The following is a 55,963-nucleotide window of genomic DNA, read 5'->3' on the forward strand; positions in this document are numbered from 1 at the left end:
AGCCCGCTCCCGATCGAAGTGAAATATCACCGCTTACCGTCCCCTGAACTGGTGGTGCAGGATCTTCCGCGTTCTGTAGTTGACCACCAGTTCGTAGTGTCCACGGCGGCCGTTGAACGATCCCTTGGCCCGCCAGGCGATGGCGTGGCGGGCCCCTCTCGGATCACGCATCGGCCGCCCCCTCGTGATATTGCGGAGGTGGTGGTGCGAGTGCATGTACGGCCTGCTCCACCTGTGGCCCCATGCGGTTCGCGTGTAAGTGTACTTGTGGATCTTTCGCCGTACCCGCCACCCGCGATAGGCAAGTTTGGCTCCCCGGTAGATCTTGCCGCAGTACCTGAAGCACGCCATGCCGAGACGAGCCGCGCCGATGACCAGCGGAACCCATCTGCCGTCGAGGTCGTACTTGTTGCGCGGATCCGCGTAGGCGTATTCGTAGGCGTTGGCGCTGCCTCCCTGAACGGGGTCGGTGGACAGGAAGCGTCCGGTGGCCGGGTTGTAGAGGCGGACGCCCATGAGGGTGAGGCCGGTGAGGGTCTCGGTGGAACGCTGCTTGGCGCCGAGCCAGGTGTAGCGGGTGGCCGGCTGGCCCGGGCGGGGGTTGCCGTACTCGTCGCTGTCCAGGGCGACGGGTGCCTGGCCGGCATCCAGCGGGAGCTGGAGGGCGATGTCGCCGTGGATGGTGGACAGCTGCAGGACGGTGTCGCCGGTCCTGCCGGTGGTGGCGGCCAGGTCGCCGGAGATGGAGTCGACGTTGCGGCTCACGGCTCCGGTGGCGGTGTCCTCCACGATCCAGCGGGGGTTGTCGCCGTCGCCGTCGTAGTGGTTGCGCTTGGACGCGGTCTGCGTCCAGGTGCTGCCGCTGCCCGTCTCCACCGTCCAGGAGCGGAAGCGCAGAGCGGCGTCCAGCGTCCAGGTCTGCCGCTTGTCGCCGGCGGTCTGCCGGTGGACCAGGTCGTTGGCGTAGTAGCCGATGGTGCCCTGGCCGGGGACGGCGGTGGTGCGGCCGAAGGCGTCGTAGGTGTAGCCGGAGTCGACGAGGCGGTCGGCGCTGTCGTAGGTGTGGCTGGTGGTGGTGCCTCCGGTGGTGGGGCAGTCGGCGCCGGGCGCACCGGCCGCGGTGGTCAGGGTCTTGCGGTTGGTCCGGGCGTCGAAGGTGTAGCTGCGGCGCGTGCAGACCGTGTCGGCGGTGTCCTCGACGGTGGTGAGGCGGCCGGCCGCGTCGTAGCGGTAGGTCTGGCCGGACCAGCCCGCGTGGCTGGTGTTCTGCCCGTGGACGGACTCGGTCACCGTGTCCGCGTAGACCAGGGTGCCGTCGCTGTCGCGGGTGTAGGTGCGCTCGGTGGCCGAACCGGTGGTGTCCTCGGTGACGGTGAGGGTGTAGCCGCCGGGCAGTTTCTCGGTGGCGACCGAGCCGTCGGCGTCGTAGGTGGCCGAGAAGGCGCCGGCGACGGAGTCGGTGGTCCCCGTCACCAGGCCGCGGGGCTCGGCGGTGTGGTCGTAGGTGTAGGTGACGGTGGACGGGACGGTGTCGGAGACCTTCACCGGCCGGTCGAGCAGGTCGTACTCGGTGGTGGTCTTCCCGCCGTCGGCGTCGGTGTAGGAGATGATGCGGCCGAGCCGGTCGTACGCCTTGGTGATCGTGCCACCGGTGGGCGAGACGGTCTTGACGGCCTGGCCGGTGGCCGGGTCGTACTCGGTGGTGGTCTCCGGCACCGCCTGCCCGACCCCTCCGGTGGTCCTCACCGTGGTGGGACGGCCCGCGTCGTCGTGGGACGTGGTGGTGGTGCGGGTGACGCCGTTGGCGGTCTCGGTGACCTTGGCCGTGTTGCCCCACCAGTCGTACTCGGTGGTGGTGGTCGGCAGTTGTGCCGGGTTCGTCCCGCCGCCGGTGATCGCGCCGCCGGGCCCGACCGAGCAGACCAGGTCGGCCCACTCCGGGCGCCCGGCGCAGGCGCCGGTGCCACTCGCGGACCAGTAGGTCGTCACGCGGGTGGCGGCGTCGGCGCCGGTAGCACCCGGTGCGATGACCTTCGTTTCACGACCCTGTGTGTCGTAGGTCTTCTCCGTGGTGATCGCCAGACCACCCGGATCCTGGATCGTCTTGGTCGGCAGCCCCTTGGCCCAGTCGTAGACGGTCTGCGTCACCCGGGTCTCGCCGTGGACGGCCGGGTGCTCACGCACCTGCGCGCCCGTGGTGACCTTGGTGACCTGGTCCTTGACCGCGGCGGTGCCGTCGGTCGGACGTCCGGCGTCGTACTCGTTGACCGTCCAGCTCCGGGCGGTGACCGAGGTGCCGGCCGGGACCAGGGTGGTGGTACCGGACTTCAGGTCGGCGGTCAGGTCCACGCGGCGCAGGGGGCCGAACTCCTCCAGTTCCCGGGTGCCGGTGTCGTTGTAGACCGACTTCGTCGCCAGCAGGTCGGCGCGCTCGGCACCGGTGAGCTGGGCGATGCCCAGGTCGGCCTGGGTCTCGCGGTCGTCGGCCGCCAGGCCCAGGGCGACAGCACGGTTGGCGGCCGACAGCTCGCGGACGGTGTTGCCGAACCGGTCGTACTCGGTGGTGGAGATGTGTCCGCCGGGGGCGGCGGTGTTGACCTCACGGCCGGAGGCACCCAGGTAGTGCACCTCGGCCCGCCGGTAGGCGGCCGGAGTCAGCGCGCTGCCGGTGTGGGAGGCGGGGACGGCGTCGGCGGGGAGGACCGCGGTGGCGTCGGTGGGCGCATCGAGCTGGCCCCACGCCCGCACGTCGGCGGCGCCCATCCGGTAGGGGGCGGCAGTGCCGGTGAGCGGCACGTCGTAGACGACGCTGGTGGCCGCGGTGCCCTCGACGGTGTCGGCGGTGCCCTGCTTCAGTCCCGGCCGGGTGGCCTTGAGCAGCATGCCCTCACCGGCGGTCGAGGCGTTACCGGCCTTGCCGTAGGCGAAGGTCCACGGCAGCTCGCCGGGCGGGGTGAGCTGGGTGACCCTTCCCGCGGCGTCATAGGCGTACTCGGTCTTCAGCGCCGGGGTGATCAGCGGGTTCCACGCCTGACGCAGTCGGCCGGAGGTGTCGTAGGCGTAGGTCTGCACCGCCTTGGCGGTGGCCGAGGCGGCACCGGGCTCGGTGGACCACAGGCGGAGTTCCTTCACCTGGCCGCCGTAGTCGCCGAAGGCGTCGGCGGTGGCGGTGGTGGCGGTGGCGTAGACGAACTCCAGCACGCGGCAGCCCCGGGTGGCCGGGTCCGCGGTGCAGGCCGCGGCCGTAGCGGCCGAGGTGGGGGCGATGACGCGCTTGGGGCGGGCCAACTTCTTGCCGTCGACGGTCACCGTCTCGGAGACGATGGTGGTGGTGGAGTTGGCCAGGCCGTCCAGCAGGGTGGAGGAGACCTGCCAGGTGGTGGCCGCCGCGTCGGGCTTGGTGAAGGTGGTGACCGTGCCCTCGGTGTCGGTGAGGGTGAAGGAGCCGGTCACGCTGCCCTTGAGGGTCAGGTCCTCCGCCCCGGGCTCCGGGATCCAGCCGGACTTGGCGGCGTTGGCGGTGAAGTGGATCGCGTCGCCCTCCTCCAGCACCACGTCCACGGCGGTGTCGGAGACCTTGCGCAGGTGGGTGTAGTCGGACTCGGTCAGCTCCGCGGCCGTGCCGGTCACCCACTCCTTGCCGAAGATCGGCGCCTGTCCCTCCTGTGTCGCGCCCTTGTCGGGGGTGCGGGAGGAGGCGGTACGGGTCACCGACATCTCGAACGCGGAGGCGTCGGTGGCGGAGAGGGTGTAGTCGCCGGTGAGGAGGTTGACCGTGCCCGGGCCGATCTCGTCGGTGGCGGCGCCGGTGGCGTTGCGGTCGACGACGACGGTGAGCGGTTCGGCGGCGCCGGCGGCGTCTCCGGGGCCGGTGAAGTCGGCCTTGATCTGCACGCTGCCGTCGGGGTCGACGGTGTCGGTGGCGTTCCACACCAGCGGCGCGTTCTTGCCGCCGGTGAGCGGCACCGGCCAGGCGGTGAGCGGATTTCCGCCGGAGGTGACGTCACCGGCCGGGATGCGGGTCCAGGCGTCGGCCTCGGAGCGGCGCCAGGAGAAGGACACGGCGTTGTACTTGGAGCCGTCGGCCTCGGCCGCCAGAGTGAGGCGGCGGGCGGTGCGCTCGCCGTCGGCGGGCTGGAGGAAGCCGCCGGGTCCGGCGTGGAAGGTGTACTCGATCGCCTCGGACTTGTTGTCGGCCTTGTCCACGGCCCGCACCTGGAGGGTGTGGGTGCCGTCCTTGGGCGGGGTGATGGAGAGGGCCTTGTTCGCGCTGGAACCGCCGGTGGCGACCTTGGTCCAGGTCACGCCGTCCAGCGTCCACTCCAGCCAGTTGTGGTCACCGCCGGCGGGCGGGGTGACGGTGAAGGTACCGGCCTGGCCGGCGCCCTTGACCCAGGAGCCCGACGGATAGTCTGTAGAGGTGATCTTGGTGGGAGCGGAAGGAGCGGTGGTGTCGACGGTGAAGGTCTTCCACGCCGACCAGCCGGTGTTGTAGTGCGCCCCGTCATACGGGCTGGTGCGGAACTTGTAGGTCTTGCCGTTGGCCAGCACCCCGGCGGGGACGGTGACGGAGGCGACCTGGCCGCTGGGCACGTACTTGGAGACGATCACGTCGCCGACCTGGGTGTTGGTGGCGGCGTCGAAGATCTGGAAGGTGCCGTTGACCTTGTCGCCGTCGGCGTCGACGAAGGTGTCCCGCAGGGTGGGCGTGGTGGTGTTGACCGTGTAGGCGCCGCCGTAGGAGAAGTACGGCGGGCCGGCCTCCTGCTTGGTGCCGGTGCGCGGCCGGTAGTTGTAGTTCACCACCAGCTTCGGCGGGTTGGTGGCGGCGTTGGCGGAGTTGACCTGCTTCCAGTGGGTCGTCGCGTCGGTGGCGGCGCGCAGGCCCATGTGGCCGCGGGTCGCCTTGGCCGACGCCCAGGTCTGCACCAGGTCGGTGACGTCGGCGTTGATCCAGCCCGCCCCGCCGCAGGCCGCGCGGCCCTTGGTCTCGGTGGAGGAGTGCCGCTGGGCGATCCAGGAGGGCTGGTTGTCCCACCGGGTCGCGGTGGAGGGCGCGCCGGTCTCCCAGATCGTCCACTGGTACGGCTTGCAGTCGGCGTTGCCGGAGTGGACGTTCCACAGCGACAGCTTCGCGCCGGTGACCAGCGCGTCGGAGATCGGCGCGGTGTTCCAGGTGATGAACGACCGCGACAGCCTCGTGGTGCCGTCCGGATTGGTGGTGCCGGGGTTGCCCAGGTGCAGTTCGGTGTTGGTGGACCAGTCCACCGTCTCACCGCGCTTGACGAGGGTGTCGAAGACGTTGGACAGCGCCGAGGTGGAGGGGTCCACCGTCACCGGGTACTGCGTCCTGGGGTCGGCGAGGAAGTCGGCGTCGGGGGTGATGACCAGGTCGACGCCGTCCTCGGTCTGGACGACCTTCCAGTCGACCTCGGCCCGGTTGGTGTGCTCACCGGAGACCTCGTCCACGGCGGCGTCCCACATCACCGGTGCGGGCATCACCGCCCGCTTCTTCCTGCCCGAGGCGGCGTCGGTGAACAGCAGACTGCCGTCCCTTTGCTGCTTGACCTTCAGCCCGTCGGTCTTCAGCGGCAGCGTGTAGGAGTACTCCTTCACGGTCGGCCGCTTGGTGATCTCGACGAACTGCTCGAACCCGGTCCGGGTGGCCTCCACGATCACATCGGCGTCCGGCAGCGCACCGGCGTAGGTGGCGCGGGTGCCCTCCAGCTTCGGGGCCGGCAGGCCGCCCCTCCACTGCAGGGTGATCCGCTCCTTCCCCTCCCCCAGGGTCACCAGGTCGCGGGCCGGCGCCTTCTCCGCCGCCGCCAGGGACTTCGGCAGTGCGCCGCCCCTGCCCGCCAGGCTCAGTCCCGCCGGGTGGGCGGCGGCCTCGACCGAGCCGTCCGACCGCCGCACCAGGTCGACGTCCACGTCGACCCACTCGCCGTCGCGCTGGAAGCGGACCGGACCGGCCGACAGCTCGGTCGTCAGGCTGCCGTCCTTGTTCACCCACGTCGTCGAGGTCTCGGTGCGCTCACTCAGCGCCTCGACCCGCCGGCCCGACAACCGCGCCGCCACCTTCGCCGACGGGATGTCCGCGGCCTCCCGGGGCCCGTCGGGCCGCTCGGTCCGGACCGGGGCCTGGACTCTCTCCCCGGGAAGCGCGACGGCCTGGCCCGACGTGGCGACGACGAGCGCCGTCTCGGCGGTGAGCAGGGCCGCCGTGGCCAGGGCTATGCGGGGCAGCAGGCGTCTGCGGCGCTGCAGCGCCAGTGCGGACCCCGCCCACTCCTCGGGCGGGGATGCGTGGTCTGTCACCGGGTTTCCTTCTCTCGGGAACACAGGTCGCCGCCGATCCGACCACCACGCCGGCCGCCGAGGAAGTGAAACCTTCACCGATTCCACGGACAACTCCCCGAAGGCTTCACCGACACCGGGTACTCCACAACACCCCTGTACCGAGGAGGGTTGAATGACCGCCGGGGAGCGGAGCCGCGTCCGGATACCGCAGAGCTCGTGGGTCGCCTTCGGGACCGTCGCCCTGCTGGTCGCCGGGTCGCTCACCCTGCTCGCGCTGGACGTGCTCAGCCGGCCGCTGAGCCGCCGCACGGTGATCACCGCGCTCCTGCTGCTGATCGTCCTGCCGGCCGTGCTGCTCGGCCAGTACGCGCCTCCCCCCTACCGCCTGCCCTACCGCTGGCGCTGGTGGCTGCTCGGGGTGCAGGCGCTGCTGACCTACCTGCCGATCCTGCTCTTCCGCACCTCCTGGCTCAGCCTGCTGGGCTTCCTGGCCGGAGCCGTCCTGCTCACCGTCCCCCCGCCCGCCTCACTGGCGATCGCGGCCGGGGTGACCGCCAGCGGACCGCTGCTCGCCGGAACGCTGGTCGACACCCACCGCGGCCCGCTGAGCGTGCTGGTCTCCACCGCGGTCACCGCCGGCAGCGTCTACGGCGTCGCGCACCTGGCCCTGCTCGTCTCCCGGCTGCAGGCCGCTCAGGACCAGGCCGCCCGGCTCGCCGAACAGCGCGAGCGCGACCGGATGGCGCGGGACCTGCACGACCTGCTGGGCTCCTCCCTGGTGTCGATCGCCGTCCGGTGCGAGGCCGCGCTGAACCGCGTCGAGGCGTCCGGTCCCGGCGCTCCCAGGTCCGAGGAGTGCGCCCGGCGCGCGCTGGCCGATGTCGCGGTGCTGGCCCGCCGTACGCACGCCGAGGTGCGGACGGTGGCGCAGGGACACCTGGCGCTGTCCCTGAACTCCGAACTCGCCCACGTCCGGCGGCTGCTGACCTACGCCGGGATCACCACCCGCACCGTCGTCCCCGCGCACGACCGGTTGGCGCCTCCCCTGGTCAACTGCCTGGGCGCGGTGCTGCGGGAGGCCACCGGCAACCTCCTGCGGCACAGCCGGGCCGCGAACTGCACGATCACCGTGGTCGAACGCGGCGGGAGGGTGACGCTCACGGTCGTCAACGACGGCGCTCCGCGCCGCCGGCCGCACCACGGGACGGGGCTGACCGGCATGGCGGCCCGGGCGGCCGCCCTCGGCGGCCGCCTGAGCACCTCCGCCGGGGACGGCTCCTTCCGGCTGTCGGTCACGCTGCCGCTAGATCCATCCGTTGCGCTCGGCGATCCGGACGGCGTCGACGAGGGTGCGGGCGTGGAGTTTGCCCACTGCGGAGGAGATGCGGTTGCGCACCGTCCCCACTCCGAGGAATAGCTCGGCGGCGATCTCCCGGGCCCCGGCCCCGGCGGCGGACAGCCGCAGCACTTCCGCCTCGCGCGGGGTCAGCGGGTTCTCGCCCAGTACCTCGCTCTGCTCGGCCAGCCGGAGGTCGACGGCCCGTCCTCCGGCCGCGACGGTGCGTACGGCCGAGGCCAGTGCCCCGGGCGTGGCGGTCTTCAGCAGGTAGCCGGCCGCCCCCGCCTTCAGGGCCCGGCGCAGCAGTCCGGGGCGGTCGAGCGCGGTGAGCATCAGGGACCGGCAGGTCGGAAGCCGTTCGTGCAACCGCGCGGCCACCGCGATGCCGTCCGCGCCGGGCAGGTCGATGTCGAGGACCGCGACGTCGGGTCCGCACCGCAGGGCCGTCTCCAGCGCGGACGGTCCGTCGGCCGCCTGCCCGACGACCTCGATCCCGAGCTGCCCTCCGAGGACCTCCGCCAGGCCCGCCCGCACCACGTGCATGTCCTCGGCGACCAGCACTCTGATCATGAATGCAGTATGCACCGTCCGGCCGGGCGGACACGGGTGCGGGCCCGCCCCCCGAAGGGGACGGGCCCGGTGTGCCGCGGGTCGGGACGTGCGCCCGGGAGCGGGGTCAGGCCCCCGTGCCCGCCGTGGCGTACGCCCCGAGGTCGGCCGCCAGCTCCTCGTGGACGCGGGCCGCCAGGAGCGTGCCGCCCTCGGTGTGCTCCTCGGAGAGCACCTCGCCCTCGGAGTGGACCCGGGAGACCAGGTCGCCGCGGGTGTAGGGCACCAGCGCCGTCAGCTCCACGCCGGGGCGCGGCAGCTCGCGGTCGATCAGCTCCAGCAGTTCGTCGACGCCCTGCCCGGTGCGGGCCGAGACGGCGATGGCGTGCTTCTCGGTGCGCAGCAGCCGCTGGAGGACCAGCGGGTCGGCGGCGTCCGCCTTGTTGACCACCACGATCTCCGGCACGTCCGTCGCGCCGACGTCCCGGATCACCTCGCGCACAGCGGCCAGCTGCTCCTCCGGCGCCGGGTGGGAGCCGTCGACCACGTGGAGGATCAGGTCGGAGTCGCCGACCTCCTCCATCGTGGAGCGGAACGCCTCGACGAGGTGGTGCGGCAGGTGCCGTACGAACCCGACGGTGTCGGCCAGGGTGTAGATCCGGCCGCTGGGGGTCTCGGCCCGGCGCACGGTCGGGTCCAGGGTGGCGAACAGCGCGTTCTCCACCAGCACGCCCGCACCGGTGAGCCGGTTGAGCAGCGAGGACTTGCCGGCGTTGGTGTACCCGGCGATGGCGACCGAGGACACCTTGTTCCTGCGGCGCTCCTGGCGCTTGAGGTCGCGGCCGGTCTTCATCTCCGCGATCTCACGGCGCAGCTTCGCCATCTTCTCGCGGATCCGCCGCCGGTCCGTCTCGATCTTGGTCTCACCGGGACCGCGGGTGGCCATGCCGCCGCCCGAGGAACCGGAGCCGCCGCCGCCCATCTGCCGGGACAGCGACTGGCCCCAGCCGCGGAGCCTGGGCAGCATGTACTGCATCTGGGCCAGCGCGACCTGCGCCTTGCCCTCGCGGGACTTGGCGTGCTGGGCGAAGATGTCGAGGATCAGGGCGGTGCGGTCGACCACCTTGACCTTGACGACGTCCTCCAGGTGGATGAGCTGGCCGGGGCTGAGCTCACCGTCGCACACGACGGTGTCGGCGCCGGTCTCCAGGACGATGTCGCGCAGCTCCTGGGCCTTGCCGGAGCCGATGTAGGTGGCCGGGTCCGGCTTGTCGCGCCGCTGGACGACCCCGTCGAGGACGAGCGCGCCCGCCGTCTCGGCGAGGGCCGCGAGCTCGGCGAGGGAGTTCTCGGCGTCCTGCACGGTGCCGGAGGTCCACACGCCCACGAGCACCACACGCTCCAGCCTCAGCTGGCGGTACTCGACCTCGGTGACGTCCTGGAGTTCGGTGGACAGGCCCACGACCCGGCGCAGAGCGGCACGCTCGGTGCGGTCGTACTGGTCACCGTCGCGCTCGCCGTCGACCTCGGGGATCCAAGCGACGTCCTCCTCCATCAGGGCGTCGGCTCGGCGGGGCGACTCGGCGAGGCGCTGGCCGTTCTGCGGGAGGGAGGAAGAGAAGGTCATCGTGTCCTTAACGTCGTTGGAGTGTTCGTCCGGATCAACGCGCGGGGCCCGTGGAACATTCCCGGGGCCCGGCGCCCGCCGGCGGGTGCGATCCGACAGGACGATGGTGGCACGCCGCGACCCGGCCGTCACCTGGTTTGTGCACCGCGGTCCGGGTCCGGGCCGCCCGCGGGGCCGCGCGAGCCTCTCAGGGAGTGCGCAGGGCGGCCCTCACGACGTCGTAGACCCCCGGGACGTCCCGCATGGCGCGCATCAGCCCGGGCAGTTCGCCGGCGTCCGCCAGCCGCAGGGTGTAGGTGTGCCGCACCCGGTGCTCCCGGGGCGGCTCCACCTCGGCGGAGACCACGGCCGCGCCCTGGGCAGCGATGGCCTCGGTGAGGTCGGCGAGCAGGTGCGGACGGTTGAGCGCCTCGGCGTACAGCCTCACCCGGCAGCCGGCACCGGTGGCCCGCCACCGCACGGGGACGGTGCCGCGCCCGGAGGCCGTCATGCGGGCCACCGTGGGGCAGCTCTCCCGGTGGGCGGTCACCATGCCGCCGCGCACCGTGAAGCCGACGACGGCGTCGGGCGGCACGGGCGTGCAGCAGCGGGCCAGCCGCACGGGGGCGCCCGGCGGGACGGCGACGGCCGCGGGCTCCTCGCGGGAGCCGCGGTGCGCGGTCCGGGCGGGGCCGCCGGGGCGCCGGTGGTGCGGGCCGTCGCCGGGGGCGGGCCGCGGGGCGCGGGAGGCACCCGCACCGGCGGCGGAGGCATCCGGGGCGTCCTCCGCCCGGCCGCCCTCGCCGTCCTGCGGGCGGCCGTCGAGCCAGGCGCGGATGGCGATCCGGGCGGTGGGGGTGCGGGCGTGCTCCAGCCACTGGGGGGAGGGGCCGGAGGTGCCCTCGGGCGCCATCAGCAGCTGCAGGGCGTCACCGTCGCGCAGCACGGTGCCCAGCGTGGTCAGCCGGCCGTCCACCCTGGCGCCGATCAGTGCGTGCCCGGCCGCGCCGTAGCGGGCGTAGGCGGCGTCCACGCAGGTGGCGCCCGCGGGCAGGTGGAGGGTGGCCGTCCGGGCGGCGTTGTCCGGATCGGTGCAGAAGACGGTGATCTCCCGGTCCTGGGCGAGGTCGTCGCGGAGTTCGGCCCAGAAGGTGTCCGGGTCGGGCGCCTGGCTCTGCCACTCCAGCAGCCGCTCCAGCCAGCCGGGGCGGGTGGGGTCGGCGCGCTCGCCCCCGTCTGCGCCCTCCTCCCCCGGGGCGCGGTGCGGGTTCCCCAGGGCGATGACCCCGGCCTCGGCGACGCGGTGCATCCGGCGGGTGCGGACCAGGACCTCCGCCACCCGGCCGTGGGCGTCGGCGAAGGCGGTGTGCAGCGACTGGTACAGGTTGAACTTGGGGACCGCGATGAAGTCCTTGAACTCCGACACCATCGGGGTGAAGCAGGTGTGCAGCTCCCCCAGGACCGCGTAGCAGTCGGCGTTCTCGGCGACCAGGATCAGCAGCCGCCCGAAGTCGCAGGGGCCCAGCTCGCCGCGTTTGGAGCGGGCCCGGTGGACGGAGAGGAAGTGCCGGGGCCGGATGTGGACCTCGGCCGCGATGCCGGCCTCCTTCAGCACGCCCCGCACCGACTCGGCGATCTCGGCGAGCGGATCGGGGCCGGCGTTGTGCTCGCGGATCAGCTCCCGGGTGCGGTCGTACTCCTCGGGGTGGAGGATGGCGAAGACCAGGTCCTCCAGCTCGGTCTTGAGCGCCTGCACGCCCAGCCGCTCGGCCAGCGGGATCAGCACGTCGCGGGTGACCCGGGCGATCCGCGCCTGCTTCTCGGGCCGCATGACGCCCAGGGTGCGCATGTTGTGCAGCCGGTCGGCGAGCTTGATGGACATCACGCGGACGTCGTTGCCGGTGGCCACCAGCATCTTGCGGAAGGTCTCCGGCTCGGCGGCGGCGCCGTAGTCGACCTTCTCCAGCTTGGTGACGCCGTCGACGAGGTAGCTCACCTCCTCGCCGAACTCCTCCCGGACCTGCTCCAGGGTGACGTCGGTGTCCTCGACGGTGTCGTGGAGCAGGGAGGCCGTCAGCGTCGTCGTCTCGGCGCCGAGTTCGGCCAGGATCAGGGTGACGGCGAGCGGGTGCGTGATGTACGGCTCGCCGCTCTTGCGCATCTGGCCGCGGTGCGAGGACTCCGCCAGGACGTAGGCGCGGCGGAGGATGTCGAGGTCGGCACCGGGGTGGTGGGCGCGGTGCACCTTGGCGACGTGCTCGATGGCGTCGGGGAGGGCGTGACGGGGCGAGGCGCTCAGGAGGGCCGCACGACCGAGCTTGCGAAGGCTCCGTACCGCACTCATGGCACCTCCTACTGCGCCGGGTTGGCTGATCCTATCGACCCCGCCGCGCGCCTCGCGCCGCCTCCTGCGCACCGTGTCCGGGATCACCCGTTCGAGCGGTCGTCCCCGGAGGGGGCGGTGAGCCGGCCGAGCTCCACGGTGCCCTCGGCGACGATCACGGCCGGGCCGGTCATCTCGACGCCGCCGTCCGGGTGTTCCGTGATCACCAGGCGTCCGCCGGGCACGTCGACGGTGTAGGTGACCGGGACGCCCTCGGCCGCCGGGTCGGCGCCGTCGCGCCGTGCGGCGGCGACCATCACGGCGCAGGCGCCCGTACCGCAGGAACGGGTCTCGCCGGAGCCTCGCTCGTGGACCCGCAGGGCCACGTGGCGCAGTCCCCGGTCGACGGCGAACTCGACGTTGGCGCCCTCGGGGTAGGCGCCGGACGGAGTGACGGCGGGGGCGGTGAGGAGGTCGCCGGCGTGGGCGAGGTCGTCGACGAAGGCGACGGCGTGGGGGTTGCCCATGTTGACGTTGCGGGCGGGCCACTCGCGCCCGGCGGCGGCCACGGTGACCGACGGCTCCGGTCCGGCGGGCAGCCGGGCGGCGCCCATGTGGACGGTGACGTCGCCGTCCTTGGCCAGGTGCACGCGGCGCACGCCCGCCCGGGTGGCGACGGCGAGGTCGCCCGCCGCGGCCAGGCCGGCCCGCTCCAGGTAGCGGGCGAAGACCCGCACGCCGTTGCCGCACATCTCCGCGACGCTGCCGTCGGCGTTGCGGTAGTCCATGAACCACTCGGCCTCCGCGGCCATGCCCCGCGCCTCGGGGTGGGCGGCGGAGCGCACCACGCGCAGCAGTCCGTCGCCGCCGATGCCCGCGTGCCGGTCGCACAGCCGGGCCACGGCCGCCGGGGGCAGGTCCAGCGTCCCGTCGGGGTCGGGGATGATCACGAAGTCGTTCTCGGTGCCGTGTCCCTTGAGGAACCGCACGGGCGCAGCGCTGTCCACGTGCCCATCGTACGGGGCGGGGCGGCCCCGGCGGGGCGGGCCCGGGTCAGCGCAGACGGGCGACCCGCCACACGGCCAGGGCCACCAGGGTGCCGGCGACCGCCGTGTACAGGACGACCAGCCGCCAGTCGGGGCGCTCGCCGGAGCCGCGCGCGGGCAGCCCGGGCCAGGCGAGACCGGCGCGGCGCGCGGCCATCATGCCCCAGCCGGCGGCGCAGCAGCTGAGCAGCAGGCCCAGCATGGCGACCACCGCTCCCCCCTCGCCCAGCCCGAAGGCCAGGGGGAAGGCGAACATCAGCGAACCCGCGGCGCCCAGGCCCACGATCGGGGCGATCTGCCACAGCCGCAGCCGCCGGGGCGGGCGGAGCTCGCCGTAGGACTCGCCCCCGTCCGCCGCGGGGTCGTCTCCCAGCCCGTCGAGGTCCTCGACGGACTCCAGGTCCCCCAGCCCGGTCAGGCCGTCGGTCTCCGGGCCGTCGGCCCGGAGCGGCTCGACGGCCGGCTCGTCGCCGTTACGAGGGCCGGCCTCCATCGCCACGTGCCCTCCCAACTCCCGGCTCTGCGGCTCATCGATGGTCGATGATGGCACGTCCGGACAACTGTCCAGTGCCCCCTGGGCGTCCCGATGCCATCACGTGATCAGGCTGTGACCGCTCGTTCGAGGAGCGCCAGGGCGCGGTCGGTGAGGTCGCCGCGGTGCTCGGCGGCGCCGCTGAGCCAGTGGACGCGGGGGTCGCGGCGGAACCAGGAGTCCTGACGGCGCGCGAATCGCTTGGTGGCGCGCACCGTCTCGGCCCGCGCCTCCTCCTCGGTGCACTCGCCGGCCAGCGCGGCCAGAACCTGCTGGTAGCCCAGGGCCCGGGAGGCCGTGCGGCCCTCCCGCAGCCCGGCGCGCTCCAGGTCCCGGACCTCCTCGACCAGTCCCGCCTCCCACATGCGGTCCACCCGGCGGGCGATCCGCTCGTCCAGTTCCGGACGCCCGACGTCGACCCCGATCTGGAGGGTGTCGTAGACGGGTTCGGGGCCGGGGAGGTTGGCGGTGAAGGGTCGGCCGGTGATCTCGACGACCTCCAGGGCCCGGACGATCCGGCGCCCGTTGCCCGGCAGGATCGCACGGGCGGCCTCGGGGTCCACGGCGGCGAGCCGGGCGTGCAGGTGCCCCGGGCCGTGCTCGGCCAGTTCGGCTTCCAGCCGGGCCCGCACCGCGGGGTCGGTGCCGGGGAACTCCAGGGCGTCGATGGCCCCGCGCACGTACAGGCCCGAGCCGCCCACCAGCACCGGGGTGCGCCCTTGCGCGAGCAGGCGGTCGATCTCGGCGCGGGCCAGCCGCTGGTACTCGGCGACGCTGGCGGCGGCCGTGACGTCCCAGACGTCCAGGAGGTGGTGGGGGACTCCCTGCCGCTCCTCGGGCGTCAGCTTGGCGGTGCCGATGTCCATGCCGCGGTAGAGCTGCATGGAGTCGGCGTTGACCACCTCGCCGCCCAGGTGCCGGGCGAGGGCGACACCGAGGTCGGACTTTCCGGCGGCGGTGGGGCCGACCACGGCGATGACACGGGGGGTGGGGGGTGAGCTGCTCACGGCCCAAGTCTCGCAAACACGCGGAGGGGAAGCCGAACGAGTGACGTGACACCACCCGTGCGGGGTCGTTGCCTCTTGCGAGGCTCCGCCCGCGGACCTCGCGGGCGAGGACCCGGGCGGCGCCCCGAGCCGTTCCGGAGTGGGCGGAACGTCGACCACACGAGTAAGGTCTGGAGTGGATATGGGCATTTTTGCCTGGTTTCGTCGTGGCACGAAGGCCGCGAAGGAGGACGCCTCCGCGGCACCCGCCGGGGAAACCGCCCCGGCGGACGCCTCCGCCCCCGTCCCGCCCCGGGAGACCGGAGGGGAGGCGCGGCAGGAGGAGGCCGACGGGACCGGGCGGACCGGTGAGGAGGTGACCGGGACCGCGGCCGGGAGCGCCGCGGAGGGCGCTGCCCGCGGCAGCGCCGCACAGGAAGGCGCCGCCACGGGCGCCGGAGACGGCGACACCGGCCGGGGCGACATCCCCGGCGGGGCCGCGGACACCGGTACCGCGGACGCCCGGATCCCCGGGCAGCAGACCACCTCGCGGTCGGCGGACGACGCCGCCGACGCCGGCGCGGCCGGCTGAGGCCCCGCCCGTCCGCCCGCAAAGTCGCCGCACACCGCCAGGGAGCCGAGGAACGGAGCAACCGCCATGGGCTTCAAGGACAAGGTCAAGGACATGATGAGCCGGCACGGCGACAAGGTCGACCAGGGTGTCGAGAAGGCCGGTGACGCCGCCGACCGGAGGACCGGGGGCAAGCACCGGCACCACATCGACACCGGCACCGGCAAGGCACGGGAGACCAGGAAGCGGATGACGGGCGAGGAGGGCGAGAGCGGCACCGGCGGCCCCGCCGCCTGACCGGCCCTGCCGCAGTCCGCTCGGCGGCGGCCGCACGGCTCACCGGCGTGCGGCCGCCGCCCATGCGCCCTCGCGCGCGACCGGCGCCCCGGTCCCCGGCCCTCCGGCCCGGTGGGCCGGGCCGGAGGGGACCGGGGCCGTCACGACCAGCTCGCCACCAGGTAGCCGACGCCGTACGGCGCCCGGTCGTACGGCAGGCGGCCCTTCAGCCCGGCGCCCTCCGCCGCACCGGCCAGCACCTGCCAGCAGGCCCGCCCGGACGCCCCCAGCTCCCGGGCCAGCTCCCCGTCGAGGGCCAGCAGCGCCCCGGTGTCGGCGGCCTCCAGCGCCCGGGCGGCCGCCGCGTCGAAGGCGGCGGCGCGCTCGTCGAGGTAACCGGGGGCCTGTACCGTCCGGCAGGCGGTGCCGTCGCCCATCACCAGCAGCGCCACCCGGTCGGAACCGGCCGCCAGCTCGCGCCCGAGCGCCGCGCACTCCTCCCCGGTCAGCGACTCGGCCACCCCCAGGCCCTCCACGGGAGCCGCGTCCCAGCCCGCACTCGCGAGCAGCCAGGCGCCCACGGCCAGCGACGGCGGAAGCGGACGGCCCACGGGCTCCCCCGCCCCGAGGACGACCTCGACCTCGACGCCGAAGGGCCGGAAGGAGCCGACCGCACCGCCGGGGTACCGGCCCCGGCCCTCCGGGGAGGCGGGCCCGGCGACGACGAGCCGGTCGGGGCGGGCTGCGGCCAGCGCGGCGACCGCGTCGCGGCAGGCGGACCGGGCGTCGTCCATCTCGTGCGCGGCGCCCTGCGCGACCTCGGGCACCAGCAGCGGCGGGCAAGGGCATACGGCGGCGGCGACAAGCATGCCGCGCAGCCTACCGCCGCGCTCCCACCCGGTCGGCGGGCCCGCGCGGTCCCGCCTGCGCCGCACCGTGCACCGCGGCGGGACCGCCGCGGGCCGGTGGAGGGCCTAGCAGGTGCCGCAGCCGTCCGGCGCCGCGGGCAGCGGCGCGGGGACGCCGACCGTCGGCAGGCCGAGCATCACGCCCTTGGACTCCTGCGCGGGTGCGGCGTTGCGCCGCTCCCAGGCGTCCCCGGCACGGGTGCGCCGCACGCCCAGCACCGGCCCCTCGGCCAGCAGGTGGTGCGGGGCGGCGTAGGTGACCTCGACGGTGGCCATGTCGCCGGGGCGCGGGACCGAGTCCTCGGGCCGGGTGAAGTGGACCAGGCGGTTGTCGGGGGCACGGCCGGACAGCCGCCGGGTGGCGCCGTCCTTGCGGCCCTCGCCCTCGGCGACCATGACCTCCAGCGTCCGCCCGACCTGCTTCCTGTTCTCCGCCCAGGAGATCTCCTCCTGGAGGGCGACCAGGCGCTCGTAGCGCTCCTGCACCACCTCCTTGGGGACCTGACCGTCCATCTCGGCGGCCGGGGTCCCGGGGCGCTTGGAGTACTGGAAGGTGAACGCCTGGGCGAAACGGGCCTCGCGGACCACGTGCAGGGTCTGCTCGAAGTCCTCGTCGGTCTCGCCGGGGAAGCCCACGATGATGTCGGTGGAGATCGCCGCGTCCGGAATCGCGGCCCGGACCTTCTCGATGATCCCCAGGTAGCGCTCCTGCCGGTAGGAGCGGCGCATCGCCCGCAGCACGCGGTCGGAGCCGGACTGCAGCGGCATGTGCAGCTGCGGCATCACGTTCTCCGTCTCGGCCATGGCGGCGATGACGTCGTCGGTGAAGTCGCGCGGGTGCGGGGAGGTGAAGCGGACCCGCTCCAGGCCCTCGACCTTCCCGCAGGCGCGCAGCAGCTTGGAGAACGCCTCGCGGTCGCCGATGTCGGACCCGTAGGCGTTGACGTTCTGCCCGAGGAGGGTGATCTCGGTGACGCCCTCGGCGACCAGCGCCTCGACCTCGGCGAGGATGTCGCCGGGGCGGCGGTCCTTCTCCTTGCCGCGCAGCGCGGGGACGATGCAGAAGGTGCAGGTGTTGTTGCAGCCGACCGAGATGGAGACCCAGGCGGCGTACGCGCTCTCGCGCCGGGTCGGCAGCGTGGAGGGGAAGGCCTCCAGCGACTCGGCGATCTCGACCTGCGCCTCCTGCCGGACGCGGGCGCGCTCCAGCAGCACCGGCAGGCTGCCGATGTTGTGGGTGCCGAAGACCACGTCGACCCAGGGTGCCCGCCGCACGATGGTGTCGCGGTCCTTCTGCGCCAGGCAGCCGCCGACCGCGATCTGCATGCCCGGCCGGGACGCCTTCTTCGGGGCGAGGTGGCCGAGGTTGCCGTACAGCTTGTTGTCGGCGTTCTCCCGCACCGCGCAGGTGTTGAAGACGACCACGTCGGCGTCGTCGGCGTCCCCCGGAGCCCGGACATAGCCCGCGTCCTCCAGCAGGCCCGACAGGCGCTCGGAGTCGTGGACGTTCATCTGGCACCCGTAGGTGCGCACCTGGTAAGTCTTCGCACTCATCTCAGTCGACAGGGTACGTGCTCGCGCCCCTCCCCCGCCTCTCCCTTCCGCGCACCGGTCCTGGCAGGATCGGACCCATGGTCTCCCCGTCCGCGCGCCGCCCCGGAGGGCGGCGGCTGCCGGCCGCCGCGGCGGCCGGTGCCGCACTGGTGCTGCTGCTGTGGTGGCTGCTGCCCGGCGGCGGGCCGGCGCCGAGCGGTTCGGTGGTGTTCACCACGGGCGTCCCGGGCGGGGTCTACGAGCGCTACGGGGAACTGCTCCGGCACCAGTTGGGCCGCGACCTGCCCGAGGTCGAGGTGACCCTGCTGCCCAGCCAGGGGTCGGTGCAGAACATCGACCGGCTGGTCTCCGGCCGGGCGTCGTTCACCATCGCCGCCGCCGACGCGGTGGCGACCTACCTGGCGGAGGGGCGGCCGGGCGCCGGACGGCTGCGGGCCTGCGCGCGCCTGTACGACGACTACATCCAGCTCGTCGTCCCCGCCGGCTCCCCGGTGCGCGAGGCCGCGGACCTGGAGGGGCTGCGGGTCGGGCTCGGGCAGGAGCGCTCCGGCGTCAACCTGATCGCCGGGCGGCTGCTGCGGGCCGCGGGCCTGGACCCGGAGCGGGACGTCCGGCCGGTGCGCGAGGGCATAGACCGGATGCCGGAACTGCTGGCGCGGGACGAGCTGGACGCCTTCTTCTGGTCCGGCGGGCTGCCGACCGGCGCGATCGAGGAGCTCGCCGGGTCCTCCGACATCCGCCTGGTGCCGCTGGGCGACCTGGTGCCCGAGCTGCACGCCCAGGCGCCCGAGACCCGTTCCTCCTACCGGGCCGCGCTGATGCCCGCCGACGCCTACCCCCGGATCCAGAACGGCAGGGCGATCGAGACGATCGCGGTGGCGAACCTGCTGGTGACCGTGGAGGGGACGGACGACACGCTGACGGAGGGGGTGACCCGCTCGGTGATCAACAGCCGGGACCGCATCGGCCGCGAGGTGCACGCGGCGCAGAAGGTCGACCTGCGCACGGCCATCTACACCCACCCGCTCCCGCTGCACAGCGGCGCCGAGCGCTACTACCGCTCCGCCAAGTCCTGACCCGGCGCCCGGGGACCGCGCGCAGCGGCGGGGCCGGGGACCGGCCGGTGCGGGACGCCGCCGGGGCGGCGGGCTCCGCCGCCGGCGGCGCGGCTGCGACCGCTCGGGATCCTCACCCCGCCTCCGGCGCGTCGTCCGGCGCGTTCCTCGGCAGGCTGATCAGCACCCGCAGCCCGTGCGGCTCGTTGCGGGCGTAGGAGATCTCCGCCCCGCCCGCGGCGAGCAGGGCGCGCGAGATGGAGAGCCCGAGCCCGGATCCGGAGACGTTCTGGTGGCGGCTGCTGCGCCAGAAGCGGTCCCCGACGCGGGCCAGCTCGTCCTCGGTGAGGCCGGGGCCGCGGTCGGCGACCTCGACCGTCACCCGGTCGCCCTCGGCCGCGGTGGAGACGGTGACCGACTCCCCGGCCGGGGTGAACTTCACGGCGTTGTCCACCACCGCGTCCAGCGCGCTGGACAGGGCGATCGGGTCGGCCCAGCCCGTCACCGCGCCGCTGCCCTCCGCGCGCAGCTCCACCCCCTTGCTCTCGGCGGCCGGACGCCACGCCGCGACACGTCCGGCGGCCAGCGCGGCGACGTCGGTCAGCCTGAGGTCGGCGGGGGCGTGCTCGGCCAGCGCCAGGCCCAGGAGGTCGTCGAGGACGCGGGCCAGCCGTCTGCCCTCGGCCCGTACCGAGGCGATCTCCTCGTTGCCCTCGGGAAGTTCCAGGGCCAGCAGGTCGATGCGGAGCAGCAGGGCGGAGAGCGGGTTGCGCAGCTGGTGGGAGGCGTCGGCGACGAAGGCGCGCTGCTGCTCCAGGACGGTCTCGACGTGGTCGGCCATCTCGTTGAAGGAGCGCGCCAGGCGCCGCAGCTCGGGGGGCCCGCTCATGGCCGCCACGCGGGAGGCCAGCCGGCCGGTGGCGATGTCGTGGGCCGCCTTGTCCAGGACCCGCACCGGTTCGAGCACCCACGCCGTCATCCGGAAGGCCACCGCGACCGCCACGAGCATGGCGGCCGCCTCGCCCGCGGCCAGCGGGAGCCAGCCGTGCAGGATGCGCGAGCGCATCGGCCCCGTGGGCGAGTCGGTCAGGACGACGGCCACGACGTCGCCGTCGCGGACCACCGGCGAGGCCACCGCGATCCGGTCGTCCTGCCAGGGCCACACCTGCGGGGGGTCGTGGCTGCGGCGCCCGACCAGCGCCTCGGCGAAAGCCGCGGCGCCCTCGCCCTGCGCGGGCACCTGCCAGCCGGAGGGTGCGGCGGCCATCGCGCTGCCGTCGCGGTAGAAGACGCCGGCGCGGATGCCGTACAGGTCGTGGTAGCGGTCGAGTTCGTCGACGAGGGTGGCCAGCCGCTCGTCCCGCCGCCGGTTCTCGGCCGTGGTGGGGCTGCGGGCCTGGGAGCGGGCCGTGACGTACTGGGCCAGGGAGGCGAAGCGGGCGGTGTCGTCGATGCGGTCCACCACGACGGCCTGCTGCTCGGCGGCGGCCATGCTCGCGGCGAGCGGGAAGCCGAGGGCGAGCAGCACGGCGGCCATCAGGGCGATGAGGAGGGCGAGGAGGCGCGTGCGCACGGCGGGGTCCGGTCCTGCGGGGTCAGTCGGCGGGGGTGGTGAGCCGGTAGCCGACGCCGCGCACCGTCTCGATCAGGGCGGGCAGGCGCAGCTTGGAGCGGAGCGAGGCGACGTGCACCTCCAGGGTGCGGCCGGTCCCCTCCCAGCTGGTGCGCCACACCTCGCTGATGATCTGCTCGCGGCGGAAGACGACGCCGGGGCGCTGGGCGAGCAGCGCGAGCAGGTCGAACTCCTTGCGGGTGAGGGTGACCGGCTCGCCCCGCACCGTCACGCGGCGGGTGTCGGCCTCGATGACCAGCGGCCCCAGGAGCAGTCGTCCCGGGGACGCGCCGGCCGGCTCGCCGTCTCCGCCGCCGCTCCCGCCGGTGCCCGCGGGGGCGGCGGTGGCGGTGGCGGTGCGGCGGCTGACGGCGTGGATGCGGGCGAGGAGTTCCGCGGTGTCGTACGGCTTGACCACGTAGTCGTCGGCGCCGAGGTTGAGGCCGTGGACCCGGGAGCGCACGTCGGCCCGGGCCGTCACCATGATCACCGGGGTGGTGGCGGTCAGCCGGCGGATGCGGCTGCACACCTCGAAGCCGTCGGTGTCGGGCAGGCCGAGGTCGAGCAGGACCACCCCGAAGGGCCGCGCCCCGTCGTCGGGCAGCAGGCGCCGCAGCGCCTCCTCGCCGCTGCGGGCGTGCACCACGTCGAATCCGTGCCGGGCGAGCACGGCGGACAGCGCCGCCGCCACGCGGTCGTCGTCCTCGACGAGCAGCAGTCTCATCGGAACCCCCTCTTCTCCCCCGGAAGCCCGACGGAGCTCCCCCGGACTCTCCCCTTGCCTCTCCTCGCGCTCTCCCCTGGTACGGGGACATCCACGCCGACCCGGACCGGTGCGCCAAGGCCCGGCCGCGGCGGACCCCCACGTTATGCAGCCGGTACGCCGTTCGCCGCACCGTTCGAGCCATATGTCCACTTGCTGCTGAATCGTTATCCTCAAGTTCAGCTCAGATGTGCTGACGCTTCTCGGAGCTCGTCACTAAGGTCCCCTCAACCGACGAGGACGGAGCGAATGACGCCGATGAGCAACGTATCGGTGACCAAGGACGCCGCACCGACGGCGGAGAACCTGGTCGTCCTGGACAACGTCAACAAGCACTTCGGTGCCCTCCACGTCCTCCAGGACATCGACCTGACCATTGCGCGTGGCGAGGTCGTCGTCGTCATCGGACCCTCGGGGTCCGGGAAGTCCACGCTGTGCCGCACCATCAACCGCCTGGAGACGATCGACTCCGGAACCATCCTGATCGACGGCAAGCCCCTGCCCGCCGAGGGCAAGGAGCTGGCCCGGCTGCGCGCCGACGTCGGCATGGTCTTCCAGTCCTTCAACCTCTTCGCGCACAAGACGGTGCTGGAGAACGTGATGCTGGGCCAGCTCAAGGTCCGGCGCGCCGACAAGAAGGCGGCGGAGGAGAAGGCCCGCTCCCTCCTGGACCGGGTCGGGGTGGCCAGCCAGGCCGACAAGTACCCCGCCCAGCTCTCCGGTGGCCAGCAGCAGCGCGTGGCCATCGCCCGCGCGCTGGCGATGGACCCGAAGGTGATGCTCTTCGACGAGCCCACCTCCGCCCTCGACCCGGAGATGATCAACGAGGTCCTGGAGGTCATGCAGCAGCTGGCGCAGGGCGGCATGACGATGGTCGTCGTCACCCACGAGATGGGCTTCGCCCGCTCCGCCGCGAACCGGGTCGTCTTCATGGCCGACGGGCGGATCGTCGAGGAGGCCACTCCCGACCAGTTCTTCAGCAATCCGCGCAGCGACCGCGCCAAGGACTTCCTGTCGAAGATCCTCCACCACTGAGTTCGGCTCAGCGGAACCCGTACACCTCGACCCCAGGGATGCTCACCATGACCTTCCGCAAGGCCGGCTTCGCCGCCGCCACCGCTCTCGTCCTCTCCCTGACCGCCACGGCGTGCGGCGGTGGGAGCGGGTCGGACGACGGCAAGATCAACATCGGCATCAAGTTCGACCAGCCGGGGCTGGGCCTGAAGACCCAGGACGGCAAGTACACCGGCTTCGACGTGGACGTGGCCACGTACGTCGCCAAGGAGCTGGGCTACGACGAGAAGGACATCGTCTGGAAGCAGGCTCCCAGCGCCGAGCGCGAGAACATGATCGCCAACGGCGACGTGAAGTTCATCGTCGCCACCTACACGATCAACGACGAGCGCAAGCAGCGGGTGGACTTCGCCGGCCCGTACTTCCTCGCCCACCAGGATCTGCTGGTGAGGGCCGACGACGACACCGTCCGGACCGAGGGCGACCTCGACAGCAGCGAGATGAAGCTCTGCTCGGTCACCGGCTCCACCTCGGCGCAGAACGTCAAGAAGGACTTCGCCCCGAAGGCCAACCTGATCAACTACGGCGGTTACTCGGAGTGCCTGACCGGCCTGGAGAACAAGGCCGTCGACGCCCTGACCACCGACGACTCCATCCTGGCCGGCTACGCCGCGCAGAAGGAGCACCAGGGCAAGTTCAAGCTCGCCGGCCTCAGCCTCAGCGACGAGCCCTACGGCATCGGCCTGAAGAAGGGCGACACCGAGCTGCGGAAGAAGATCAACGACGCCCTGAAGAAGATGGTCGACGAGGGCGCCTGGGAAGAGGCCGCGAAGAAGCACTTCGGCCCGGCCGACTACGAGTACGAGCCCGCCCCGGAGATCACCGAGACGAACTGACGCCGTCCGCGGTGCGCCGCCGCCGTCCGCGGGCGGCGCACCGCACCTCCGACGGGGTCCGACGAGACGCCATCCGACGAGGCGAGAGCGCGGGAGAACGTGTTCGACTTTCTTGATTCCGGGCAGTACGACGTGCTCGGAGCCTTCTGGGTGACGGTGCAGCTCACCGTTTATTCGGCGATCGGCTCCCTGGTGTGGGGAACGGTCCTGGCCGCCATGCGGGTCAGCCCGGTGCCGCTGATGCGCGGCTTCGGCACCGCCTACGTGAACGTCGTGCGGAACACCCCGCTCACGGTCATCATCCTGGCCGCCTCGCTGGGGCTGTTCCAGACGCTGGGGGTCACGCTGGCCGGCGGCGGCGACTTCGAGGTGATCGGCTTCCGGCTGGCCGTGCTCGGACTGATCGCCTACCACGCCACCTTCGTCTGCGAGTCGCTGCGGTCCGGCATCAACACCGTGCCCGTCGGACAGGCCGAGGCGGCGCGCGCCCTGGGGCTGAGCTTCTTCCAGGTGCTGTTCCTCATCGTCCTCCCGCAGGCGTTCCGCTCCGTCGTGGCGCCGCTGGCGAACGTCCTGATCGCCCTGACCAAGAACACCACGGTGGCGGCCGCCATCGGAGTGGCGGAGGCCGCGGCGCTGATGAAGACGATGATCGAGTACGAGAGCGACGCGATCTTCCTGGTCTCCGCGATGTTCGCCTTCGGGTTCGTTGTCCTGACACTCCCGACCGGCATGCTGCTGGGCTGGGTCAGCAAGCGCGTGGCGGTGAAGCGATGAGCAACCTCTCCGTTCTGTACGACGCGCCGGGCCCGCGGGCCAAGGCGCGCAACATCCTCTACTCCGCGGTCTTCGTGGTCCTCCTCGCCCTCGCCCTGTGGTGGGTGCTGGACACCATGGCCGACAAGAACCAGCTCGACGGGGCGAAGTGGGAGCCGTTCGTCGCCGACGGCCGGGTGTGGACGACGTACCTGATCCCGGGTCTGCTCAACACCCTCAAGGCGGCGGTCCTGGCCATCGCCGTCGCGCTTCCGCTGGGCGCCCTGTTCGGTCTGGCCCGGCTGTCGGACCACCGGTGGGTCCGCGTGCCCGCCGGCGCCGTGGTGGAGTTCTTCCGCGCCATCCCGGTGCTGCTGATGATGTTCTTCGCCAACGCGGCGTACGCGCAGTTCACCGACCTCTCCTCGGACGTGCGCCCGCTGTACGCCGTGGTGACCGGCCTGGTGCTCTACAACGCCTCGGTCATCGCCGAGATCGTCCGGGCGGGCATCCTCTCCCTGCCCTCCGGCCAGACCGACGCGGCCAAGGCCATCGGCATGCGCAAGGGCCAGATCATGGTCTACGTGCTGCTGCCGCAGGCGGTCACGGCGATGCTGCCGGCGCTGGTCAGCCAGCTCGTGGTGATCGTCAAGGACACCGCGCTGGGCGGCGCCCTGCTGGGCTACATGGAACTGCTGAGCCAGGTCCGCGTGATCACGGCCAACTACGGCGCCAACACCATCGCCGCCTTCACGGTGGTCGCGCTGATCTACGTGCTGCTGAACTACCTGCTCACCAGTTTCGCGAGTTGGGTCGAGGGCCGCGTCCGGCGCGGCAAGCGGTCGACCGGGGCCGCGCTGCACGCCGGCGCCGACACGGAGATGGAGTTCGACGAGCCCCATGTGGAGGCTCCCACTCGCAAGGAGTAGCGGCCGCCGCACCGTACACCCTGCCCACTGCCTGTGCCCCCGTCGCTTGACGGGGGCACAGGCAGTGGGTTGCATACGGTGTGTGATCACGTTCCGGGCCCCCTCCTCCTCGCCGAATCCCCTCCCCCCCACGTCCCCCGCCGTCCGCGCGGGCAGCGGGAAGTGCGAGGTCCGCCCGTCGTGGATCCGGTGATCGTCGTCGGCGCGGGACCGGTCGGTCTCGCGCTGTCGCTGGCGCTCGCGCGCCACGGGGTGCCGTCGGTGGTGCTCGACGGCGGGGACGGCGGGATCGAGCAGCGCGCGGCGCGGACCTGCGTCCTGCACCCCGTGACGGCGGAGCGCGTCCCGCTGCTGGGCGGCGCCCGGTGGGCCGCCTGGCGCACCGGACGGCGGGGGCAGGCGGTGCGGCGGACCGAGCTGGGCGCCCCGGCCTCGCCGGTGCACGTCCAGCAGTACGCGCTGGAGCGGAGCCTGCGGGCCGCCCTGGAGCGCGAACCGCTGGCCAGGATCGTCACCGGGGCCCGCCTGGAGGATCTGGAGCAGGACGGGCACGGGGTCCTCGCGCGCACCCGCGGCCCCGGCGGCGCCCGGTGGCGCGGCAGCTACCTGGTGGGGTGCGACGGTGCCCGCTCCACGGTGCGCAAGCTCCTGGGGATCCGCTTCCCCGGGCGCACCTCGGTGGAGCGGCACGCGGTGGCGGCGCTCCGCCTCGAACTGCCGTGGGACGGCGAGGCGCTGCTCCACCACGATCTTCCGGGCGTGCCCGGCGAGGTGGTGGCGCGGCCGCTGCCGAACGGGGTGTGGCGGCTGGACTGGCTGCTGGCGCCGCGCGGCGACCTGGTCACGCCCGAGGAGCTGCTCGACCGGATACGCGGCACGCTGTCCGCCTGGTGCGGGGAGGTACCGCCGTACGAACTGCTGGACACCGGTGTGCACATCGCGCACCAGCGGCTGGCGCGGCACTGGCGTTCGGGGCGCGCCTTCCTGGCCGGTGACGCGGCGCACCTGCTGGGGGCGCTGGGCACCCGCTCCGTCGACGAGGGCCTGCAGGACGCGGCCAACCTCGCCTGGAAGCTGGCCCTGTGCTGGCACCGCCGGGCGCCGCAGGAACTGCTGGAGACCTACGAGGCCGAGCGCCGGGGTTCGGTGGGCGCCCGGCTGCGCGCCCTGGACCAGGCCCTGCCGGTGGTGCGCGGGGGCGGCGGTCTGCGCACCCTGCTGCCGGGCGGCTCCCGGGGGCGGCTGGAGCTGCTGACCGACGGTCACCTGGGGCGGGGCGCGCTGGGCGGGCCGCCCGCCTACGGGCGCTCGCCGCTGGCCCCGGCCGGGGACGCGGTGCCCAGCGCCGTCGCGGTCGGGACGGACGCGGGCACACCCGTGCCGGACGTGCCCGTCACGGCGCTGGACGGCTCCCGCGGGCGGCTGTGGGAGCGGATCGGCCGGGACCTGCTGGTGCTGCTGGTGGCGCCGGGCACCCGGGTGTGGGACAGCCGCCACTGGCTGTCGGCCGGGTTGATGCCGGAGCTGGCCTCCGTGGTGGAGCGGCTGCCGGTGCCCGCGGAGCTGCTGGTGGCCGAGGAGTATCCGGGGGCGACGGCCCACACCGTCGTGGTCGTGCGTCCGGACGGGCATCTGGCTGCCGCGCTGCCGGGCGCCCGGACGGGCGAGCTGCGTGCCTGTGTGGACGCGGTGCGCGGCGCCCTCCTGGCCGCCGCGGACCCGGCCGGGGACGCCGCCGGCGCGGCGGACCGCGCCTGATCCGGCGCCGGGCCGGCCCGGCGCCCCCTGCTCCTGCTTCCGTTCTGCGGGCCGCCGGGCACCGGACCGGCCCTCGCGGACCTCCCGTTCGCCGGGCACCACCGCATACTGCCGAACTATTTTTGCAAAACTTGTTTTGCTGGATCGCCGTGGGCCCTACCCTCCTCCCATGGCCGATGGACCGGGCCGCCGCCCCGACCGCGTACTCGATCCCGAGCGGGACGCCGCGGCGCTGAAGGCGCTCACCCACCCCCTGCGCATCCGCCTGCTCGGACTGCTGCGGGAGGACGGACCGGCGACCGCGACCGAACTCGCCGCCCGCACCGGGGAGTCCTCCGCCTCCACCAGCTACCACCTGCGGGTGCTGGCCAGGTACGAGTTCGTCGCCGAGGCCGAGCACCGGGACGCGCGGGAGCGCCGCTGGCGCGCGGTGCACTCCGTGACGTCCTGGGACAACGCGGCCGTGTACGCGTCTCCCGGCGGCCGCGCCTCCGTCAACGCCCTGCGGGGCTTTCAGCTCGACCACCTGGAGCGCTCGCTGCGCCGGCACGAGGAGGACGTCGCCGCCGGGCGGCTGGGACCGCAGTGGTTCGAGTCCTCCGGCGTCGGCGACCTGTTGGTGCGGCTGACGCCGGAATCGCTCGCCGAGCTGCAGGAGACCTTCCGCCGGAAGGCCGACGAGCTGGCGGCGCGGGACGAGCACGACCCGCGTGCCGAGAAGGTGGTGCTCCTGTGGGCCGGACTGCCACTGGCACCGGGCGACGACGGCGGTGCCGGCCACCGGGGCGGTGCGCGGTGATCCGGACCCTGGACCCCTCGGCCGCGCGGCGCCGCTTCGCCACCGTCACCTTCCTGTTCTGGCTCCCCGTGGGGCTCTACCTGCCCGCGCAGGTCCTGCTGCTGGGCGAGCGCGGCATGGGCCTGGCCGCCGTCGCCGGGCTCTTCGCCGTGCACTCCCTGACCGTCGCCGTGCTGGAGCTCCCCACCGGGGGCCTGTCCGACGTGGTCGGCCGCCGCGCCGTGCTCGCCGCCGCCGGAGCGCTCAACACGGCGGCCCTGGTCCTGCTGGCCCTGGGCACCTCCCCGGGCGTCCTCGTCCTGGCCATGGCCATGATGGGCGCAGGCCGCGCGCTGTCCAGCGGCCCGGCCGAGGCGTGGTACGTGGACACCGTGCAGGCCCACTCCGGGCGGGACGCCGAGCTGCGCACCGGGCTGGCCCGGGGCGGCACCGCCTCCGCCACCGCCCTGGCCCTGGGCACCCTGTGCGGCGGCGGGCTGCCCTGGCTGCTGGGACTGGGGCCGGACGTGGGCGCCCGGCTGGACTCCGTCACCTCCGGACTGGTGCTGCCGCTGTCGGTGCCGCCGCTGCTGGGCTCGGCCGTCGGCCTGGTCTTCACCGCCTACGTCCTGACCGCCCTGCCCGAGCCGCCCCGCCCCCCGGCCACCGTCCGGGGAGTGCTGCGGGACGTGCCGGCCACCGTGCTGGGCGGTCTGCGGCTGGGAGTGGGGAGCTCCCTGGTCCGCCGGGTGCTGCTGAGCGCCGCCGCCGCGGGGACCGCCCTGGCCACCGTCGAGCTGCTGGCCCCGGGACGCTCCGCCGATCTGACGGGCGCGTCCGAGTCCGGTGCGCTGCTCTTCGCCGCGCTCGCCTGCACCGGCTTCGTCTGCACCGCCCTGGGCAGCCACTGCGCTCCGCTGGTCGCCCGGCTGACCGGCAGCGGGGAGCGCGGCGTCCTGGCCGGTCTCGGTCTCGGTGCGGCGGGCATGGCACTGCTCGGGGTGACCGTGCTGTGGTCCGGGCCGACCGCGCTGGTCCCGGCCGCCGCGGGCTACGCCCTGGTCTACCTCGGCTTCGGCGCGGCGGGCCCCAACGAGAACGAGCTGCTGCACCACCGCGTCGACAGCGCGGGGCGTGCCACCGCGCTGTCCGTGCAGTCCCTGGCCCTGCAACTGGCCGGTGCTCTCGCCGGACTGGTGGCCGGTGCCCTGCCGCCCGGTCCGCTGCCCTGGCTGCTGGGCGGCTCGGTCCTGCTGGCGGGAGCCCTGCTGTGGGCCCGTGCCGCCGCGACCGGGCCTCGCCCCCGCCGCACGGGCCCGCCGACGCCGGGGAGCACCGGCGGGACGGGAGAGGCGCCCGTCCCGGTGACCGGCCCCTGACGGGGCGCCCGTCCCCGGAGGCCGGACGACGGTTCCGCCGCTGTGCGCGGCGGAGCCCGGTGCGGTCCGGTCACAGCGTCCGGCGGGCGATCCGGCGCCGGAACCGGAGAAGGGCGTGGACGAGGAGGAGCGCGGCCGGGCGGATGCCCAGCACGACCGGTGAACGGACGGCCCGGACACCGGTGAGCAGCGGGCTGCCCGGGCTCCGCCGGGCAACCGGTCATCGGCGGTGGGGGTTCCCGAGCGCGCCGAGCACGTCGGGGCGGAGGCCGTACAGGCAACCGGACCGGCGGCGGACGGGGACAGCCCCGTGGGGGCGAAGACTGCAAGGGCGGGAACCGCGGCCGGCAGGCTGTGGCCGAGGGCTCGCGGCGCTTCGGGGCCTGGACAGGGCTCCCACCCTGGGCTCCCGGCGTCGGCGGGGCCCACTGGAGTCCCGGCGGCGGCCGTCCCCACACCGGAGCCCGCCGCCCGGCGGACGGGGGGACGCCCTCGGGGTTCCGCTCAGTCCGCTTCCCCGTACGGAAGAAGCTCCTCCGGCTCCTCGCCCTCCGCCTCCAGGGCCTCCCGGACCACCCTCAGGGCGAGTCCCTCGGAGTACCCCTTGCGGGCGAGCATCCCGGCCAGTCGGCGCAGCCGCCTGTCCCGGTCGAGCCCTCTGGTGGCGCGCAGCTTCCGCTCCACCAGGGCCCGGGCCGTCCGCTCCTCCTGCTCGGGATCGAGGCGCTCCACCGCGCTGTCGATCAGTGCGGAGTCCACGCCCTTGTTCCGCAGTTCACGGGCGAGGGCCCGGCGGGCGAGACCTCGGCCGTGGTGCCGGGACTCCACCCAGGCGTCGGCGAACGCCGCGTCGTCGATCAGCCCGACGTCCTCGAACCGGGAGAGCACCGATGCGGCCACGTCCTCGGGGATGTCCCTCTTGCGCAGTGCCTCGGCGAGCTGTCCGCGGGTGCGGGGCGTCCCGGTGAGCAGGCGCAGGCAGATCGCCCGCGCCCGCTCCTCCGGATCGGACGGCGGCCGCTCCCGCTGTCGTCCCGCCACGGGCTCAGCTCTTGGCGGCGACGCTCTTGGCGGCCTTCGCCTTGGCCGCCGGTGCCGGCACCGTCTTCGCCGCCTCGGTCGCGGCCGCGACCGGGTCGGGGCCGGCGGCGTCCGTGCTCGGCTCGCCCTCGGGCGCCTCGGTCTTCGGGCCGATCCCCAGCTTCTCCTTGATCTTCTTCTCGATCTCGTTGGCGAGGTCGGGGTTGTCGCGGAGGAAGTTGCGGGCGTTCTCCTTGCCCTGGCCGAGCTGGTCGCCCTCGTAGGTGTACCAGGCGCCGGACTTCCTGATGAAGCCGTGCTCGACGCCCATGTCGATCAGCCCGCCCTCACGGCTGATGCCGATGCCGTAGAGGATGTCGAACTCGGCCTGCTTGAAGGGCGGCGCGACCTTGTTCTTGACGACCTTGACGCGCGTGCGGTTGCCCACCGCCTCGGTGCCGTCCTTGAGGGTCTCGATCCGGCGGATGTCCAGTCGCACCGAGGCGTAGAACTTCAGCGCCCGTCCACCGGTGGTGGTCTCGGGCGAGCCGAACATCACGCCGACCTTCTCGCGGAGCTGGTTGATGAAGATCGCGGTCGTCTTGGACTGGTTGAGCGCGCCCGTGATCTTCCGCAGCGCCTGGCTCATCAGCCGGGCCTGGAGGCCGACGTGGGAGTCGCCCATCTCGCCCTCGATCTCCGCGCGCGGCACCAGGGCCGCCACGGAGTCGATCACGATCAGGTCCAGGGCGCCGGAGCGGATCAGCATGTCCGTGATCTCCAGCGCCTGCTCGCCGTTGTCCGGCTGGGACAGGATCAGGGAGTCCACGTCCACGCCGAGCTTCTTGGCGTACTCGGGGTCCAGCGCGTGCTCGGCGTCCACGAAGGCCACCGTGCCGCCCATGCGCTGGGCGTTGGCGACGGCGTGCAGGGTCAGGGTCGTCTTTCCGGAGGACTCCGGACCGTACACCTCCACCACGCGGCCGCGCGGGAGGCCGCCCACGCCGAGAGCCACGTCGAGAGCGGTCGACCCGGTGGGGATGACCTCGACGGGCTCGTTCGGCCGCTCGCCCAGGCGCATGACGGCGCCCTTGCCGAACTGCCTCTCAATCTGTGCGAGCGCGGCGTCGAGCGCCTTCTCGCGGTCGGTTCCTGCCATGGGTGCCACCCGGTTTGCTTGAGTCGATCGCTTCACGTCAAAGACGCTAACGCCTGCCACTGACAATCGGGCCGGGCTCCGCCCCGGGCAGCCCGGCCCCACCATAAGAATGCCTGTTCGATTTTTGTGTCAAGTTGCCCCGTACCCCTGTGGAAAACCTGCATTTCCGCAGCTCAGCGCGGTTTCGACGAGTGCGGCCCGGCGGGCGGGCCCCTCCTCACCTCAGTTCGGCGGGAACCCCCACGGCCGCGCAGACGGCCCGCCACACGTCCTTCGCCTCCCACCCCGCGTCCAGGGCCTCGTACACCGTCCGGCCGCCCAGCTCGGACATCACGTGATCACGCGCGAAGGAGTCGGCGTACGCCTCACCGAAGTGGGCCGCCATCCGCTCCCAGAAGACCGTCAACCGCATGCTCCCAGTATCCGGCAGTCCCCGGCGGACCCCGGCGGCCGCTACCCCAGCGCCCGCACCCCCGCCGTGACCAGGACCGCGACGGCCACCACCACCAGGAAGGGAGCGCGCAGCACCAGCGCGACCGCCGCCGCCGCGATCCCCGCGGCGCGGGCGTCGAGCACCAGCTCGCCCCCGTCGCCTCCGAAGGTCTGCTGCGCGGTCAGCGCCGCCAGCAGCGCCACGGGCAGCAGGGCGGCCAGCCGCCGCACCAGCGGGCGCTCCAGCACCCCGGCCGGCACCGAGAGCCCCAGCAGCTTGACGAGGTAGCACCCAACGGCCGTCACCCCGACGGCGATCCACACGGTCACCGCGCCCCCTCCGCCCGGCGCAGCCCCCGCACCGCCAGCACCAGCGGCGCGGCCAGCGCCGCCGCCAGCACGGGGATCCCGGCCGGGAGCACCGGCAGCAGCCCTAGGCCCAGCAGCACCGCGAGCCCCGCCGTGGCCCGCTCCACCGCCGTCCGCAGCATGGGGGCGAGCAGGGCCAGGAAGACGGCCGGACCCGCCGCGTCCAGACCCCAGGCGCCGGTGTCGCCCAGCGCCCGCGCCCCGAGCGCCCCGAGCAGGGTGGTGAGGTTCCACAGCAGGTACAGGGCGGCACCGGTGACGGTGAACCCGATCCGGGCCGCGCGCCTGTCGCGCTGGGCGAGCGCGACGGCGGCGGTCTCGTCGATGACCCACTGGGCGGCCAGCGGCCGTACCGCGCGGGGCAGGTCCAGCAGTGCGGAGAGCCGCAGCCCGTAGAAGGCGTTGCGGATGCCGAGGAAGAAGGCGCCGGCGGCCGCGGTCAGCGGGTTGCCGCCCGCCGCGATCGCCCCGACGAGGGCGAACTGCGAGGCACCGGTGAACACCAGCAGGCTGAGCGCGCAGGTCTGCCCCAGAGTGAGCCCGGCACCCGCCGAGGTCACCCCGAAGGCGAAGCCGGAGAGGCCGACGGCGACACCGACCCCCAGCGCGTCCCTGACGACGGCGCGGTCGCCGGCGGCGGGCCCGGCGGCGGGCTCGGCGGCGGGCTCGGCGGCTGCGGCGGCCTCGGCGGGCACCGCCGGGGCCGGGGCATCCTGAATTCGTATCTGTTCCCACACGGCGACGACACTAGACGGGCCTTCCCCTCCCGGTCTTGTACGTTCTTGCGCGTTCGCGCTGGTAGGCCCCCTGTGGCACACCGACGATCCGGCTGAAGTGCCGCCCCGGGTGCGGCTGGTCGGCGAAGCCGACGGCCGCGGCGGCCCCGGCCGGAGCCATCCCCTCCTCCGGCAGCCGGCGGGCCCGGCGGACACGGGCGTCGGTGAGCCAGGCGTGCGGCGGCATCCCGTACCGCTCCCGGAAGGCCCGCAGCAGCGGGAACGGACCGGTGCCCAGCTCCGCGGCGAACCTCTCCATCATGGGTGGATCCGTCATCCGCTCCAGGAGGATCTCCCGGGCGCGCGCGGCATTGCGCGCGCCCGCGGTGCGAACCGTGCGCGCGGGGAGCGGGCCGCCGTGCCGGCGCAGCAGCCGGGTGGCGGCGACCCGCAGCAGGATGTCGGCGGCCGGCGCGTCGCCCTGTTCCGCGGCCCGGTACACCCCGGTGATCAGGCGCGCCGCGTACGGGGCGTGGACGACGGCCTCGGAGAACCCCGCCGTGCCCCGCAGAGCGGTGGTCCCGGCGGCGATGGCGGCCACCGTGTCCGACGCCGGGTAGAACGTCGCGTGGGCCCAGCCCCCGGGCGCCCCGGCGCGCGCGGCGTGCGGCACCTCGGGGTTGGTCACGACCACGGAGCCGCCGGCCCGCTCGGTCCCCGCCCGGTCCGCCGCCGCGCCGGGGCCCGCCGGAGCCGGGGACGCCGCCGGGACGCCTGTCGGTGGCACGGGGCACGATGGTCCCATGGACCGGTCATCGGCTCTCGGCGCCTTCTCCCCCGCGACCCGCTCGTGGTTCGCGGGGGCCTTCCACGCACCCACCCCCGCCCAGGAGGGCGCCTGGCGGGCGATCGCGGAGGAGCGCGACGTGCTGGTCGTGGCGCCGACCGGCTCCGGCAAGACGCTCGCCGCCTTCCTCGCCTCCCTGGACGCGCTGGCCGCCGCGCCCCCGCCCGCCGACCCGTCCCGGCGCTGCCGCGTGCTGTACGTCTCCCCGCTGAAGGCGCTGGCGGTGGACGTCGAGCGGAACCTGCGCAGCCCGCTGACCGGCATCCGGCAGGAGTCGGTGCGACTGGGACTGCCCGAACCGGAGATCCGGGTCGGCGTCCGCTCCGGGGACACCCCGGCCGCCGAGCGCCGCGCCCTGTCCCGGCGCCCGCCGGACATCCTGATCACCACCCCCGAGTCCCTGTTCCTGATGCTCACCTCCGCCGCCCGCGAGGCCCTGCGCGGCGTCGAGACGGTGATCCTGGACGAGGTGCACGCCGTGGCGGGCACCAAGCGCGGCGCCCACCTCGCCCTCTCCCTGGAGCGGCTGGACGAGCTGCTGGACCGCCCCGCCCGCCGCATCGGCCTGTCGGCGACGGTCCGCCCGGTGGACGAGGTGGCGCGCTTCCTCTCGCCGCGCCGCGGGGCGCGGATCGTGCAGCCGCCCTCGGGCAAGGAGTTCGACCTGTCGGTCGTGGTGCCCGTGCCCGACCTGGGCGAGCTGGGCGGCTCACCGGCGCGGGACGCGGGCGGGGAGGGCCCCGGCGGCCGGGGCGACCGGCCGTCGATCTGGCCGTCGGTCGAGGAGCGGATCGCCGACCTGGTCCAGGCCCACCGCTCCACGATCGTCTTCGCCAACTCCCGGCGCCTGGCCGAGCGGCTGTGCAACCGGCTCAACGAGATCGCCTACGAGCGCGCCACCGGCGAGCCCGTGCCCGATGGCCACTCGCCCGCCGAGCTGATGGGGGGATCGGGAGCCGCCCGGGGCGCGCCGCCGGTGCTGGCCCGCGCCCACCACGGCTCGGTCTCCAAGGAGCAGCGGGCGCAGGTCGAGGAGGACCTCAAGGCGGGCCGCCTGCCGGCCGTGGTGGCCACCTCCAGCCTGGAGCTGGGCATCGACATGGGCGCGGTGGACCTGGTGGTGCAGGTGGAGTCGCCGCCCTCGGTGGCCTCCGGCCTCCAGCGGGTGGGCCGCGCGGGCCACCAGGTGGGCGCGGTCTCGACCGGAGTGGTCTTCCCCAAGTACCGCGGCGACCTGGTGCAGTCCGCGGTGGTCACCGAGCGGATGCGCCAGGGCGCCATCGAGGCGCTGAAGGTGCCCTCCAACCCCCTGGACGTCCTGGCCCAGCAGCTCGTCGCCATGGCCGCCATGGACACCTGGGACGTCGACGAGCTGCTGGCGGTGGTGCGGCGCGCCGCGCCCTTCGCCTCGCTGCCGCAGTCGGCGTACACCGCCGTGCTGGACATGCTCGCCGGGCGCTATCCGTCCGACGCCTTCGCCGAGCTGCGCCCGCGCCTGGTGTGGGACCGCGTCGCCCACACCGTCACCGGGCGGCCCGGGGCCCAGCGGCTGGCGGTCACCTCGGGCGGGACGATCCCCGACCGCGGCCTGTTCGGCGTCTTCCTCGCCGGAGCCGATCCGAAGAAGGGCGGCGGCCGCGTCGGGGAGCTGGACGAGGAGATGGTCTACGAGTCCCGGGTGGGAGACGTGTTCACCCTGGGCACGACCAGCTGGCGCATCGAGGACATCACCCGCGACCGCGTCCTGGTCACCCCCGCCCCCGGGGTCCCCGGGCGGCTGCCGTTCTGGAAGGGCGACCAGCTCGGCCGTCCACTGGAGCTGGGCCGGGCGCTGGGCGCGTTCCTGCGCGAGGTCGGCGGCCTGGCCCCCGAGGCCGCCCGCGGGCGGCTGGCCGCGGCGGGGCTGGACGAGTGGGCCGTCGACAACGTCCTGGCCTACCTCGACGAGCAGCGGCGGGCCTGCGGGCACGTTCCGGACGACCGCACGATCGTGGTGGAGCGCTTCCGGGACGAGCTGGGCGACTGGCGCGTCGTCGTCCACTCCCCCTTCGGCGCCCAGGTGCACGCCCCCTGGGCCCTGGCGCTGGGCGCCCGGCTGACCGAGCGGTTCGGCATGGACGCGCAGGTGATGCACGCCGACGACGGCATCGTGCTGCGCCTGCCCGACACCGACCTGATGGGCTTCGACCTCGACGGGGGGCTCGGTGCGGACCCCGCGGACGCCCCGGGCCACGACCCCGACCGGCCCCCGGTCGGCGCGGCCGACATCCTGTTCGACCGGGACGAGGTGGAGCGGATCGTCACCGACCAGGTCGGCGGTTCGGCCCTGTTCGCCTCGCGGTTCCGCGAGTGCGCCGCCCGGGCCCTGCTGCTCCCCCGCCGCGACCCGGGGAGGCGCACTCCGCTGTGGCAGCAGCGCCAGCGGGCCGCCCAGCTCCTCCAGGTGGCGAGCGGGTTCGGGTCCTTCCCCATCGTCCTGGAGGCCGTGCGCGAGTGCCTCCAGGACGTCTTCGACGTGCCGGGCCTCACCGAGCTGATGGGCGACGTCGAGGCCCGCCGGGTGCGGCTGGTGGAGGTCACCACGCCCGAGCCCTCGCCGTTCGCCCGCTCCCTGCTCTTCGGCTACGTCGCGCAGTACCTGTACGAGGGCGACTCCCCCCTCGCCGAGCGCCGGGCCGCCGCGCTGTCGCTGGACTCGCGGCTGCTGGCCGAGCTGCTGGGCCGGGCCGAGCTGCGCGAGCTGCTCGACCCGGAGGTGCTGGCCGAGCTGGAGCGCGAGCTGCAGTGGCTCCCGGGCGGGGACGGCGTCCACCGGATCAAGGACGTCGAGGGCGTGGCCGACGCGCTGCGCGTGCTGGGCCCGCTCACCGGCGGCGAACTGGCCGAGCGGGGCGCGGGCGCCGGATGGGCCGAGGAGCTGGAACGGGCCCGCCGCGCCATCCGGGTCCGCATCGCGGGGCGGGAGCACTGGGCGGCGGTCGAGGACGCCGGACGGCTGCGCGACGCCCTCGGCGCGGCGCTGCCCGTCGGCGTGCCCGAGGCGTTCACCGAGCCCGTCCCCGATCCGCTGGGCGACCTGCTGGCCCGCTACGCCCGCACCCACGGCCCGTTCACCACGGCCGGGGCAGCGGCCCGTTTCGGGCTGGGCGCGGCGGTGGCCGACGGTGCGCTGCAGCGGCTGGCCTCCGCCGGACGCCTGGTCCAGGGCGAGTTCCACCCCTCGGGCGTGGAGCAGGAGTGGTGCGACGCGGGCGTGCTGCGGCGGCTGCGCCGGCGCTCCCTGGCCGCGCTCCGCGAGGAGCTGGAGCCGGTGCCGCCGGCGGCGCTGGCCGCCTTCCTCCCCCAGTGGCAGCACCTGGACGCCGGCGGCGGCCTGCGGGGGGTCGACGGGCTGCTGCGCGCCGTCGAGCAGCTCCAGGGGGCGCCGGTGCCGGCCTCCGCGCTGGAGAGGCTGGTGCTGCCCTCCCGGGTCGCCGGCTACCACCCGGGAATGCTGGACGAGCTGGCCGCCGCCGGCGAGGTCCTGTGGGCGGGAGCGGGTGCGCTGCCGGGCAAGGACGGCTGGGTCCGCCTCCTCCTGGCGGACGCCGCCCCCCTGCTGCTGCCCGACGCCCATCCGCTGGAGCTCTCCCCGCTGCACCGGGCCGTCCTGGAGGCGCTCGCGGGCGGTTACGGCCTGTTCTTCCGGCAGATCGCCGAGCGGGTCCGCGCCGCCGGGCACGAGGCGTCCGAGGCCGCGCTGGCCGACGCCGTCTGGGAGCTGGCCTGGGCCGGTCACCTCACCGGCGACACCCTGGCCCCGCTGCGCGCCCTGCTGGGCTCCGGCCGCACGGCGGGCGCCACCGCGCACCGGGCCCGGCGCAGCACCCCGCGCGGCCGGTACGGCTCGGCCGCGGCCCTGTCCGGCGCCCGCCCCACCTCCCGGACGGGTCCGCCGACCGTGGCGGGCCGCTGGTCGCTGCTGCCCGAGCGGGAGGCGGACCCCACCCTCCGCGCCCACGCGCTGGCCCGCACCCTCCTGGACCGGCACGGCGTGGTCACCCGGGGCGCGGTCGCCGCCGAGGGGGTCGAGGGCGGTTTCTCGGCCGCCTACCGCGTGCTGTCGGTCTTCGAGGAGAACGGGCAGGCCCGCCGCGGCTACGTGGTGGAGGGGCTGGGGGCCGCGCAGTTCGCCGTGGACGGCGCGGTGGACCGGCTGCGGGCGATCGCCGGGGCGCGGGAGAAACCGGAGGGCTCCCGTCCCCGCACGGCCGTGCTCGCCGCCGCCGACCCGGCCAACGCCTACGGCGCGGCCCTGCCCTGGCCCGAGCCGCCCCGTCCCGCCGACGCGCCGGACAAGGGGCGGGCGGCCGTCCACAAACCGGGCCGGAAGGCGGGGTCCCTGGTCGTCCTGGTCGACGGCGAGCTGGTCCTCTACCTCGAGCGCGGCGGCAGGACGCTTCTGGCCTGGCGCACCGAGGGGCCGGTGCTGGAGGCCGCCGCCGGGGCCCTGGCCGACGCCGCGCGCCGGGGGACGCTGGGCACCCTCACAGTGGAGCGGGCCAACGGCTCCCCGGTGCTGGCCTCACCGCTCGGCGGTGTCCTGGAGGCGGCCGGCTTCCACGCGACCCCGCGCGGGCTGCGGCTGCGCGCCTGAGGCGCCGGAAGGCGGCCGCGGGCGGCGGGCCGCAGGCGGACCACGCGAAACGGAAAGGAGGAACCGGTGCCCGAGGGAGACACCGTCTGGCGCACCGCCCGGCTGCTGCACGACGCGCTGTCGAACAGCCCGCTGGTCCGCTGCGATCTGCGGGTACCCCGGCTCGCCACCAGCGATCTCACCGGCCGCACGGTGCTGGAGACGGCCGCGCGCGGCAAGCACCTGCTCACCCGCTTCGAGGGCGGCCTGACGCTCCACTCCCATCTGCGGATGGACGGCGCCTGGCGCGTCCACGCACCGGGCGAGCGGTGGACCGGCGGTCCCGGCCACCAGGTCCGCGCCGTCCTCGCCACCGCCGGGCACGTCGCCGTCGGGTACCGCCTCCCCGTCCTGGAGCTGCTGCGCACCGAGGACGAGGAGCAGGCGGTCGGCCACCTCGGGCCGGATCTGCTGGGGCCGGACTGGGATGCGGGCGAGGCGCTGCGGCGCCTGCTGTCCGACCCCGGGCGCCCTCTCGCCGAGGCCCTGCTCGACCAGCGCAACCTCGCCGGGATCGGCAACGTCTACGCGGCGGAGCTGTGCTTCCTCGCCAGGGCCACCCCCTGGCTGCCGGTCGGCGGGCTTCCCGCCCCGGAGCGGCTCCTGGCCCTGGCCAGGAGGCTGCTGGAGGTGAACAAGGGGCGGAGCACGCGCATCACCACCGGCGACGTCCGCCGGGACCGGGCCCTGTGGGTGTACGGCCGTGCGGGCAGGCCGTGCAGGCGCTGCGGCGCCGCCGTCCGCACCTGGACGCCCGGCCCGTCCGCGGGGGAGCGTGTGGCGTACTGGTGTCCCGGCTGCCAGCAGGGCCCCTCACCCGCGCCGGGCTGACCGCTCCCGGCGGGTCCGCGCCGTCCCGCGGAAGGCGGCCGCGAGGCGCCCGCCGCAACGCCGCGGGCCCGGCCCGGAGCGTGGAACCACGCTCCGGGCCGGGCCCGCGGGACACGTCGCGTCGTGTACGCCGGGCTTGCGCCGATCAGGCGGCCACGACGTCCACGGCCTCGGCCGGTGCCTTGATCGTCACCCGTTCCTCCGGACGGCTCGTGACGGAGGTCACCTTCACCGGGTTGAGGACGGGACGGCGCATCGGTGCGGGCACCGTCTCGCCGGCCGCGGACTGCGCCAGCTCGGCGAGGGCCAGTTCGTCGCTGACCTCTCTCATCAGCTCGGACATCCGCACGTCGAGGGCCTCGCAGATCGAGGCGAGCAGTTCGGAGGAAGCCTCCTTCTGCCCTCGCTCCACCTCGGAGAGGTAACCGAGCGACACCCGGGCGGACGAGGAGACTTCGCGCAGGGTCCGGCCCTGGCGCTGGCGCTGCCGACGCAGCACGTCACCCAGCAGGCGACGGAGCAGAATCATCGGTGGCTCCCTCCTAGGACCGCTGACCCGGATCCTTCATGCCCCACCGTACCGCCTACAACCGCGGCCGTGCGGGGAGCGATGCTGTGTTCACTCAGGGCTGCAAACATCCCTTCCCCCCACCGTGTTCCGTATCCTTTGTCGGCGCATTTTCCGTGAGTTCGCTCAGGAGCAAACGGACGACGGCTTCGACGCTCCCGTCCCTGATCTCCGCCCGCTCCCCGTCCAGCCTCAGCTCGAGCGCCACGGCACGGGCCGCCTCCCCGCCCTCCGAGGAAGCGGAACCGCCCGGTCCGGCGACCGCCACGTAGACCAGTCCGACCGGCTGCCCGTCCTGCGGCTCGGGACCGGCCACTCCGGTGGTCGCCACGCCCCAGTCCGAGCCGATGACCCGCCGTACGCCCAGTGCCATCTGGCGGGCCACCTCGGCGTCGACCGCGCCGCGCTCCCGCAGCAGGTCCCCGTCCACACCGAGGACCTCGTGCTTGACCTCGGTGGCGTAGGCGGTGACCGAGCCCCGGACGGTCGCCGACGCACCGGGCGCGGCCGTCAGTTCGGCGGTGACCAGCCCGCCGGTCAGCGACTCGGCGGCGGCGACGGTCTGGCCGCGCTCCCCCAGCATCCGCAGGGCACGGGCCGTGAGCGCCCGGGTGCCGTCCGCCTGCTCGCCCGTGCCGGGCCCCGCGGAAGCGCCGGGGCCGGACTCCCGCTCCGCCGCGGCCGTCTCAGTGCTCATGGGCGCGCTCCTCGGTCCGGCCGGCCCTCCTGAGGGCCAGCGCCTGCCGTACGTAGTCCAGGCCGGTGCCGACCGTCAGCGCCACGGCGGCGGCCATCACCCACCACCGCAGCGTGGCGAGCGGCCCGGTCAGAGCCAGGATGTACATCCCCACGGCGATGCCCTGGGCGAGGGTCTTCAGCTTCCCGCCCCGGCTGGCCGGGATGACGCCGTGCCGGATCACCCAGAAGCGCATCGCGGTGATGCCGACCTCCCGGAAGAGGATCACTCCCGTGACCCACCAGGGCAGGTCGGACAGGGCCGAGAGGCAGATCAGCGCCGCTCCCATGATCGCCTTGTCCGCGATCGGGTCGGCGATCTTGCCGAAGTCGGTGACCAGGTTGTACCGCCGCGCCAGCTCTCCGTCGAACAGGTCGGTGATCATGGCGACGGAGAAGGCCGCCCAGGCGAAGGAGCGCCAGGCCGGATCGTGCCCGCCCTCGGCCAGCATCAGGAGCACGAAACCCGGCACCAGGAGCAGCCTCACCATGGTGAGGATGTTCGCGATGTTCCACAGGCTCACCGTCCGTACGACGGCCGTCTTCGGTTTCGCCATCGGTCCGCCGCTCGCCGCCGGGGCAGGGATGTCCGTCATGTCCCCGCCCCCTCGGTACTGTCGGAGCACCCCCGTACGGCGCCCGGGGGCGGTTCGGCCATGAGATCCACACCCTCGCTCGCCACCACCTTCGCCTCGACCATCTGCCCCGCGGAGAACTGCGAGGAGCCGGCCGGGACGGTGAGGAAGGTCAGCCCGTCGGTCTCGGGCGCCTGGTGCGCCCCCCGCCCGACCGGGCCCTCCTCCTCGTCCACCGACTCGACCAGGACCTGCAGCGTCTCGCCGACGCGCTCCTCCGCGCGCTGCGCGGTCAGTTCCTCGGCGAGCCGCGAGATGCGGGCCAGGCGTTCGGCCACCACCTCCGGGTCGGTCTTGTGCTCGTAGGTCGCCGCTTCGGTGCCTTCCTCGTCCGAGTACCCGAAGACTCCGATCGCATCCAGCCGGGCCTCGGTCAGAAAACGCTCCAGCTCGTCGACGTCCGCCTCGCTCTCACCGGGGAAGCCGACGATGAAGTTGGAGCGGACGCCGGCCTGCGGAGCCTTGGCGCGGATGGTCTCCAGCAGCTCCAGGAAGCGGTCGGTGTCCCCGAAGCGCCGCATGGCGCGCAGCACGCCCGGGGCCGAGTGCTGGAAGGAGAGGTCGAAGTAGGGCGCGACCTTCTCGGTGCCGGTCAGGACGTCGATCAGGCCGGGGCGCATCTCGGCGGGCTGGAGGTAGCTGACCCGGATCCGCTCGATGCCGTCCACCGCCGCCAGTTCGGGCAGCAGCGCCTCCAGGAGCCGGATGTCACCGAGGTCCTTGCCGTAGGAGGTGTTGTTCTCGGAGACCAGCATGACCTCCTTCACCCCCTGCTCGGCCAGCCAGCGGGTCTCGGCCAGGACGTCGGAGGGGCGCCGGGAGACGAAGGCGCCGCGGAAGGAGGGGATGGCGCAGAAGGAGCAGCGGCGGTCGCACCCGGAGGCCAGCTTCACCGAGGCGACCGGGCTGCTGCCCAGCCTGCGGCGGAGGGGGGCGCGCGGGCCGGAGGCCGGGGCGAGGCCGTCGGGCAGGTCGGCGGGCGCGGACGCCTCCCCGTGGCCGGGCAGGGCCACTCCGGCACCCTGGCGCTCGACGGGGCTGATCGGCAGGAGCTTGCGCCGGTCGCGCGGGACGTGCGGGACGTGGGTGCCCCCGGCGAGGATGGTCCGCAGCCGCTCGGAGATGTCGGCGTAGTCGTCGAAGCCGAGCACGCCGTCGGCCTCGGGCAGCGCCTCGGCCAGTTCCTTGCCGTAGCGCTCGGCCATGCAGCCGACGGCGACCACGGCCCGGGTGCGGCCGTTGCCCTCCAGGGCGCCGGCCTTGAGGTCGCCGGCCTCCAGCAGGGCGTCGACGGAGTCCTTCTTGGCGGCCTCGACGAAACCGCAGGTGTTGACGACGGCGACATCCGCGTCGGCGGCTTCTTCGACAAGCTCCCAGCCGTCCGCCGCCAGACGGCCGGCGAGCTCCTCCGAGTCCACCTCGTTACGGGCGCAGCCTAGGGTGACGAGAGCGACGGTACGGCGTTCGGGCATGGGCTCAGCCTACTTCGTCCCGGCGGCCGCGCCCGCCGCCAGGGCTCCGTCACCCCGGCCGCTCCCGGGTCAGCCCTGCTCGGGGTCGCCCTTGGTGTAGCTGAGGCGCTGCACCTGGCCCATCTCCCCGACCTTGTCGACCTCCTTGCCGTTGACGAAGAGGGTGACCGCCCCGGCGTTGCCGAGGACCAGGTCGATCCGCTTGTCGTCGGTGAAGGTCCGGGAGTCGCCGGCCCTGAGCACGCCCTCCTCCAGCAGCCGCCCGTTGTGGGCCTCGGCCGAGAACCAGCTCTGGCCGTCCTCGGCGACCAGCTTGACGGTGACCTTGTCGGCCGGGGCGGCGGCGATGGCGCTGTCGGAGACGGACGGGTCGGGGTCGGGCTTGGGGTCGGCGGTCTCGGCCGGTCCGGCCTCCCCGTCGGGCGCCTCCGAGGAGGTGTCCTCCCGGGCCACCGGGGGGCCCGCCGGCTCGTCGCCCCCGCTGAAGAGGGTGAAGCCGACGAACCCCACCACCGCCACGATCGCGGCGACCATGGCGGCGGTCCAGTTGGGCCGGCTCGGTTCGGGGCGGATGCGCTCCGCCTCGAAGAGGGTCGCGGCGGGGGTCGGCGCCGGACGACCGCCGTGCTCGGCGTCGTAGCGCGCCACGAGGTCGTCCGGGTCGAGGCCGACGGCCCTGGCAAGGGTGCGGACGTGGCCGCGGGCGTAGACGTCGCCCCCGCAGCGGGAGAAGTCGTCCTGTTCGATGGCGTGCACGATCGGGACGCGGATGCGGGTGGTCGTACTGACCTCGTCCACCGTCAGTCGCGCGTCGATACGGGCCTGCTGGATCGCCCGGCCGACGGAGGGCCGGTCTTCTGGAGGAGAGTTGCCGATGGACACGTGGGCGCCTTTCGAGCGTGTAGCCACCTGCTGGAGGTCCAGTCTAGAGGGGGTGCGGAAGGGTCGGGCAAGCGGGCGGAGGGGGTCTGTCCGCCATAGGGATGGCCATGCCTCCCATCGGTGCACACAGGGCCGCGCCCTCCACCGATGTGACGTCTTGCCAGGGGAAACGGTTGCCCAGCTCCCCCTTACGAGTGAGTCTCTCCGCGGATCATCGCGAGCACTTCGTCCAGCTCGTCCGGCTTGACCAGGACGTCCCGCGCCTTCGACCCCTCGCTGGGGCCGACCACCCCGCGCGACTCCATCAGGTCCATCAGCCTGCCCGCCTTGGCGAACCCCACCCGCAGCTTCCGCTGGAGCATCGAGGTGGAACCGAACTGGGTGTTGACCACCAGTTCGGCGGCCTGGCACAGCAGGTCGAGGTCGTCCCCGATCTCCTCGTCGATCTCCTTCTTCCTGCCCTGCCCGACCAGGACGTCGTCGCGGAAGTTCGGGGCCATCTGCTTCTTGCAGTGCCCCACGACGGCCGCGACCTCCTCCTCGGTCACGTAGGCGCCCTGCATGCGGGTGGGTTTGCTCGCCCCCATCGGCAGGAAGAGGCCGTCGCCCTTGCCGATCAGCTTCTCCGCGCCGCCCTGGTCGAGGATGACGCGGCTGTCGGCGAGGGAGGAGGTGGCGAAGGCCAGGCGCGAGGGCACGTTGGCCTTGATCAGACCGGTGACGACGTCGACCGAGGGGCGCTGGGTGGCCAGCACCAGGTGGATGCCCGCGGCCCGGGCCAGCTGGGTGATCCGCACGATCGCGTCCTCCACGTCGCGCGGCGCGACCATCATCAGGTCGGCCAGCTCGTCCACGATGACCAGCAGGTACGGGTAGGGGGCCGGCTCCCGCTCGCTGCCCTCGGGCGCCTTCACCCTCCCCGCGCGCACCGCCGCGTTGAAGTCGTCGATGTGCCGGAAGCCGTAGGCGGCCAGGTCGTCGTAGCGCAGGTCCATCTCGCGCACGACCCACTGCAGCGCCTCGGCGGCCTTCTTCGGGTTGGTGATGATGGGGGTGATCAGGTGCGGGATGCCCTCGTAGGCGGTCAGTTCGACCCGCTTGGGGTCCACCAGCACCATCCGGACGTCCTCGGGGGTGGCCCGGACCATCACCGAGGTGATCAGGCAGTTGATGCAGGAGGACTTGCCGGATCCGGTCGCGCCCGCGACCAGGATGTGCGGCATCTTCGCCAGGTTGGCCGTGACGTAGCCCCCCTCGACGTCCTTGCCGAGCCCGACCAGCAGGGGGTGGTCGTCGCCCGCGGCCTCCGCCAGCCGGAGGACGTCGCCGAGGTTGACCATCTCCCGGTCGGTGTTGGGGATCTCGATGCCGACCGCCGACTTGCCCGGGATCGGGCTGATGATCCGCACGTCGGGGCTGGCCACGGCGTAGGCGATGTTCTTGGCCAGCGCGGTGATCTTCTCGACCTTGACCGCCGGGCCCAGTTCCACCTCGTAGCGGGTGACCGTCGGGCCGCGGGTGAAGCCGGTGACGGCGGCATCCACCTTGAACTCGGAGAAGACGGTGGTGAGGGAGGCGACGACCGCGTCGTTCGCGGCGCTGCGGGTGCGGCCCGGCCCACCGCGCTCCAGCAGGTCCAGGGAGGGCAGCGCGTAGGTGACGTCGCCGGCGAGCCGGAGCTGTTCGGCGCGCGGCGGCAGGGCGTCCGCGGGCGGCTCGGCGGGCGCCCTGGTCAGATCCGGCACGGCCGGCGGCTCCGGGAGCGCGGTGCCGCCGGACGGGACCGGGACGCCGGCGCGCTCGGGCCCGCCCCGGCGGCGTCCGGTGCCGGTGTCCTCCCGCTCCCGGGCGTCCCGGTCGGCCCTGACCGAACTGGTGAGGTCGGCGACGAGCGGGGAGGGCTGCACGCCGTGCAGCACGGCGCCCTCCAGCTGGGCGGCGGCGGCCGCCGCCACGTCCACGGCGTCCGGCGAGCCGCCACCTTCGGCTCCGGGGGCGGCCCGGCGGCGGGTGCGGCGGCGCCCGTCCAGCGCCTCCTTCTCCGCCTGGAAGGCGTCGTCGCCGTCCTTGCGCAGGTTCGCCCGCCGGGGGCGCCGGGGCGGCTCCTCCTGCGCGTAGGGGTCGTCGTACGCGACGCCGTACCCGTCGTACGCCGTGGCGTCCTTCTCGGCCACCAGACCGAGTCGCACGCCCAGTTGGCGCAGCCGCTGCGGAACGGCGTTGACGGGGGTGGCGGTGACGACGAGCAGCCCGAAGACGGTCACCAGCAGCAGCAGGGGGACGGCCAGGGCCTCGCTGACGCTGAGGACCAGCGGCTTGGAGACGGCCCAGCCGATCATGCCGCCCGCGTCCCGCACCGCGTCGTCGCCCTCGCCGCGGCCCGGGGTGCCGCAGGCGACGTGCACCAGCCCGAGCAGGCCGACGGCCAGCGCGGAGAGCCCGATGACGATGCGTCCGTTGGCCTCCGGCTTCTCCGGATGGCGCATCAGCCGCACCGCGACGGTGCCCAGCAGGACCGGCACCACCAGGTCCAGACGGCCGAAGGCGCCGGTCACCAGCATGTCGACCAGCTCGCCGACCGGGCCCTGGAGGTTGGACCAGGTGCCGGCCGCCACCACCAGGGCGACGCCGAGCAGCAGCAGGGCCTGGCCGTCCTTGCGGTGCGCCGGATCCAGTCCCCTCGCGCCGCGGCCTATGCCGCGCAGCAGCGCGCCGACGGCGTGCGCGACGCCGAGCCACACGGCCCGGACGAGACGGAGGACGCCTCTGGTGGGCGATGCCGCCGGTTTCGGCGGGGCCTTGGGCGCCGCCTTCCTCACCGCCTTCTTCACCGGCGGTTTCCCGGGCGCGGCAGACCTCGACGCCGGGGGTTTTCTGGCTGGAGCCTTCTTCGCGGGCGCCTTCTTGGCGGCCTTGCCGGACGTACGTGAGGCCATGGTGCCGAGATTACCCGTGAGGACCCCGCAAGACACGGACGCGCGAGTGAGTGGTGGGACGTGCGTGCGGACGCGCGGGCGCTCCTGTCACCCCGTCAGGTGACGCCGCGTGATGTCCGGTCGCCGCGGCGGCCGGTGGTGCCCTGCCCCCTCAGCTCTGCGGGGGGAGCGGAACCGGCCCGCCGTTGCCGGGCTCCAGGGCGTCGAGCGCCCGCCGCAGCCCGGTCAGCTTGCGCTCCAGATGGGCGGCCGTGGCGACCGCCGCGGCGTCCGCGGACTCGTCCAGGTGCTTGGAGAGGGCCTCGGCCTGCTCCTCGACCGCCGCGAGCCGCGCGGAGAGTTCGGCCAGCAGGCCGACGGCCCCCCTGGCGCCGTCGTCCTCCGCGGCGCTCTGGCCCTCCAGCTGGAGCCGCAGCAGGGCGGCCTGCTCCCGCAGCTGCACGTTCTTCATGTACAGGTCGACGAAGACCGACACCTTGGCCCGCAGCACCCACGGGTCGAACGGCTTGGAGATGTAGTCGACGGCCCCGGCGGCGTAGCCGCGGAAGGTGTGGTGCGGACCGTGGTTGATCGCGGTGAGGAAGATGATCGGGATGTCCCGGGTCCGCTCGCGCCGCTTGATGTGGGCGGCTGTCTCGAAACCGTCCATACCCGGCATCTGCACGTCCAGCAGGATGACCGCGAAGTCGTCCGTGAGCAGCGCCTTGAGCGCCTCCTCCCCTGACGATGCCCGCACCAGCGTCTGGTCCAGCGCGGAGAGGATGGCCTCCAGCGCCAGCAGATTCTCCGGCCGGTCATCGACCAGGAGGATCTTGGCCTTCTGCACCATGGCCCGTCCTCCTCGCCCCGGCAGCGCTCTGGTCGCCGCCACTGGCAACGACTCCTTCGCGCCGCCCGTCCTTGTGCCGGTCATGGTAGCCCCACCTCGCGGCCCGCCACACCCTGTCACCGAGATGTCACTGTGCACGTAGCTGAAACGCTGCGGAGGACCCGAAGGTTCCCTGAATCCAGCACTTCCACACCTATTGCGCCGGGATCCCACAGCACGTCACACGCACCGGAACCATCGCACATCACTCCTTGCGCATCCACCTCGCCATGACGGACAGCAGATGATCGGTGTCCACCGGCTTGGTGACGTAGTCCGACGCCCCCGACTCGATGCTCTTCTCCCGGTCGCCCTTCATCGCCTTGGCGGTCAGCGCGATGATCGGCAGCCCCGCGAACTGCGGCATCCGCCGGATCGCCGCGGTCGTGGCGTACCCGTCCATCTCCGGCATCATGATGTCCATCAGAACGACCGCCACGTCGTCGTGCTGCTCCAGCACCTCGATGCCCTCGCGTCCGTTCTCGGCGTAGAGCACCTGGAGGCCGTTCTGCTCCAGCACGCTGGTGAGGGCGAAGACGTTGCGGATGTCGTCGTCGACGATCAGCACCTTCTCGCCTCCGAAGACGCCGCCCGAGCGGCTCCCCGGCGCCCGGCCGTCCTGCGGCCACACCGGCGCCGTCCGCCCGTCGGCCGCGTGCTCGTCCCCCGTCTGCCGCGGCGGCTGCTTCTTCGGCATCGGCGGGACCTGGCGCCGCCGGGAGGCGAGGGCCGCCGCGGCGCGCTCCGCGGCGGGCACGTCCAGCGCGCCGCCCGTCTCCCGGAGCGCCGGCGCCTCCCCCGCACCGGGGGCCCCCTCGGTCTCGGTGCCGTGCCGCTCCCCGCCGTTCTGCGGGGCGACCGCGCCCGCCGGGGTTCCGGCGGGCTGCGGGTAGCCCTGGGGCGGCAGCTCGGTCGGGGCCAGGGGCAGGTAGAGGGTGAAGGTGGATCCCCGGCCCGGCTCGCTGACGGCGTGGATCTCGCCGCCCAGCAGCCGCGCGATCTCCCGGCTGATGGACAGGCCCAGGCCGGTGCCGCCGTACTTGCGGCTGGTGGTGCCGTCCGCCTGCTTGAACGCCTCGAAGATCACCCGCATCTTGCTCTGCGCGATGCCGATGCCGGTGTCGGTGACCGAGAAGGCGATCAGGTCGGCGTCGGGGTCGCGCAGCGAGCCGTGCTCCAGCATCTGCTCGCGGATCGACTCCGGGACGTCCGCCTTCGCCGAGCGGATCACCAGCTCCACCGCACCGCTGTCGGTGAACTTCACCGCGTTCGACAGCAGGTTCCGCAGCACCTGGAGCAGGCGCTGCTCGTCGGTGTGGAGCGTGGGGGGCAGCTCCGGGGAGACCCGCACCGAGAAGTCCAGCCCCTTCTCCGCGGTGAGCGGCCGGAAGGTGGCCTCCACGTAGTCCACGAGCTGCACCAGGGCGATGCGGGTCGGGCTGACGTCCATCTTCCCCGCCTCGACCTTCGACAGGTCGAGGATGTCGTTGATCAGCTGGAGCAGGTCCGAGCCCGCCCCGTGGATCGTCTCGGCGAACTCCACCTGCTTGGGCGAGAGGTTCCCCTCGGCGTTGTCGGCCAGCAGCTTGGCGAGGATCAGCAGCGAGTTCAGCGGGGTGCGCAGTTCGTGCGACATGTTCGCCAGGAACTCGGACTTGTAGCGCATCGAGACGGCGAGCTGCTCGGCGCGCTCCTCCAGGACCTGCCGTGCGTCCTCGATCTCGGAGTTCTTGATCTCGATGTCGCGGTTGGTCTTGGCCAGCAGTTCCGCCTTCTCCTCCAGCTCCTCGTTCGAGGCCTGGAGCGCCCGCTGGCGGCTCTCCAGCTCGATCGAGCGCTCCTGGAGCTGCTCGGCCAGCTCCTGCGACTGCTTGAGCAGGCGCTCGGTCTTGGTGTTGACGCTGATGGTGTTGACGCTCGTGGCGATCATCTCGGCGATCTGGCTCAGGAAGTCCTTCTGGATCTGGGTGAAGGGCTGGAAGGAGGCCAGTTCGATGACGCCGAGGACCCGGTCCTCGAAGAGCAGCGGCAGCACGACCACGTTGGCGGGCGGCGCCTCGCCCAGCCCGGAGGCGATCTTCAGATAACCGGGCGGGGCGTTCTCCACCAGGATCGTGCGCTTCTCCTCGGCCGCGGTGCCCACCAGGGACTCGCCCGGCCGGAAGGAGGTGGGCATGGTCCCCGGCGAGTAGCCGTAGTTGCCGATCATCCGCAGCTCGTAGGAGCCGTCCTCGCTCGCCCCGACGCCGACCTCGGTCCCGCCGCCGGTCGGGGCGGCCACGAAGAAGGCGCCGTGCTGGGCCGAGACCACCGGGGTCAGCTCGCTCATGATCAGCCGGCCGACGTCCTCCAGGTCGCGGCGGCCCTGCATCAGGCCGGAGATGCGGGCGAGGTTGCCCTTGAGCCAGTCCTGCTCCTGGTTGGCCAGCGTGGTCTCGCGCAGGGTGGCGATCATGGTGTTGACGTTGTCCTGGAGGGCCAGGATCTCGCCGGCGGCGTCCACGTCGATCTTCACGTTGTGGTCGCCGCGGGTCACCGCGGCGGCGACCGCGGCGATGGCCCGCACCTGGCGGGTCAGGTTGCCCGCCATCTCGTTCACCGACTCCGTCAGGTCCTTCCAGGTGCCCGAGACGCCGTCCACCCGGGCCTGGCCGCCCAGCTGCCCCTCGGTGCCCACCTCGCGGGCGACCCGCGTGACCTGCTCCGCGAACGACGACAGCTGGTCCACCATCGTGTTGATCGTGGTCTTCAGCTCCAGGATCTCGCCCCGGGCGTCGATGTCGATCTTCTTGGTGAGGTCGCCCTTGGCGATCGCGGTGGTGACCATCGCGATGTTGCGGACCTGGCCGGTGAGGTTGGAGGCCATGGAGTTCACCGACTCCGTGAGGTCCTTCCAGGTGCCCGACACCCCGGGCACCCGGGCCTGGCCGCCGAGGATGCCCTCGGTGCCCACCTCGCGCGCCACCCGCGTCACCTCGTCGGCGAACGACGACAGGGTCGTCACCATGGTGTTGACGGTGTCGGCGAGCTGGGCGACCTCGCCGCTCGCCTCGACGGTGACCTTCTTGGTCAGGTCGCCGTTGGCGACCGCCGTCGCGACCTGGGAGATGTTGCGGACCTGGCCCGTCAGGTTGGACGCCATCAGGTTGACGTTCTCGCTGAGGTCCTTCCAGATGCCCGTGACCCCGGGCACGTGGGCCTGGCCGCCGAGGATGCCCTCGGTGCCCACCTCGCGGGCGACCCGCGTGACCTGCTCGGCGAACGACGACAGCTGGTCCACCATCGTGTTCACGGTCGTCACCAGGGCGAGGATCTCCCCCTTGGCGTCGACGGTGATCTTCTTGGAGAGGTCTCCCTTGGCGACCGCGGTGGTGACCTCGGCGATGTTGCGCACCTGGGAGGTCAGGTTGTTCGCCATGCCGTTGACGGACTGGGTGAGGTCCTTCCAGGTGCCGGAGACCCCCTCCACCTCGGCCTGGCCGCCCAGGATGCCCTCGGTGCCCACCTCGCGCGCCACCCGCGTGACCTGCTCCGCGAACGACGACAGCTGGTCGACCATGGTGTTGAGGGTGTTCTTCAGCTCCAGGATCTCGCCCCGGGCGTCCACCTCGATCTTCTGCGACAGGTCACCGCGCGCCACCGCCGTGGCGACCTGGGCGATGTTGCGCACCTGGGCGGTGAGGTTGCCCGCCATGCCGTTGACCGAGTCCGTCAGGTCCCGCCACACGCCGGCCACCCCGGGCACCTGCGCCTGGCCGCCCAGCCGGCCCTCGGTGCCCACCTCGCGGGCGACCCGCGTGACCTGCTCGGCGAAGGCGGAGAGCTGGTCCACCATCGTGTTGAGGGTGTTCTTCAGCTCCAGGATCTCGCCCCGGGCGTCCACCTCGATCTTCTGCGACAGGTCACCGCGCGCCACCGCCGTCGTCACCTGCGCGATGCTGCGCACCTGCGCGGTGAGGTTGGACGCCATGGAGTTGACGGAGTCCGTCAGGTCCTTCCAGGTGCCCGAGACGCCGTCCACGCGCGCCTGGCCGCCCAGCCGGCCCTCGGTGCCCACGTCCCGGGCGACCCGCGTGACCTGCTCGGCGAAGGCGGAGAGCTGGTCGACCATGGTGTTGACGGTGTTCTTGAGCTGGAGCATCTCGCCGGAGACGTCCACGGTGACCTTCTGCGACAGATCGCCGTTGGCCACCGCCGTCGTCACCTGCGCGATGTTGCGGACCTGACCCGTCAGGTTGCGGAACGCGGTGTTCACCGAGTCGGTGAGGTCCTTCCACGTCCCCGCCGCCCCCGGCACCTGCGCCTGGCCGCCCAGCTCCCCCTCGACGCCGATCTCCCGGGCGACCCGGGTGACCTCGGAGCCGAAGGCGGAGAGCTGGTCCACCATGGTGTTGACGGTGTTCTTCAGCTCCAGCATCTCGCCGGAGACGTCCACGGTGACCTTCTGCGACAGATCGCCGTTGGCCACCGCCGTCGTCACCTGCGCGATGTCGCGGACCTGCGCGGTGAGGTTGCGGAACGCGGTGTTCACCGAGTCGGTGAGGTCCTTCCACGTCCCCGCCGCCCCCGGCACCTGCGCCTGGCCGCCCAGGACGCCCTCGGTCCCCACCTCGCTCGCGGCGCGCGTCACCTCGTCGGCGAACGTCCGCAGCGTCTCGGTCATCGTGTTGATCGTGTCGGCGAGCTGGGCCACCTCGCCGCGCGCGTTGACCGCCACCTTCTGCGACAGGTCGCCGTTGGCGACGGCCGTCGTCACCCGTGCGATCTCGCGCACCTGGGAGGTGAGGTTGCCCGCCATCGTGTTGACGGAGTCCGTCAGGTCCTTCCACACGCCGCCGGCACCCGGCACGCGCGCCTGGCCGCCGAGCTGCCCCTCGGTGCCGACCTCGCGTGCGACGCGCGTCACCTCGGACTGGAAGGCCGAGAGCTGGTCCACCATCGTGTTGACGGTGTTCTTCAGCTCCAGCATCTCCCCGGCGACGTGCACGGTGACCTTGCGGGACAGGTCGCCCTTGGCCACCGCCGTCGTCACCAGGGCGATGTCGCGGACCTGCGCGGTGAGCCGGGACGCCATCGTGTTGACCGAGTCGGTCAGGTCCTTCCAGGAGCCGGACATCCCGCGCACCCGCGCCTGGCCGCCCAGCTTGCCCTCGGTGCCCACCTCGCTGGCCACGCGCGTGACCTCGTCGGTGAAGGTCGACAGCTGGTCCACCAGCCCGTTGACGGTGCGCCCGACCTTCAGGAACTCGCCGCGCAGCGCCTGCGTCGTCCCGTTCGGCCCGTGGACCCGCAGGTCCATGCGCTGCTCCAGATCGCCCTCGGCGACCGCCGACAGCACCCGGCCGACCTCGGAGACGGGCCGCACCAGGTCGTCCACCAGCGCGTTCGACGCGTCGATGGCCGCGGCCCAGGCGCCTTCGCAGGCCCCCGTCTCCAGCCGCTCGGTCAGCTTCCCGTCCCGGCCCACCACCCTGCGCACCCGGGCCAGCTCGCTGGTGAGGTGGAGGTTGCGGTCGGCGACCTCGTTGTAGACGGCGGCGATCTCGGCCATCGGGCCGTCGCCGGTGACGGTGAGGCGTTTGCGGAAGTTTCCGTCCCGCATCGCCTCCAGAGCGGTCAGCAGCCGGTTGACCGCGGCCGCGTCAACCTCGATCACCCCGTTTGCCCGAGACCGTCCGCTTTTCGTGCGCGTGCCGGCGCCTCGCGCCGTTCCGCCAGACTGCACCGTGTCCCTCCCGCTGGGTCGAACGTTCCGCCCGGGCATTCACATCGAGCCTTCCCAGTGTTTCACCATGGTGGAACCAGGCGATAACAGTTCGGCAGCATCGCACACCGCCGCCCGAACACCCCGAGGGGGAAACACCTGCATCCGGGGCCCGCCGGTACTGCGAACGTAAGTAACCTGGCACCCGGCTGTCCATCCGCCTCCCGGAGCCGCCGGGGACGGACGGCCGCGTGATCACGACGGGTAATCGGAGGGCGCTGCGGTGGACGAGGCGAGTGCCGGGCAGCGGCTGGCCGCGGCGTCGGTGGGCGCCCAGCGGACACCCCTGCCCCCGGCGCGCACGGACGGCGACGACGGATCCATGGGGAGAGAAGTGATCACGGCGCGAGCTGCCGCTACCTTCGAGCCGGTCGGACGCTCGGTCGCGGCCGCCCGGGCCTTCGTCCGCGACACCCTCCAGGGCTGGGGCCTGGCCGACGTCATCGACGACGCCGTGGTCCTCACCAGCGAGCTGGTCACCAACGCCGTCATCCACGCCGGCACCGCCGCCGACGTCCTGTGCCTGCGCGAGGGCGCCGGCAGCGTGCGCGTCGAGGTCGTCGACCGCTACCCCGACAGGGGCCTGCCCCTCCAGGACCTGGGCCACCACTACGGCGACCCCGACCGCGAGGGAGGCCGGGGCCTGCTGCTGTGCGCCTCGCTCGCCGACCGCTGGGGTGTGGAGTACACCGCCACCGACAAGCACGTCTGGTTCCGCCTCGACCTCCCCGAGCGCCCGGTCGGCACCCGCAGCGCCGGCCCCGTCCTTCCCGACAGCGCCCTGCCCGTCACCGACTCCCGGGTCCGTGTCGCCGTGCTCCAGGTCGACCGGGGCGGCGCCGTGTCCGCCTGGAACGACGACGCCCGCGAGCTGTTCGGCTACACCGCCGAGCAGGTCGCCGGCAAGCCCCTCACCGACCTGGCGGCCTGGCCCCACACCCCCGGCCTGGGCACCGGCATCGCCGAGGCACTGGCCCTCTCCCGCTGGGAGGGCTCCTACGGCGTCCGCGGCGCCGACGGCCGCACCATCCCCGTCTACGCCTCCCACCTGCGGGTCCGCGGCGCCGACGGCGAACCCTCCACCGTCTGCCTGCTGGTGCGCGACCACGAGCGCGCGGTGCTCCAGTCCCCGCCGCGCGGCGGGGCGTCCGACGCCTCGGGCACCTTCGAGGGCCGTGAGCACTCCGGCGCCGACCCGTTCGAGGCCTTCATCGGCTCGCCTCCGCCGGACGACCTCGACGGCCTGCTCCAGCGCACCGTCGAGCGGGCCCGCGACATGCTCGACGGTGACGCCGCGTTCCTCCTGCTGGCCACCGACGACGAGACCGAGCTGGAGGTCCGCGCCACCACCGGGCTGCCCTCGGCCCGCCAGCGCTTCGCCCGGGTTCCCGTCGAGGCCGGCAGCGGCCGCTACGGCTCGGCCCGGATGCCCTCGGTCCACGAGGACCTCGCCTCCGTGCCCGGCGCGGTGCCGCTGCTGGAGGGCACGGGGATGCGCTCGGTGGTCACCGTCCCCCTGAAGGTCGAGGGGCGGCTGACCGGTTCCCTGGGCGTCTCCGCCGAGGCACCCGGCCGGTACTCCAACGAGGAGGCGCTGCGGCTGCAGTTCGCCGCCGACCGGATCGCCCTGGCCGTGGAGTCCGCGCGGCTGACCGAGCTGGAGCGGCTGCGCCGCGGCTCGCTGTCCTTCCTGGTCGAGGCCTCCGACCTGCTCGCCGGGACGCTGGACCGCGACCAGACCCTCGCCCTGATGGCCCAGATGACGGTCCCCACCCTCGCCTCCTGGTGCGCCGTCTACACCATCGCCGACCAGTCGTCCGAGCCCGAACTCTCCTATGTGCTGCACGAGGACGAGGAGCGCATCGACGGCCTCAAGGCCCTGCTGTCCAAGGTCCCGCCGCCGGACCCGGTGCCCTCCCCCGGCGCGCGGGTGTGGAGCGCACCGGGTGACGCGGCGCACTCCGCCGCCCTGCGCACCTCCCTGCGCAGCCTGGGCCTGGACAAGACGGGCCTGTCCAGCGACCGTCTGCCCTCCTTCGCCTCCGGCGTGGCCGGCACCACGCTCGCCACCGCCTCCGCGGTCGGTGGCGAGACGGTCGTCCTGCCCCTGGTGGCGCGCAACCGCGTCATCGGCATGCTGACCCTGGGCAAGCCGACCGAGGAGCGCTTCCGGCAGGAGATCCTGGAGCTGGCCGAGGACCTCTCGCGCCGTGCCGCCCTGGCCCTGGACAACGCCCGCCTCTACAGCGAGCGGACGGCCATCAGCCAGTCCCTCCAGCGCAGCCTGCTGCCGCCCGAGCTCCCCCGGGTGCCCGGGGTGGAGGTCGAGGTCATCTACCGCGCCGCGGGCGAGGGCAACGAGGTCGGCGGCGACTTCTACGACATCTTCCCCATCGGGGACGGCACCTACGGTTTCGCCATCGGGGACGTCTGCGGCACCGGTCCGGAGGCCGCGGCGGTCACCGGCCTGGCGCGCCATGCGCTGCGGCTGCTGGCCCGGGAGGGCCTCGGCGGCCCCGCCGTCCTGGAGCGGCTCAACGCCGCCATCCTCGACGAGGGCTCCCGCAGCCGTTTCCTGACCCTGCTCTACGGCGAACTGCGGCCGCGGCCGGAGGGCGGCGCCGTGCTCAAGGTCGTCTGCGCGGGCCACCCGCTGCCGCTGCGCCTGCGCCAGGACGGCACCGTCGAACCGGCCGCCGAACCGCAGCCGCTGCTCGGCGTGATGGACGACCTGGAGCTGTACGAGGAAACGGTCACCCTCGACCCGGGTGACGTCCTGCTGTGCGTCACCGACGGCGTGACCGAGCGCCGTGAGGGCACCCGCATGCTGGGGGACGACGGCCTGGCGGAAGTCCTCACCGCCTGCACGGGCCTGACGGCCGGCGCCGTGGCGTCGCGTGTGATGCGCGCGGTGGAGCGGTTCGCCGCGGACGCCCCCTCCGACGACATGGCGATCCTCGCGATGCGCGTACCGGAGCACGACTGAGGGACGGGAGCCGGAAACGACCGAGGCCCCCGCCGTACGGCGGGGGCCTCGGTTTCTCTGCGAGCCCCAATACGGAATCGAACCGTAGACCTTCTCCTTACCATGGAGACGCTCTGCCGACTGAGCTATTGGGGCGAG

The 55,963-nt window shown here is 73.7% G+C and carries 37 protein-coding genes, 1 tRNA gene and 2 pseudogenes; 14 read left to right on the top strand and 26 right to left on the bottom strand.

Features of this window, described 5'->3' with window-relative positions; genetic code table 11:
- Positions 1 to 33: 33 nt before the first annotated feature.
- Entirely contained in the window at positions 34 to 6,078 is a 6,045-nt protein-coding gene (locus ACFSJS_RS26090) for a DNRLRE domain-containing protein (protein ID WP_380904697.1), read from the bottom strand.
- 394 nt (positions 6,079 to 6,472) lie between these two features.
- On the opposite strand from ACFSJS_RS26090, the gene ACFSJS_RS26095 reads away from it, so the two are divergent.
- The gene (locus ACFSJS_RS26095; protein ID WP_380904634.1) at positions 6,473 to 7,717 is read left to right on the top strand and encodes a sensor histidine kinase; all 1,245 of its coding nucleotides are present in this window, start codon (positions 6,473 to 6,475) and stop codon (positions 7,715 to 7,717) included.
- Here ACFSJS_RS26095 and ACFSJS_RS26100 read toward each other — a convergent pair.
- From ACFSJS_RS26100 to miaA, 6 genes are all read right to left on the bottom strand, one after another.
- Positions 7,604 to 8,209, bottom strand: a complete 606-nt coding sequence (locus ACFSJS_RS26100) for a response regulator transcription factor (protein ID WP_380904636.1) — start codon at positions 8,207 to 8,209, stop codon at positions 7,604 to 7,606. The genes ACFSJS_RS26095 and ACFSJS_RS26100 overlap by 114 nt on opposite strands.
- Before the next feature lie 106 nt (positions 8,210 to 8,315).
- The gene (hflX, locus tag ACFSJS_RS26105) at positions 8,316 to 9,815 is read right to left on the bottom strand and encodes a GTPase HflX (protein WP_380904638.1); all 1,500 of its coding nucleotides are present in this window, start codon (positions 9,813 to 9,815) and stop codon (positions 8,316 to 8,318) included.
- Positions 9,816 to 10,002: 187 nt separating this feature from the next.
- A complete protein-coding gene (locus ACFSJS_RS26110) occupies positions 10,003 to 12,138 on the bottom strand; it encodes a RelA/SpoT family protein (RefSeq protein ID WP_380904641.1) in 2,136 nt (711 codons plus the stop codon).
- Positions 12,139 to 12,221: 83 nt separating this feature from the next.
- A complete protein-coding gene (gene dapF, locus ACFSJS_RS26115) occupies positions 12,222 to 13,124 on the bottom strand; it encodes a diaminopimelate epimerase (RefSeq protein WP_380904643.1) in 903 nt (300 codons plus the stop codon).
- Positions 13,125 to 13,170: 46 nt separating this feature from the next.
- The gene (locus ACFSJS_RS26120; RefSeq protein WP_380904699.1) at positions 13,171 to 13,656 is read right to left on the bottom strand and encodes a hypothetical protein; all 486 of its coding nucleotides are present in this window, start codon (positions 13,654 to 13,656) and stop codon (positions 13,171 to 13,173) included.
- Positions 13,657 to 13,763: 107 nt separating this feature from the next.
- The gene (gene miaA, locus ACFSJS_RS26125) at positions 13,764 to 14,702 is read right to left on the bottom strand and encodes a tRNA (adenosine(37)-N6)-dimethylallyltransferase MiaA (RefSeq protein ID WP_380904645.1); all 939 of its coding nucleotides are present in this window, start codon (positions 14,700 to 14,702) and stop codon (positions 13,764 to 13,766) included.
- Positions 14,703 to 14,883: 181 nt separating this feature from the next.
- On the opposite strand from miaA, the gene ACFSJS_RS26130 reads away from it, so the two are divergent.
- Both ACFSJS_RS26130 and ACFSJS_RS26135 read left to right on the top strand, forming a co-directional pair.
- Positions 14,884 to 15,273 (top strand): hypothetical protein, encoded by a 390-nt coding sequence (locus tag ACFSJS_RS26130; RefSeq protein WP_380904647.1) that lies wholly within the window; start codon positions 14,884 to 14,886, stop codon positions 15,271 to 15,273.
- A 66-nt stretch (positions 15,274 to 15,339) separates the two neighbouring features.
- Entirely contained in the window at positions 15,340 to 15,549 is a 210-nt protein-coding gene (locus ACFSJS_RS26135) for an antitoxin (RefSeq protein WP_380904649.1), read from the top strand.
- A gap of 140 nt (positions 15,550 to 15,689) precedes the next feature.
- Here ACFSJS_RS26135 and ACFSJS_RS26140 read toward each other — a convergent pair whose 3' ends face one another.
- Together ACFSJS_RS26140 and miaB are read right to left on the bottom strand one after the other, a co-directional pair.
- The gene (locus ACFSJS_RS26140; RefSeq protein ID WP_380904651.1) at positions 15,690 to 16,397 is read right to left on the bottom strand and encodes a class III extradiol dioxygenase subunit B-like domain-containing protein; all 708 of its coding nucleotides are present in this window, start codon (positions 16,395 to 16,397) and stop codon (positions 15,690 to 15,692) included.
- Between the two features lie 105 nt (positions 16,398 to 16,502).
- Complete coding sequence (gene miaB / locus ACFSJS_RS26145) at positions 16,503 to 17,990, bottom strand: tRNA (N6-isopentenyl adenosine(37)-C2)-methylthiotransferase MiaB (protein WP_380904653.1); 1,488 nt, start codon at positions 17,988 to 17,990, stop codon at positions 16,503 to 16,505.
- 77 nt (positions 17,991 to 18,067) lie between these two features.
- Between miaB and ACFSJS_RS26150 the strand changes: the two genes are divergently transcribed.
- Positions 18,068 to 19,066: a TAXI family TRAP transporter solute-binding subunit gene (locus ACFSJS_RS26150; protein ID WP_380904655.1), complete on the top strand. Its 999-nt coding sequence runs from the start codon at positions 18,068 to 18,070 to the stop codon at positions 19,064 to 19,066.
- A 112-nt stretch (positions 19,067 to 19,178) separates the two neighbouring features.
- Here the strand turns inward: ACFSJS_RS26150 and ACFSJS_RS26155 are convergent, their stop codons facing one another.
- Both ACFSJS_RS26155 and ACFSJS_RS26160 read right to left on the bottom strand, forming a co-directional pair.
- Positions 19,179 to 20,618 (bottom strand): sensor histidine kinase, encoded by a 1,440-nt coding sequence (locus tag ACFSJS_RS26155; RefSeq protein WP_380904657.1) that lies wholly within the window; start codon positions 20,616 to 20,618, stop codon positions 19,179 to 19,181.
- 22 nt (positions 20,619 to 20,640) lie between these two features.
- Positions 20,641 to 21,381, bottom strand: a complete 741-nt coding sequence (locus ACFSJS_RS26160) for a response regulator transcription factor (protein ID WP_380904659.1) — start codon at positions 21,379 to 21,381, stop codon at positions 20,641 to 20,643.
- Between the two features lie 297 nt (positions 21,382 to 21,678).
- On the opposite strand from ACFSJS_RS26160, the gene ACFSJS_RS26165 reads away from it, so the two are divergent.
- From ACFSJS_RS26165 to ACFSJS_RS26195, 7 genes are all read left to right on the top strand, one after another.
- Positions 21,679 to 22,455 (top strand): amino acid ABC transporter ATP-binding protein, encoded by a 777-nt coding sequence (locus tag ACFSJS_RS26165; RefSeq protein WP_380904661.1) that lies wholly within the window; start codon positions 21,679 to 21,681, stop codon positions 22,453 to 22,455.
- A 47-nt stretch (positions 22,456 to 22,502) separates the two neighbouring features.
- Positions 22,503 to 23,330, top strand: a complete 828-nt coding sequence (locus tag ACFSJS_RS26170) for a glutamate ABC transporter substrate-binding protein (RefSeq protein WP_380904663.1) — start codon at positions 22,503 to 22,505, stop codon at positions 23,328 to 23,330.
- Between the two features lie 99 nt (positions 23,331 to 23,429).
- Positions 23,430 to 24,107, top strand: coding sequence for an amino acid ABC transporter permease (locus tag ACFSJS_RS26175; RefSeq protein ID WP_380904665.1), 678 nt, complete (start codon positions 23,430 to 23,432; stop codon positions 24,105 to 24,107).
- Positions 24,104 to 25,015, top strand: a complete 912-nt coding sequence (locus ACFSJS_RS26180; protein ID WP_380904667.1) for an amino acid ABC transporter permease — start codon at positions 24,104 to 24,106, stop codon at positions 25,013 to 25,015. The genes ACFSJS_RS26175 and ACFSJS_RS26180 overlap by 4 nt, the downstream gene beginning before the upstream one ends.
- Positions 25,016 to 25,195: 180 nt before the next feature.
- Positions 25,196 to 26,773, top strand: a complete 1,578-nt coding sequence (locus ACFSJS_RS26185) for an FAD-dependent monooxygenase (RefSeq protein ID WP_380904669.1) — start codon at positions 25,196 to 25,198, stop codon at positions 26,771 to 26,773.
- 169 nt (positions 26,774 to 26,942) lie between these two features.
- Entirely contained in the window at positions 26,943 to 27,572 is a 630-nt protein-coding gene (locus ACFSJS_RS26190) for a helix-turn-helix domain-containing protein (RefSeq protein WP_380904671.1), read from the top strand.
- The gene (locus ACFSJS_RS26195; protein ID WP_380904701.1) at positions 27,572 to 28,930 is read left to right on the top strand and encodes an MFS transporter; all 1,359 of its coding nucleotides are present in this window, start codon (positions 27,572 to 27,574) and stop codon (positions 28,928 to 28,930) included. The genes ACFSJS_RS26190 and ACFSJS_RS26195 overlap by 1 nt, the downstream gene beginning before the upstream one ends.
- A gap of 504 nt (positions 28,931 to 29,434) precedes the next feature.
- Here ACFSJS_RS26195 and recX read toward each other — a convergent pair.
- The 6 genes and pseudogenes from recX to ACFSJS_RS26225 form a co-directional block, all read right to left on the bottom strand.
- Positions 29,435 to 30,127 (bottom strand): annotated as a pseudogene (gene recX / locus ACFSJS_RS26200) (recombination regulator RecX); the annotation flags it as partial.
- 58 nt (positions 30,128 to 30,185) lie between these two features.
- A pseudogene (gene recA, locus ACFSJS_RS26205) lies at positions 30,186 to 31,214 on the bottom strand (recombinase RecA); the annotation flags it as partial.
- Between the two features lie 112 nt (positions 31,215 to 31,326).
- Entirely contained in the window at positions 31,327 to 31,521 is a 195-nt protein-coding gene (locus ACFSJS_RS26210; protein WP_380904673.1) for a DUF3046 domain-containing protein, read from the bottom strand.
- Positions 31,522 to 31,562: 41 nt separating this feature from the next.
- On the bottom strand, positions 31,563 to 31,871 hold the full coding sequence (locus tag ACFSJS_RS26215) for an AzlD domain-containing protein (protein ID WP_380904675.1): 309 nt from the start codon (positions 31,869 to 31,871) through the stop codon (positions 31,563 to 31,565).
- Positions 31,868 to 32,515, bottom strand: a complete 648-nt coding sequence (locus ACFSJS_RS26220) for an AzlC family ABC transporter permease (RefSeq protein ID WP_380904702.1) — start codon at positions 32,513 to 32,515, stop codon at positions 31,868 to 31,870. Before ACFSJS_RS26220 ends, ACFSJS_RS26215 begins: the two co-directional genes overlap by 4 nt.
- A gap of 142 nt (positions 32,516 to 32,657) precedes the next feature.
- Positions 32,658 to 33,413 carry a helix-turn-helix domain-containing protein gene (locus tag ACFSJS_RS26225; protein ID WP_380904677.1) on the bottom strand — a complete coding sequence of 252 codons (756 nt, stop codon included), beginning with the start codon at positions 33,411 to 33,413 and terminating at the stop codon, positions 32,658 to 32,660.
- 16 nt (positions 33,414 to 33,429) lie between these two features.
- Here ACFSJS_RS26225 and ACFSJS_RS26230 point away from each other — a divergent pair, with 16 nt between their 5' ends.
- Both ACFSJS_RS26230 and ACFSJS_RS26235 read left to right on the top strand, forming a co-directional pair.
- Positions 33,430 to 38,109, top strand: coding sequence for an ATP-dependent helicase (locus ACFSJS_RS26230; protein ID WP_380904679.1), 4,680 nt, complete (start codon positions 33,430 to 33,432; stop codon positions 38,107 to 38,109).
- A gap of 66 nt (positions 38,110 to 38,175) precedes the next feature.
- A complete protein-coding gene (locus ACFSJS_RS26235) occupies positions 38,176 to 38,979 on the top strand; it encodes a DNA-formamidopyrimidine glycosylase family protein (protein WP_380904681.1) in 804 nt (267 codons plus the stop codon).
- 145 nt (positions 38,980 to 39,124) lie between these two features.
- Here ACFSJS_RS26235 and ACFSJS_RS26240 read toward each other — a convergent pair whose 3' ends face one another.
- The 8 genes from ACFSJS_RS26240 to ACFSJS_RS26275 form a co-directional block, all read right to left on the bottom strand.
- Positions 39,125 to 39,508, bottom strand: a complete 384-nt coding sequence (locus ACFSJS_RS26240; RefSeq protein WP_380904683.1) for a helix-turn-helix domain-containing protein — start codon at positions 39,506 to 39,508, stop codon at positions 39,125 to 39,127.
- Positions 39,509 to 39,602: 94 nt separating this feature from the next.
- A complete protein-coding gene (locus tag ACFSJS_RS26245) occupies positions 39,603 to 40,244 on the bottom strand; it encodes a CinA family protein (RefSeq protein ID WP_380904685.1) in 642 nt (213 codons plus the stop codon).
- Positions 40,234 to 40,878 (bottom strand): CDP-diacylglycerol--glycerol-3-phosphate 3-phosphatidyltransferase, encoded by a 645-nt coding sequence (gene pgsA / locus ACFSJS_RS26250; protein ID WP_380904687.1) that lies wholly within the window; start codon positions 40,876 to 40,878, stop codon positions 40,234 to 40,236. The genes ACFSJS_RS26245 and pgsA overlap by 11 nt, the downstream gene beginning before the upstream one ends.
- Positions 40,875 to 42,389, bottom strand: a complete 1,515-nt coding sequence (gene rimO / locus ACFSJS_RS26255; RefSeq protein WP_380904689.1) for a 30S ribosomal protein S12 methylthiotransferase RimO — start codon at positions 42,387 to 42,389, stop codon at positions 40,875 to 40,877. The genes pgsA and rimO overlap by 4 nt, the downstream gene beginning before the upstream one ends.
- Before the next feature lie 69 nt (positions 42,390 to 42,458).
- On the bottom strand, positions 42,459 to 43,271 hold the full coding sequence (locus ACFSJS_RS26260; protein ID WP_380904691.1) for a helix-turn-helix domain-containing protein: 813 nt from the start codon (positions 43,269 to 43,271) through the stop codon (positions 42,459 to 42,461).
- Positions 43,272 to 43,459: 188 nt separating this feature from the next.
- Positions 43,460 to 46,207 carry a DNA translocase FtsK gene (locus ACFSJS_RS26265; protein ID WP_380904693.1) on the bottom strand — a complete coding sequence of 916 codons (2,748 nt, stop codon included), beginning with the start codon at positions 46,205 to 46,207 and terminating at the stop codon, positions 43,460 to 43,462.
- 151 nt (positions 46,208 to 46,358) lie between these two features.
- Positions 46,359 to 47,036, bottom strand: coding sequence for a response regulator (locus tag ACFSJS_RS26270; RefSeq protein ID WP_380904705.1), 678 nt, complete (start codon positions 47,034 to 47,036; stop codon positions 46,359 to 46,361).
- Between the two features lie 244 nt (positions 47,037 to 47,280).
- Positions 47,281 to 52,800 (bottom strand): HAMP domain-containing protein, encoded by a 5,520-nt coding sequence (locus tag ACFSJS_RS26275; RefSeq protein ID WP_380904695.1) that lies wholly within the window; start codon positions 52,798 to 52,800, stop codon positions 47,281 to 47,283.
- A 373-nt stretch (positions 52,801 to 53,173) separates the two neighbouring features.
- Between ACFSJS_RS26275 and ACFSJS_RS26280 the strand changes: the two genes are divergently transcribed.
- On the top strand, positions 53,174 to 55,825 hold the full coding sequence (locus ACFSJS_RS26280; protein WP_380904706.1) for a SpoIIE family protein phosphatase: 2,652 nt from the start codon (positions 53,174 to 53,176) through the stop codon (positions 55,823 to 55,825).
- 62 nt (positions 55,826 to 55,887) lie between these two features.
- Here the strand turns inward: ACFSJS_RS26280 and ACFSJS_RS26285 are convergent.
- Positions 55,888 to 55,960 (bottom strand) — tRNA-Thr (locus ACFSJS_RS26285).
- Positions 55,961 to 55,963 lie beyond the last annotated feature (3 nt).

The organism is Streptomyces desertarenae (assembly GCF_042681365.1).
GTDB classification, from domain to species: Bacteria; Actinomycetota; Actinomycetes; order Streptomycetales; family Streptomycetaceae; genus Streptomyces; species Streptomyces desertarenae.

Coding starts and splice junctions, on each gene's coding strand:
- ACFSJS_RS26095 (WP_380904634.1), top strand. CDS start 6,473: ATGACCGCCGGGGAGCGGAGCCGCGTCCGGATACCGCAGAGCTCGTGG.
- ACFSJS_RS26100 (WP_380904636.1), bottom strand. CDS start 8,209: ATGATCAGAGTGCTGGTCGCCGAGGACATGCACGTGGTGCGGGCGGGC.
- hflX (WP_380904638.1), bottom strand. CDS start 9,815: ATGACCTTCTCTTCCTCCCTCCCGCAGAACGGCCAGCGCCTCGCCGAG.
- ACFSJS_RS26110 (WP_380904641.1), bottom strand. CDS start 12,138: ATGAGTGCGGTACGGAGCCTTCGCAAGCTCGGTCGTGCGGCCCTCCTG.
- ACFSJS_RS26120 (WP_380904699.1), bottom strand. CDS start 13,656: ATGGAGGCCGGCCCTCGTAACGGCGACGAGCCGGCCGTCGAGCCGCTC.
- ACFSJS_RS26130 (WP_380904647.1), top strand. CDS start 14,884: ATGGGCATTTTTGCCTGGTTTCGTCGTGGCACGAAGGCCGCGAAGGAG.
- ACFSJS_RS26135 (WP_380904649.1), top strand. CDS start 15,340: ATGGGCTTCAAGGACAAGGTCAAGGACATGATGAGCCGGCACGGCGAC.
- ACFSJS_RS26140 (WP_380904651.1), bottom strand. CDS start 16,397: ATGCTTGTCGCCGCCGCCGTATGCCCTTGCCCGCCGCTGCTGGTGCCC.
- miaB (WP_380904653.1), bottom strand. CDS start 17,990: ATGAGTGCGAAGACTTACCAGGTGCGCACCTACGGGTGCCAGATGAAC.
- ACFSJS_RS26150 (WP_380904655.1), top strand. CDS start 18,068: ATGGTCTCCCCGTCCGCGCGCCGCCCCGGAGGGCGGCGGCTGCCGGCC.
- ACFSJS_RS26160 (WP_380904659.1), bottom strand. CDS start 21,381: ATGAGACTGCTGCTCGTCGAGGACGACGACCGCGTGGCGGCGGCGCTG.
- ACFSJS_RS26165 (WP_380904661.1), top strand. CDS start 21,679: ATGAGCAACGTATCGGTGACCAAGGACGCCGCACCGACGGCGGAGAAC.
- ACFSJS_RS26170 (WP_380904663.1), top strand. CDS start 22,503: ATGACCTTCCGCAAGGCCGGCTTCGCCGCCGCCACCGCTCTCGTCCTC.
- ACFSJS_RS26180 (WP_380904667.1), top strand. CDS start 24,104: ATGAGCAACCTCTCCGTTCTGTACGACGCGCCGGGCCCGCGGGCCAAG.
- ACFSJS_RS26190 (WP_380904671.1), top strand. CDS start 26,943: ATGGCCGATGGACCGGGCCGCCGCCCCGACCGCGTACTCGATCCCGAG.
- ACFSJS_RS26210 (WP_380904673.1), bottom strand. CDS start 31,521: ATGCGGTTGACGGTCTTCTGGGAGCGGATGGCGGCCCACTTCGGTGAG.
- ACFSJS_RS26230 (WP_380904679.1), top strand. CDS start 33,430: ATGGACCGGTCATCGGCTCTCGGCGCCTTCTCCCCCGCGACCCGCTCG.
- ACFSJS_RS26240 (WP_380904683.1), bottom strand. CDS start 39,508: ATGATTCTGCTCCGTCGCCTGCTGGGTGACGTGCTGCGTCGGCAGCGC.
- ACFSJS_RS26245 (WP_380904685.1), bottom strand. CDS start 40,244: ATGAGCACTGAGACGGCCGCGGCGGAGCGGGAGTCCGGCCCCGGCGCT.
- pgsA (WP_380904687.1), bottom strand. CDS start 40,878: ATGACGGACATCCCTGCCCCGGCGGCGAGCGGCGGACCGATGGCGAAA.
- rimO (WP_380904689.1), bottom strand. CDS start 42,389: ATGCCCGAACGCCGTACCGTCGCTCTCGTCACCCTAGGCTGCGCCCGT.
- ACFSJS_RS26265 (WP_380904693.1), bottom strand. CDS start 46,207: ATGGCCTCACGTACGTCCGGCAAGGCCGCCAAGAAGGCGCCCGCGAAG.
- ACFSJS_RS26270 (WP_380904705.1), bottom strand. CDS start 47,036: ATGGTGCAGAAGGCCAAGATCCTCCTGGTCGATGACCGGCCGGAGAAT.